Below are 56573 nucleotides of genomic sequence, written 5' to 3' on the forward strand. Positions count from 1 at the left end.
GGGCCGGTGCCGAGGAGCTTCTCGCGGCCGCGGCCGACGGAGCCGAGCGTCTTGGTGAGGACGACCTCGAAGTTGGCGAGCTTGCTGTCCACGTAGTCGTCGGCGTCGGCGCGGACCTCGGCGGCCTCCTTGCGGGCCTCGGCGAGGATGCGGTCCGCCTCGGCCTGGGAGCGGCGCGCGACCTCCGTGTCGGAGATCAGCGAGCCGCGCTCGGCGTGCGCGCCCTCGATGATCCGCTCGGCCTCCTGGCGGGCCTGCTCGACCAGCTGCTCCCGGCCGCCGATCAGCTCCTGGGCCTGGGCGAGCGAGCCGGGCAGGGCCTGGCGCACCTCTTCGAGCATGGCGAGGAGGGCGGCGCGGTTGACCACGCACGAGGCGGACATGGGCATGGACTTGGCGCTGCCGACCGTCTCGACGATCTCGTCGATCTTCTTCTGCACGTCCACCGCGGGCTCGCCACTCTCTACAGCTTGTTGGGAGACGGACGGGACGACTGTAGCCCTTGCTCAGCCCTTCGCGAGGCGCTTGTTGAGGGCTTCGAGCACGACCGGGGGAACCAGGTGCGCGATGTCGCCGCCCCAGGTCGCGACCTCCTTGACCAGTGAGGAGGACAGGAAGCTGTAGGTGGGGTTGGTGGGCACGAACAGGGTCTCGACGCCCGAGAGGCCGTTGTTCATCTGGGCCATCTGCAGTTCGTAGTCGAAGTCGCTGACCGCGCGCAGGCCCTTGACGATGGCCGGAATGTCGCGCTCCTTGCAGAAGTCGACCAACAGGCCCTGGAACGACTCGACTTCCACGTTGCCGAACTCGGTGGTGACCTGGCGGATCAGCTCGATCCGCTCCTCGATCTCGAACAGGCCCTGCTTGGACTTGTTGATCATCACCGCGACGTGCACGACGTCGTACAGCTTGGAGGCGCGGGCGATGATGTCGAGGTGTCCATTGGTGATGGGGTCGAACGACCCCGGACAGACGGCGCGGCGCAACGGAAGTCCCTCGCTCTCCGGTCGGGTCATGGCGCGATCTCAGGCTCTTCGTGCTCTTCGTCCGAAGAGCTGTCGCGTTCTTCGTACGCCGAGCTTTCCGGCTGTTTGTACGAAGAGGCGGCGCGACCGTACCAAAACGTGCCTTCGCCGTAGCGACGGGACCTCAGTGCCTCGAAGCCGTCCGGCCAGCCGAATTCTCCGCCTCTCGTACTGCGTTCAACGGTGACGAGTGCGTCGTCCGTGAGCCAGCCTCCCGAGCGGAGTGTGAGCAGGATCTCCCGAAGATCGTCATCGCCGACGGCGTAAGGGGGGTCGAGAAACACCAGGTCATAGGGGGCGGCAGGGGTTGACTCGCGAATGATCTGGGCCGCTTTGCCCGCCCTGGCCTCGGCGCCGGGCAGGCCGAGCGCCTTGATGTTCTCGCGGATGGTGCGCGCCGCGCGGGCGTCGGCCTCGACGAGCAGGGCGTGCGCCGCGCCGCGGGACAGGGCCTCCAGGCCGACGGCGCCGGAGCCCGCGTACAGGTCGAGGACGCGGGCGCCGGCGAGCGTGCCCTGGACGGCCTGCCAGGTGGAGAACAGGCCTTCGCGGGCGCGGTCCGAGGTGGGCCGGGTGCTGTTCCCCGGCGGGACGGCGAGGCGGCGTCCGCCGGCCACGCCGGCGATCACGCGGGTCATCTGGGTCCTTTGGGCTGAGGGTGGCTTCCCTTCACGATATGGCGTCCACCGGCTTCGGCCCTTGTCGGCCCGCCTCGGCGGTGGTGCGGATGCCGTCGCCCGGCTCTGCTGCGGGTGGCTCTTGGTCGGCCCTGCTGCGGGGGGCGTGCATCCCTCTGCGGGGGCCGCTGGCGGGGGCCGCTGGCGGGGGCCGCGTTCGTTCCCGCTGCGGGGGCCGCAGTTCAGCCCTTGTCCAGGTACTGCTCGCGTTCCTCGTCCAGGAGGGCGTCCAGGGCCGTGCGCAGTTCGGGGAGGTGCTCCAGGTCCGGGTCGCGGGAGACCACTGCGGTCGCCTCCTCGCGGGCCGCGGCGATGATCTCCTCGTCGTCGATGACGGTGAGCATGCGCAGCGAGGAGCGCACGCCGGACTGGGCCTGGCCGAGCACGTCGCCCTCGCGGCGCTGCTCCAGGTCGATGCGGGAGAGCTCGAAGCCGTCGAGGGTGGCGGCCACGGCGCCGAGCCGGGCGCGGGCGGGGGTCGCCTCCGGCATGTCGGTGACCAGCAGGCACAGGCCGGCCGCGGAGCCGCGGCCGACGCGGCCGCGGAGCTGGTGGAGCTGCGAGACGCCGAAGCGGTCGGCGTCCATGATCACCATGACGGTGGCGTTCGGGACGTTCACCCCGACCTCGATCACCGTCGTGGCGACCAGGACGTGCGTCTCGCCGGCGGCGAAGCGGCGCATCACCGCGTCCTTGTCGTCCGGCTGCATGCGGCCGTGCAGGACCTCGACGCCGAGGCCCCGCAACGGGCCGTGGGTCAGCTCCTCGGCGACGTCGAGGACGGCGAGCGGGGGGCGCTTCTCGGCCTCGTCCTCCGGGGACTTCTTCTTGGCCTTCTTGGGCTCCTCCTCCGCGTCGTCCCCGATGCGGGGGCAGACCACATACGCCTGGTGGCCGTTCTCCACCTCTTCGCGCACGCGCTCCCACGCGCGGGCGAGGAAGTGCGGCTTGTCCTGGGCGGGGACGACGTGCGTGGAGATCGGCGAGCGGCCGGCCGGGAGCTGGTCCAGGACGGAGGTCTCCAGGTCGCCGAAGACCGTCATCGCGACCGTGCGCGGAATGGGGGTGGCCGTCATGACCAGCAGGTGCGGCGGCTGCTTGCCCTTGCCGCGCAGGGCGTCGCGCTGCTCGACGCCGAAGCGGTGCTGTTCGTCGACCACGACCAGGCCCAGGTCGTGGAACTGGACCTTGTCCTCGATCAGGGCGTGCGTCCCGATGACGATGCCGGCCTCGCCTGTGGCCAGGTCGAGGAGGGCCTGGCGGCGGGCCGCCGTGCCCATGGAGCCGGTGAGCAGCGTGACCTTGGTGGCATGCTCGGAGCCGCCGAGCATGCCCCCTTCCGCCAGCTCGCCCATCATCTCCGTGATCGACCGATGGTGCTGCTGGGCCAGGACTTCCGTCGGCGCGAGCATTGCGGCCTGCCCGCCCGCGTCCACCACGGCGAGCATGGCGCGCAGCGCCACCATCGTCTTGCCGGAGCCGACCTCGCCCTGCAGGAGGCGGTGCATGGGGTGCTCGGTGGCCAGGTCGTCGAAGATCTCCTTGGAGACCGCGCGCTGGCCGTCCGTGAGCGTGAAGGGCAGCTTGGCGTCGAAGGCGTCGAGCAGGCCGCCCGCGCGCGAGGTGCGGGCCACCGCCGGCAGGTGCGCGTCCGCGAACCGGCGCCGGGCCAGGGCGACCTGGAGCACGAACGCCTCGTCCCACTTCAGGCGGTCGCGGGCGGTCGCGATGTCCGCCTTCGCATGCGGCCGGTGGATCTTCAGGAGGGCTTCGGGGAGCGGGATCAGGCCGCGGCCCTCACGCAGGGACGGCGGCAGCGGGTCCAGAGCCTCCTGGGCGCTCGGCAGCACCGCGTCCACGGACTTGGCGATCTTCCAGGACTCCAGCTTGGCGGTGGCCGGATAGATCGGGATGAGGGCTCCGGCCCAGGAGTCCACCGTCTCGGCGGCCGAGTCGCCGTCGCCGCGCAGCAGTTCGTACGCCGGGTGGGCCAGCTGCATCTTGCGGTTGAAGACCGACACCTTGCCCGCGAACATCGCGCGCGTGCCCGGCAGCAGGTCCTTGTGCGGCTTGTGGATGCCCCGGCCGAAGAACACCAGCTGGAGCTGGCCGCTGCCGTCCGTGATGGTGACTTCGAGCCGCTGGCCGCTGCCGCCGCCGAACCGCAGGACGCGGGCCGTCGCGACCTGGGCCACGACCGTGACGTGCTCGTCCAGCGGGAGGTCCGAGAGGCGGGTCAGCTCGCCTCTCTCGGCATACCGCCGGGGGTAGTGGTGCAGCAGGTCTCCGACCGTGTGCAGGCCGAGGTGCTCGGCCATCACCTTCGCGGTGGCCTGGCCGAGCGCGTTCTTCAATGGTTCCTGGAGCGCGTGCACGAGATCCATTGCACACCACGGCACTGACAATTGGGGGCAGGGGCCGGGAAATGTGGGGAGGCGGTGGGCCCTGCTGGACCTTCCCCCACTGCACCCATCAGCGCGCTCCGCGCACGGCCACCCCTTCCGGGCGGTATCAATTTGCGGCTCCGCCGCGTGGGGAGGGGGCTCCGCCCCCGGCCCCCGATCGGCCTGAACGGCCTCGTCCTCAATCGCCGGACGGGCTATTCCCCACCCACCCGCCCTTTCCGCCCTTCGGGCGGGGTGGGGGCAGGTGGGATTTCGCCCTTCGGGCGGAGCAGGAGGGCGGGCGGGAGTTCGTCCTTCGGGCGGAGCAGGAGGGCTGGCGGGGTTTCGCCCTTCGGGCGGGGCGGGTGGTGGGCGGGACTTCGCCCCTTCGGGCGGAGCGGGAGGCGAGCGTTCGTCCTTCGAACGGAGCCGGGAGCCAACGGGTTTCGTCCTTGGGGCGGAGCGGGAGGCCGGCGTTCGTCCTTCGAGCCGAGGGGGGCGGGCGGGAGTTCGGCCTTCGGGCCGAGGGGGGGCGAGTGGGGTTTTCGTCCTTCGGGCGGAGCGGAGGGCGGGCGGGGTTTCGTCCAGCGGAGCGGGTGATGGGTGGGGCTTCGCCTTTCGGGCGGAGCGGGAGGCCGGCGTTCGTCCTTCGGGCGGAGCGGGGGGCCGGCGGGATTCGCCCTTGGGGTGGAGTGGGAGGGCGGGCGGGAGCTCGTTCTTCGGAGGGAGTGGGGTGGGTGGGCGGGGGAAGATAGCCCCTCCGGCGTTTGAGGAGTGGGGTCTGGGGCGGAGCCCCAGGAGAGGGCGGGTGGGTGGGGGAAAGAGCCCGTCCGGCGATTGAGGACGAGCGCGCAGCGCGGTGGAGGGCGGGTGGGTGGGGAAGTCACTCCACGCCGATGAGGAGCAGCGCCGACTGGGGCCCGCCCCGATACAGCACCGTGTCTACGGCCAGATGGCCGTCGCGTACGTGTTTCTCCAGCTCCTCGGCCACCGCATCGGACACCTCATCACCGAGGACCAACGTGACCATCTCGCCGCCCGCCGCCAACATCCGGTCGAGTACGGCCGCCGCGGTGGGCCCGACCTCCGGACCGATCACCGCCACGTCGCCGTCGATCAGGCCGAGCACGTCCCCGGCCTGGCAGATCCCCGCCGTCGTCCACGACTGCCGCTCGGCGACGGCCAGTTCGGCGTAACGGGTCGCCCCGGCGGCCGAGGTCATGACGACGACGTCCTCGTCGAAGCGGCGGTCGGGCTCGTGCACGGCGAGCGCGGCGATGCCCTGGACCGCGGAGCGGGTGGGGATCAGCGCGACCCGTACGCCTTCGGAGCGGGCCTGTTCGGCGGCGGCCGCCGCGGTGTGGCGCAGCTCGGCGTCGTTGGGCAGCAGCACCACCTCGCGCGCGTGGGCCCGCCGGATCGCCTCGACCAGCTCGCCACTGGCGGGCGGCTCGCCCGCGCGCGCGGGCACCGTGGTGGCCCCGGCCTCGGCGTACAGGGCGGCGAGGCCGTCACCCGGCACGACGGCGACGATGCCGCGCTGGGCGCGCTCCCGGGGCGGCGCCTGCGTCCGTACGGTGTGGGCGTCACCGAGACCGAAGTGGGTGATCCGGATGCGGTACGGCCGGCCCGCCTCGACGCCCGCCTCCACGGCCGCGCCCGCGTCGTCCACATGGACGTGGACGTTCCACAGGCCGTCGCCCCCGACGACCACGAGCGAGTCACCGAGCGCGTCAAGGCGTGCCCGCAGCCGGTCGACGGCCGCGTCGTCGGCTTCCAGGAGGTAGATCACTTCGAAGGCGGGGCCCGCCCCGTCAGGGGCGAGGTCGGCGCACGTGGCAGGCGCGACGGGCGTCGCAGGTTCGGTCGGTTCGGCGGGATCGGTGGGCACCGCCAGGCTCCCCCGGGGCGCGTGCCCCGGGCCCGGCTGGGCGCGGCCCGGCTGCACCCGCTCGGCAGCCTCCACGCGCGCGTGGCCGCCGCCCGCCGCCCCACGCGGCCGCACCGTCTCCCCTGAAAGCGCCCCCACCAGTGCGCCGAGAACCGCCACGAGGCCCCGTCCGCCGGCGTCCACCACGCCCGCGCGTCCGAGCACCGCGAGCTGACCCGGAGTCGCGTCCAGCGCCGTGCAGGCGCCTTCGTACGCCGCGCGTGCCACCGCGACACAGTCCGGCGAGGTGCCGTCCCGCGGGGCCCTCACCGTGGCATCGGCGGCTTCGGCGGCGGCCTTGGCGACCGTCAGGACCGTGCCCTCCACGGGGTGCGCCACCGCCCGGTACGCGGACCGGGACGCGCGGCCCAGCGCGAGCGCGAGGCGCGCGCCGTCCGCGTGAGGTGTGTCACCGTCGCTCTCCGCCGCAAGCACCTGCGCCATCCCCCGCAGCAACTGCGCCAGGATCGTCCCGGAGTTGCCGCGGGCCCCGATCAGCGCGCCGTGCGCCATCGCGCGCACCGCCTCGGCGAGCGCCGGCCTGGCCGGATCGAGGCCCGTGAAGACCGCGTCGACCGCCTGGGACGCCGACTCCATCGTCAGGTAGAGGTTGGTCCCGGTGTCCCCGTCCGCGACCGGATAGACGTTGATCGCGTCGATCTCCTCGCGGGCCTGCCCCAGCGCGTCCAGCGCGAGTGCGCTCCAGGCGCGGACTGCGACAGCGTCGAGGTTCTGCGGCAACTGTCGCCTCCTAGGAGCGTCACGGGACGTCTCCGTCGTGCGTACGGGACGCCTCCGTCGTGCGTCGCGGGATGGGACGCAGCGTAGACCTGGGACGGAGGGGAGGCCGGGGCGGGGCAGGGGCGAGACATGGTAGTTTCGTTGTACCGAAGCAGTCGTTGTATGCTGCTCCGGTTGCCCGATACGCATCGGGCCATTCCTCCTGGCAACGCCACTCCGATCATTGCACTGATCCCGGCATGCCGGGTTTAACCGTAAGTGCATCTGAAGTCTTTGGAGTGACCCGTGGCTGCCAACTGCGACGTCTGCGGCAAGGGGCCGGGCTTCGGCAACAACATCTCGCACTCGCACCGCCGTACGCCCCGTCGCTGGAACCCGAACATCCAGCGCGTGCGTGCCGTGGTCGGCGGGACGCCGAAGCGCCTCAACGCCTGCACCTCGTGCATCAAGGCCGGCAAGGTCTCGCGCTAACGCTTCCCCAAGCTCTTAATGAGCAGGGGATACCCCATTGCGCAGCCACCTAGCCGGTTGCTGAAAAGCCGGTCCCCCTTCGGGAGGGCCGGCTTTTTCGTACGCCCGCGCGGCCGCCCCGCCACAATCTGCGTCCGCCAGAATCTGCGCGCCTGCCAGAATCTGGCGGATGCGCTTCGGCATCCTCGGGCCCCTCGACGTCCGCACCCCCGACGGCTCCCCCGTCGACCCCGGCGGCCCCCGCCCCCGGGCCCTGCTCACCCTGCTCCTGCTGGACGCCGGCCGGAGCGTCTCCGCCGAGCGCCTGACCGACGGGCTGTACGGGGAGCGGCCGCCCGCCGGCGCCGCGAACGCGCTGCAGTCCCAGGTGTCCCGGCTGCGGAAGCGCCTGGGCGTGGACATCGAGACCACCGCCACGGGCTACCGCCTCGCCGTCTCCCCCGACGACGTCGACGCCCACCTCTTCGAACACCTGGCCCGCGAAGGCCGCCGAGCGCTGTCCTCCGGAGACCACGCCCGGGCCGCCGCCCTCCTCAAAGAGGCGCTCGGCCTGTGGCGCGGGCCCGCGCTCGCCGACCTGCCCGGTACGCACGCTCCCGGCACCCGGCTCGACGAGCTCCGGCTCGCCGCCGTGCAGGACCGCGTGGACGCCGACCTGGCGACCGGCGGCGGCCCCGGCCTCGTACCGGAGCTGCGAGAGCTGATCACCACCCACCCGCTGAGCGAGCGGCTGTACGGGCAGCTGATGCGGGCGCTGCACGCCGCCGGGCGGTCCGCGGAGGCCCTCGCGGTGTTCGACGAGGCGCGCGGCGTCCTCGCGCGGGAGCTGGGCGCCGATCCGTCGGCGGAGCTCGCCGCGCTCCACCTGGAGCTGCTGCGCGGCGCCGAGCCGGCCCGCGCGCCTGCCGTCCCCGCGCCACTCACCCCGCTGATCGGCCGCGCGGCGGAGCTGGCCCGCCTCCACGCCCTCCTCGACGACGCCCGCCTGGTGACGCTCACCGGCCCGGGCGGCACCGGCAAGACCCGGCTCGCCCTGGAGGCCGCGCGGGAGCGGGAGAGCGGGCGGGCCGAGGGGGCGCGGGGCGGCGGCTCCGAGAGCGTGTGCTTCGTGGAGCTGGCGCCGCTGGCCGACGGGGAGCGGGTGACGTACGCGATCCTCGGCGCCCTGGGCGTACGCGACGGGTTCCACGCGCGCGGGGGTGACGCCACCGAGCGGCTCCTTGCCGCACTGGAGGGGCGGGAGCTGCTGCTCGTGCTCGACAACTGCGAGCACGTGGTCGACGACGCGGCGCGGGTCGCCGGGCTGCTGCTCGGCGCCTGCCCCGGTGTCCGCGTCCTCGCCACCAGCCGGGAGGCGCTCGGCATCACCGGGGAGGTGCTGTGCCCGGTGCCGCCGCTCTCCGCCGGGCCCGCCGACCAGCTTTTCCTGGACCGCGCGGCGGCCGTACGCCCGGACTTCGCGGCCCGGAGGGGCGGGGACGGCGACCGGGAGCCACGGACGGGTGGGGAGGGCGGCCAGGAGCCGGTTCGGGACGGGCTCGTCCGGTCCCTGTGCGCCGCGCTCGACGGGCTGCCGCTGGCCATCGAGCTGGCCGCCGCACGGCTGCGCACCCTCACGCTCGACGAGCTGGCCGCGCGGCTCGACGACCGGTTCCGGCTCCTGTCGCGCGGCGACCGCACGAAGGCCCCGCGGCACCGCACCCTGCACGCCGTCGTCGAGTGGAGCTGGGACCTGCTCGACGACGAGGAGCGGGAGCTGGCCGCGCGGCTGACCGTGTTCCCCGCCGGGGCGACGCTCGACGCCGTCGAGGCGGTCTGCGAACTCCCGTACCCGGAGGACCTGCTGGCCTCGCTCGCGGAGAAGTCGTTCGTCGAGGCGGCGGGCGGCCGGTACCGGATGCTGGAGACCATCCGCGCCTTCTGCGCCCGTCGGCTCGCCGAGGCGGGCGACGAGGACAGGCTGCGCGCCGCGCACGCCTCGCACTTCCTGCGCCTCGCCGAGCGGGGCGCACCGCGGCTGCACGGCGCCGAGCAGCTCCCCTGGCTCGACCGGCTCGCCGCCGACCACGGCAACCTGGACGCCGCCCTGCGCCACCTGGCGCGCGCCGACCCGCACGCGGGCCTGCGCATGTTGGCCGCCCTGTCCTGGTACTGGCGGCTGCGCGGCCACTACGGAGAGCGCGCCTCGCTCGCCTCGGGCCTGCTGGCGGCCGTCGGACCACGGCCTCCGGAGGGGCTCGCCGAGGAGTACGTCCTGTGCCTGGTCAACACGATCGTGGGCGACGGCGACGACCCCGCCGAGCCGGAGCGCCTCGCGCGCGCCGACGCCCTGCTGGCGTCCCTGGAGGGGCCGTTGCGGCTGCCGTTCCTGATCGTGCTGTGGTCGCTGGTGGGCGGGCCGCAGCGGGCCATGGAGGAGCGGGTGCGCGAACAGGTCGGCGACCACCCGTGGGGGCGCGCTCTGCTGGACCTCGGGCGGGGCTTCCAGGAGCTGTTCGCCGGGCGGCCTCGGGACGCCGAGGCGGCCTTCGCGCGGGCGCTCGCGGCCTTCCGGGAGAACGGCGACCGCTGGGGCATGGCCAACTGCCTGGACCCGCTGGCGATGTTCGCCGACTGGCGCGGGGACCGGGCCCGCGCCCTGGCGCTCCTGGACGAGGGCCTCGCCCACGTCGTCGAACTGGGCGCCCCGGAGGAGACCGGCGACCTGCTGCACCAGCGCGCCACGGTCCTGCTGCACGGCGGCGCCCTGGAGGACGCGGCGGACCACTTCCGGCAGGCGGAGGAGCGGGCCCGCACCGTGGGCGTGCGCGACAAGGTGGCGACGGCGCGGCGCGGCCTGGGGGATGTGGCCCGGCTGCGCGGCGACACGGCACGCGCGCGTGCCTACTACGAAGAGGCGCTCCAGGCGTGCGCCGCCAACTGGTTCAGCGTGGCGGAGACCGCGCGCGTCTTCATCGGCCTCGGCCGCACCGCGCTCGCCGAGTCCCGCCCGGAGGAGGCCGCCGACTGGTTCGAGCAGGCCCGCGTGCTCGCCGTCGACGCCCCGGGCGTGGGCGAACTGGCCGAGGTCGCGGAGGCGTTGGCGGCCGCCGCGCCGCTCCCCCGGGACGCCGCCCGGCTTCTGGGCGCCGCGGCGGGCATCCGGGGCACGCTGGTCGAGGGCCACCCCGACGTCGTACCGGTCCAGGAGGCGGCTCGCGCGCGGCTGGGCCCGGCGGCGTACGAGAAGGCCTTCGAGGCGGGCCGCGGGGAAGGGGCGACGGTGGTGGGGCGCGACTGAGGGCACCCGCGGTCAGCCCGCCCGGTAAGCCGCCGTCAGCCGACGGTACGCCCCCGGTAAGCACCCCGGCCGAAGCTCGGGGCATGACGAACACACCGCAGCACCCCAAGCCCTTGGCCCACCTCGACGTCCTCATCTCCGGCGCCAGCGTCGCCGGACCCGCGCTCGCCCTGTGGCTGTCCCGGTACGGCGCCCGGGTCACCGTCGTGGAGAAGGCGCCCGCCCTGCGCGAGGGCGGCTTCGCCGTGGACTTCCGCGGCGACGTCCACCGCACCGTGCTGCGCCGCATGGGCATCTGGGACGAGGTCCACCGGCGCCAGACGCACATGGGCCGCCAGACCATCGTCGAGGCCGACGACAAGGAGCGGGTGGATCTGCCCGCGTTCCTGATGAGCGGTGATGTGGAGATCTTCCGCGGCGATCTCTCCAAGATCCTCCATGAGCGCACCAAAGACCGCGTGGAGTACGTCTTCGGAGACTCCGTCGCCTCGCTGACCGAGGACTCCGAAGGCGTCGACGTGACCTTCGACCACGGTGCTCCGCGCCGCTTCGACCTCGTCGTGGGTGCCGACGGGCTGCACTCCCACACCCGCCGTCTGGTGTTCGGCGACGAGTCGCGGTACCTGCGGTTTCTGGGCTACTACGTGGCGGGCTTCGACGTCCGCAACCACCTCGGCCTCGACCACACCGCCCGCATCTACAGCGAGCCCGGCCGCACCGTCATGATCAACAACTATGACGGCGACCCGGAGCGGGCAGGCGTCGGCCTGGTCTTCAGGTCCGAGCGGCTCGCCTACGACCGGCACGACCCGGAGCAGCAGAAGAAGATCCTCGCCGAGCGGTTCGCGGGCATGGCCTGGAAGCATGCCGCAGCGGCCCTGGAGGGCCTTGAGCGCGCCGAGGACCTCTACTTCGACGCCATCGCGCAGATCCACGTCGACCGGCTCTCACAGGGCCGTGTGGTCCTGCTCGGGGACGCCGGGTACGGCGCCACGATGGGCGGCATCGGGACGGGCACGGCACTGGTGTCCGCGTACGTCCTGGCGGGCGAGCTGGCGGCCTCGCGGGGCGATCACCGGGTCGCCTTCGCCGCGTACGAAGCGGAGATCCGCGACTACGCCAAGGGCTGCCAGAAGACGTCGGGCAACGCGGGGCCCTTCCTCGCACCGCCCACGGACAAGAAGATCCGCAGCCGCGACCGGGCGTACCGCATGCTCAGCTCCCGCTTCCTGGCGGGCTTCTTCAAGAGGCTGACGGAGAAGGCCGCGAGCAACCTCACGCTCAAGGACTACGCCCGGCAGCTGTCGGAGGACTACGCCTCCCTGAACCGCCAGCCGTGATCCACGGGCCCGATCCCGCCGCCGAGTGCGAACCCGGCGGCGATCGCCCCGGTGACGTACTCCTTGGCGGCCGCCACGGCCTGCGGCACGGTCTGCCCCTTCGCGAGCTGCGCCGCGACGGCGCTGGCGAGGGTGCAGCCGGTGCCGTGCGTGTGCCGGTTGTCGTGGCGCGGGGCGCGCAGCCAGTGCTCTTCGGAGCCGTCGGTGAGCAGGTCCACGGCGTCGCCGCTGAGATGGCCGCCCTTGACGAGCACCCACGTGGGTCCATACGCGAGGACGGCGGCCGCCGCGCGCCGCATGCCGTCCTCCGACTCGACCTCGACGCCGGTGAGTTGGGCGACCTCGTCGAGATTGGGCGTCGCGACCGTGGCGACCGGCAGCAGTTTCGTGCGCACCGAGTCCAGCGCGGACGCCGCGAGCAGCGAGTCGCCGTGCTTGGAGACGCCGACCGGGTCGACGACCGCGGGCGCGTCCGTGCCGGCGAGCAAGTCGGCGACCGCCTCGACGAGTTCGGCCGACGCGAGCATGCCGGTCTTCACGGCCTGTACGCCGATGTCGTCGACGACACTGCGGTACTGCGCCCGCACCGCGTCCACCGGCAGCTCCCAAGCGCCCTGCACGCCCAGGGAGTTCTGCGCGGTGACGGCCGTGATGACGCTCATGCCGTGCGTGCCGAGGGCGAGCATCGTCTTCAGGTCGGCCTGGATGCCGGCGCCGCCACCGGAGTCGGAACCGGCGACGGTGAGCACCCGCGGCGGCGCGGTCACTCGCCGCCCCCGTTCTCGCCGAAGTGGTCCCAGCCCGTGCTGCTCCAGGGCGCGCCGTCGACCGTGACCTGCGGCTGCGCCGAGGGGTTGAGGACCTCTCCGATGACCTTCCAGCGCGCGGGCAGCTTCACGTCGACCGGGAACGTCGCCACGATCGCGTGGTCCTCGCCGCCGTTGAGCACCCACTGCAGCGGGTCGACGCCGACGGCCTGCCCGATGTCGTTCATCTGCGAGGGCACGTCCACGTCTCCGGAGCGGATGTCGATGCGCACCTTGCTGGCCTCGGCGATGTGGCCGAGGTCGGCGATCAGGCCGTCGCTCACGTCCGTCATGGAGGTCGCGCCGAGCCCGGCGGCCGCGGGGCCCGCGTGGTACGGCGGCTCGGGCCTGCGGTGGGCCTCCACGAAGGCGCGCGGCGAGCGGAAGCCGCGCGAGAGCACCGCGTGCCCGGCGGCGGACCAGCCGAGCCAGCCGGTGACGGCGACGACGTCCCCGGGCTGGGCGCCCGCGCGCGTGACGGGCTCGTGGTTGCGCAGGTCGCCGAGCGCGGTGATCGAGACGGTGATGGTGTCGCCGCGTACGACATCGCCGCCGACCACGGCCGCGCCCGCGACCTGGCACTCGTCCCGCAGCCCGTCCATGAGCTCGATGGGCCAGCTCGCGGGGAGTTCGGCGGGCACGACGAGCCCGAGCAGGATGGCGGTGGGCACCGCGCCCATCGCCGCGATGTCGGCGAGGTTCTGGGCGGCGGCCTTGCGGCCGACGTCGTAGGCCGTGGACCAGTCGCGGCGGAAGTGCCGGCCCTCCAGGAGGATGTCGGTGCTGGCCACGACCCTGCGGTCCGGAGCGGCCACGACCGCGGCGTCGTCGCCGGGGCCGAGGCGTACGGCCGGAGTGGAGGTGAGCCGCGAGGTGAGCTCCCTGATGAGCCCGAACTCGCCCAACTCGCCGACGGTGCCCTTCATGCGCGTGCTGCTCCTTCTGCCACGGTCGCCGCGGTCCGCTTGCGGTCGCGAGCCGTCCCTGTCGTCGGTACGGTCGACGTGACCGTCAACCTCTGTTGTCCGTCTCTCTGCCCGTACGCCGTGATGTGCGCGCCACAGCTCCCCCAGGTCTCCCCGTGGCGAGCGGCGACGCGGTACCGTGGCGTCCCTTCTCCCCACATGATCCTCGTGGCCGCCCTGGAGGTTCCGTGGTACAGGCGTACATCCTGATCCAGACCGAGGTCGGCAAGGCGTCGACCGTCGCCGAGCTGATCGGCAAGATCCCGGGAGTGATCCAGGCCGAGGACGTGACCGGTCCCTACGATGTCATCGTGCGCGCGCAGGCGGACACGGTCGACGAACTCGGCCGCATGGTGGTCGCCAAGGTCCAGCAAGTGGATGGCATCACCAGAACCCTGACCTGCCCGGTCGTGCACTTGTAGCCCCCGTCTACCCTGGCCCGGTGAACTTCCCCCGTCTCCGGCGCCGCTGTCTCACAGGCACATCCGCTTTCGCACTCCTGATCGCGACAGCGGCCTGCTCATCAACGGACGACGAGACGTCGGTCGTGGTTCCGTCCCCGAGCGCGAAGGCCGCGGGACTCTGCCGTGATCTGCACAAGCAGCTCCCGGAGAAGGTCGACGGGCTCGGGCGCACCGACCCCGGGCCCAAGTCCGACCTGACCGCCGGGTGGGGAGACCCGGCGATCATACTGCGCTGCGGCGTGGAGCGGCCCCCGGAGATGCTCGACCCCGACGTGGCCAAGTCGGACGGCGTGAAGGTGAACGGCGTCGCCTGGCTGCTGCAGAAGCGCGACGACGGCTCGTACGTCTTCACCACCGGGCTGCGCCTCGCCTACGTAGAGGTGACCCTGCCGAAGGAGCGGACGGGGGACGGCCTGGGCCCGCTCACGGACTTCGCCGCCCCCATCAAGAAGACCATCCCCAAGGGTGTCGCCTGACCGTGCGGCGGGCCGTCGCATCCCCGCGCGGGCCGTTGGCTAGCGCAGCCCGGTGGACCGGCTGAGCGCCGCCTGGATGAGGCGGTCCACCAGCTCCGGGTAGCTCACGCCGCTCTTCTCCCACATCTGCGGGTACATGGAGATCGGCGTGAAGCCCGGCATGGTGTTGATCTCGTTGATGACGAACCGGCCGTCCTCGGTGAGGAAGAAGTCCGCGCGCACCAGCCCCTCGCAGGACGCCGCCTCGAAGGCCTCGACCGCGAGCCGCTGCACCTCGGCGGTCTCCTCGGGCGTCAGCGGTGCGGGCACCAGACCGGGCGTCGAGTCGATGTACTTCGCCTCGAAGTCGTAGTAGTCGTGCGCCTGCACCGGCGGGATCTCGGCGGGCACGCTGGCCCGGGGGCCGTCCTCGAACTCCAGGACACCGCACTCGATCTCGCGGCCCCGGAGCAGCGCCTCGACGATGATCTTCGGGTCGTGCCGCTGGGCCTCGGCGATGGCCTCGTCGAGGCCGTCGAAGGAGTCGACCTTCGTGATGCCGATCGACGAGCCCGCGCGCGCGGGCTTGATGAACAGCGGCCAGCCGTGCTCGCCCGCGAAGTCCGCGATGCGCTGGCGGGCCTTCTTCTCCTCGCGCTGCCACTCACGCGGCCGGATCACCAGGTACGGGCCGACGGGCAGCCCGAAGGAGGTGAAGACCCGCTTCATGTACTCCTTGTCCTGGCCGACGGCCGAGGCGAGCACGCCCGCGCCCACATACGGCACGCCGGACAGCTCCAGGAGCCCCTGGAGGGTGCCGTCCTCGCCGTACGGGCCGTGCAGCATCGGGAAGACCACGTCGACCTCGCCGAGCGCCTTGGGCACGGCGCCGGGCTCGCTGTGGACGACCTCGCGGTCGCCCGGGGCGAGGGGCAGGACGACGCCGCCGGCGCGGGACTCGGCGAGCTCCGCGACGCTCGGGACCTTGCGGTCGGTGATGGCCATCCGTTCCGGCTCGTCGGCCGTCAGGGCCCAGCGCCCGTCCGTCGTGATGCCGATGGGCAGCACGTCGTACTTGTCGCGGTCGATGGCGCCCAGCACGGCACCGGCGGTGACCACGGAGATGCCGTGCTCCGAGCTGCGGCCGCCGAACACGACGGCCACACGCGGCTTGCGGAGTGGCTGCTCGGAACCCGGCGCGGGGCTCTGCTCAGGGCTCTGGGGGAGGTTCTCGCTGCTCATATCGCGTTGAGCGTACCCGCTGGACCGGACTGGTCCAGTGTCCCGCCGGTGTCCCGCCACGACCGGCGGGTCGGCGGCGCCGCCGGAGGGCTCAGCGCCGTTCCGGCTTGGCGCTGCGCGACATCAGCTCCTTGAGCGCGACCACCGGCGGCGTGCCCTCGTGCACGATGCCCACGACCGTCTCGGTGATCGGCATGTCGACGCCGTGCCTGCGGGCCAGATCCAGCACGGACTCACAGGACTTGACGCCCTCCGCGGTCTGCTTGGTGACCGCGATGGTCTCCTGCAGGGTCATGCCCTTGCCGAGGTTGGTGCCGAAGGTGTGGTTGCGCGAGAGCGGCGACGAGCAGGTGGCCACCAGGTCGCCGAGGCCCGCGAGACCCGAGAACGTCAGCGGGTCCGCGCCCATGGCGAGGCCGAGCCGGGTGGTCTCGGCGAGTCCGCGCGTGATGAGCGAGCCCTTGGCGTTGTCGCCGAGCCCCATGCCGTCCGCGATGCCGACGGCGAGTCCGATGACGTTCTTGACGGCGCCGCCCAGTTCGCAGCCGACCACGTCGGTGTTGGTGTACGGGCGGAAGTACGGGGTGTGGCAGGCGGCCTGCAGGCGCTGCGCAACCGATTCCTCGCGGCAGGCGACCACGGCGGCGGCGGGCTGGCGGGCGGCGATCTCGCGGGCCAGGTTCGGGCCCGTGACGACGGCGATGCGCTCGGCCGGGGCCTTGGTGACGTCCTCGATGACCTCGCTCATGCGCATGGCGGAGCCGAGCTCGACGCCCTTCATCAGCGAGACGAGCACCGTGTCGGGGGCGAGCAGCGGCGCCCACGCGGCGAGGTTGCCGCGCAGCGTCTGCGAGGGCACGGCGAGCACGGTGAAGTCGGCGCCGTCCGCGGCCGCTGCGGGGTCGGTGGTCGCGCGCAGGTTCCGCGGGAGTTCGACGCCCGGCAGATAGTCCGGGTTGGTGCGGGTGGAGTTGACCGCTTCGGCGAGTTCGGCGCGGCGGCCCCACAGCGTGACGTCGCAGCCGGCGTCGGCCAGGACCATGCCGAAGGCCGTCCCCCACGAGCCGGTTCCGAAGACGGCGGCCTTCAGGGATCGGGTCACTTGCTCTCCTCCGAACTGCCTTGCTCCGTACGGCTGCTGACGCCTTCGGCGGCCGGTGCGGCACCGGTCTCCTTGGCCTTGAGGCGCTGCGCGAGCCGGACCTCACGCGGGTCGTAACGCTTCTGCGGGGCCTTCTCGCCGCGCAGTTCCTCGAGCAGCTCGGTGATGGCCGCCATGATGACCTCGGTGGCCTCCTTCAGGAGGTCCGGGGTCATCTCCTTGTCGTAGAAGCGCCGCAGGTCCACCGGCTCGCCGACGAGCACGTGGTGCGTCTTGCGGGGCAGGAGCTCGGGCTTCTTCGCGTACGGCGCGAGCACGTGGTTGGCGCCCCACTGGGCGACGGGCACGACCGGGCACTTGGTCTGCAGCGCGACGCGCGCGACGCCCGTCTTGGCCGTCATGGGCCACAGGTCGGGGTCGCGGGTGAGGGTGCCCTCGGGGTAGAACGCGACGCATTCGCCGCGCTCGACGGCCTCGATGGCGGCCCGGAAGGCGCTCAGCGCGTTGGTGGTCTCGCGGTAGACCGGGATCTGCCCGGTGCCCCGCATGAAGGCCCCGACGAAGCCCTTCTTGAAGAGCCCGTGCTTGGCGAGGAAACGCGGAACCCGACCGGTGTTGTACTGAAAGTGGGCGTACGCGAGCGGGTCGAGATGTGAATTGTGGTTCACGGCGGTGATAAAACCGCCGTCGGCCGGAATGTTCTCCATTCCCCGCCAGTCCCGCTTGATCAGAACCAACAGCGGCGGTTTAGCGATGACCGCCGCCAGGCGGTACCAGAAGCCGATTCTGCGGCGGGACACTCGGACACCTTCCTCCATGAGCCTGGTCGGCCGCACAAGTGTCGCCCCAGGCTGCCGTCCTGTCGAGAACACCGTACGCCCACCCGTCCGCCCGCCCCCCTGCACTCCCCTGCGTGCCCCGCCCCGCCGCGGACCCGCGCGCCGCACCGGCGCCCGCCCCCGCACCCCGGCCCCCCGCCGCTCCCTTCCCGCAGGTCACAATGGGCCGCACCGAAGGACGGAGCCCCGGCGTGCAGTGGACCCTGGTGATACCGCTCAAGCCCCTGGAGCGGGCCAAGAGCCGCCTCGCGCCCGCCGCCGGCGACGGCCTGCGGCCCGCGCTGGCCCTGGCGTTCGCGCAGGACACGGTGGCCGCGGCGGTGGGCTGCCCGTCGGTACGGGATGTGGTGGTCGTCACGGACGACGCCCGGGCGGGCCGCGAACTGGCCGCGCTCGGCGCCCGCGTCGTCCCGGACGCCCCCGGGGACGGGCTGAACGCCGCTCTGGCGCACGCGGCGGACCATGTGCGCGCCAGGCGCCCCCGGGCGCCCGTGGCGGCCCTCAACGCCGACCTGCCCGCGCTGCGGTCCCGCGAATTGGCCCGGGTCCTCGATGCCGCCGCCCAATTTCCCCGGGCTTTTCTCCCGGATGCCGCCGAAATCGGCACGACCCTGCTCTCCGCGGCCCCCGGCACGGAATTGCGTCCCCAATTCGGCACGGGCTCGCGCGCCCGCCACCGGGGCTCCGGCGCGACGGAACTGGGCGTCGGTGACGTCGGTTCCGTACGCCAGGACGTGGACACCGGCGACGACCTGCGCGCCGCGCTGGCCCTCGGCGTGGGCCCGCACACGGCCACCGCGGCCGCCGGACTGCTGATCCCGGACTGAGCCCGGGCCGCCGATCCCGTGACTGAGTACGCTTCCCCCATGCAGGCCACCGCGTACACGTACGACCCCGATACCCGCACCGGCAGCGTCCTCCTCGACGACGGCACCCCCGTCCCCTTCGACGCCCCGGCCTTCGACGCGGGCGGCCTCCGCCTCCTCAGGCCCGGCCAGCGCGTACGCCTCGAGACGGCCGGCGAGGGCGAGGAGCGCCGCATCACGCTGGTCACCCTGCAGACGTTCTAGCGCCGCCACGGCTGGCCGGGCGGGCCCCGGCAAGGCCCCGAAACGCGCCGCGGGCCGGACTCCCCTCGGGGAGTCCGGCCCGGCGCGTGAGTGCCCCTGTGCCCTTACTTCTTGCGGGCGGTGGCCTTCTTGGCGGTGGTCTTGCGCGCCGTGGACTTCTTGGCGGGCGCCTTCTTGGCCGTGGCCTTCTTGGCCGGAGCCTTCTTGGCCGCCGCCTTCTTGGCGGTGGTCTTCTTGGCGGTGGTCTTCTTCGCCGTCGCCTTCTTGGCCGTGGTCTTCTTGGCCGTGGCCGCCTTCGCCGCCTTCTTGGCGGGCGCCTTCTTGGCGGTGGTCTTCTTGGCGGTGGTCTTCTTGGCCGTGGCCTTCTTGGCGGTGGTCTTCTTCGCCGTCGCCTTCTTGGCGGTCGTGGCCTTCTTGGCCGCGGCCTTCTTGACGGTCGAACGGGTGGAAGTGCCACCCGACAGGCTGCCCTTGGGCGCCTTCTTGACCGCGACGTCGTTCTTCGGGAGCTTCTTCGAGCCGCTCACCAGGTCCTTGAAGCCCTGACCCGCGCGGAAGCGGGGCACCGAGGTCTTCTTGACCCGAACGCGCTCCCCCGTCTGCGGGTTGCGGGCGTACCGGGCCGGACGGTCGACCTTCTCGAACGAGCCGAAGCCGGTGACCGAAACACGGTCCCCGCTGACGACGGCACGGACGATGGCGTCCAGAACCGCGTCCACGGCGTCGGCGGCCTGCTGACGGCCACCGACCTTGTCGGCAATCGCTTCTACGAGCTGCGCCTTGTTCACGTCTTCCCCTTCGGAGACATAGCCGGGAGCGAAATACTCCGGCTTTTTCGCACGTTAGGCAGATATATACCGCAAATCAAACACGAAACGGGCTAATCACCCTTGTGCCGCAACGACCTGGACTCTCGAGGAGTTCCTCGAAGGCCCGTTGGGGCGCGGACGACCCGTTGAGGCCTGCCGCTCAGCCGTCTTCAGGGATTCGGCCCTCGTCGACCTCGTCGAGGTACGCCATCAATCGCTCCAGACGCCTTGCCGCATCGGCGAGATCGTGTTTGGCCGCGGCCGTAATGACCAGCAGCTTCCGGGTCAGCGCCATCCGTACGCCCTCCGGGACTTGCAGTGCGCGCACCCGGGAGTGCGCTTCCTTCAACTGGTCCGCCACGAGTCCGTAGAGCTCGAGTTGGTCGTCGCGTCCCATGCACCGATTGTGCCATCTGGGGCGAGTTGTCGCCTCCGCAGGGGGTAACTACCCTCCTCCGGCGCCCATCCGAGGATACCCGCACCCGCTGCGTGCAAGGGGATTTCCGGCCTCTTCTCCCCTTCGGATCAAGGCAGTTGAGACCACCCGTTCAGGTCATCGCGGGGCATATGGGGGCCGGACACAGATGTACCCCCAACCGTCCACGGATGGGGGTACATCGGGTGCCGGACGGTCCTGGAACCGGTCGGCCAAGGGGTGCTGAGAGGGCCGGTTCCGGCCACCCCGGTGCGGCGTCTCAGGCGGCCTGCACGGTGCGCGGCTTGTGGGCCGGGCGGCGGGCCTCGTACGCCGCGATGTCCTGCTCGTTCTGGAGCGTGATGCTGATGTCGTCCAGGCCGTTCAGAAGCCGCCAGCGGGCGTTCTCGTCCAGCTCGAACCCGGCCGTCACGCCTGGGGCGCGGACTTGGCGTTCGTGCAGGTCGACGGTGATCTCGACCTGCGGGTCGGCCTCTGTCAGGGCCCACAGCTCGTCCACGGTGGACTGCTCCAGAACCACCGTGAGCAGGCCGTTCTTGAGCGAGTTGCCGCGGAAGATGTCGGCGAAGCGGGAGGAGACGACGGCCTTGAAGCCGTAGTTCTGCAGCGCCCAGACGGCGTGCTCACGGGAGGAGCCGGTGCCGAAGTCGGGTCCGGCGACAAGCACCGTGGCGCCCTGCCGTTCCGGCTTGTTGAGCACGAAGTCGGCGTCCTTGCGCCAGGCCTCGAAGAGCCCGTCCTCGAAGCCGTCCCGGGTGACCTTCTTCAGCCAGTGGGCGGGGATGATCTGGTCGGTGTCCACGTTGCTGCGGCGCAGCGGGACGGCCCGGCCGGTGTGCGTGGTGAAGGCTTCCATGGCTGATCAGACTCCGGCGGTGGTGGGGGCGTCGGCGAGGTCGGCGGGCGAGGAGAGCCGGCCGGTGACCGCGGTGGCGGCGGCGACCTGCGGCGAGACCAGATGGGTGCGCCCGCCCTTGCCCTGGCGGCCCTCGAAGTTGCGGTTGGAGGTGGACGCGGAACGCTCGCCGGGGGCCAGTTGGTCGGGGTTCATGCCCAGGCACATCGAGCAACCCGCGTGCCGCCATTCGGCGCCCGCGGCGGTGAACACCTTGTCCAGGCCCTCCTCGACGGCCTGCAGGGCGACCCGCACCGAGCCGGGCACCACCAGCATCCGTACGCCGTCGGCGACTTTGCGTCCCTCGAGCACGGCGGCGGCCGATCGCAGGTCTTCGATACGGCCGTTGGTGCACGAGCCTACGAAGACGGTGTCCACCTTGATGTCGCGCAGCCGCTGTCCGGCGCTCAACCCCATGTATTCCAGAGCCTTTTCGGCGGCGAGCCGCTCCGAAGCGTCCTCGTACGAAGCCGGGTCGGGGACGTCGGCCGACAGGGGCAGGCCCTGGCCCGGGTTGGTGCCCCAGGTGACGAACGGCGCAAGGGCGGTGGCGTCGATGTAGACCTCGGCGTCGAAGACGGCGTCGTCGTCGGTGCGCAGCGTCTTCCAGTACGCGACGGCCTCGTCCCAGTCCGCGCCCTGCGGGGCGTGCGCGCGGTCCTTGATGTACGCGAAGGTCGTCTCGTCCGGGGCGATCATGCCCGCGCGGGCGCCGGCCTCGATGGACATGTTGCAGATGGTCATGCGGGCCTCCATCGAGAGCTTCTCGATGGCCGGGCCGCGGTATTCCAGGATGTAGCCCTGGCCGCCGCCGGTGCCGATCCTGGCGATGATGGCCAGGATCAGGTCCTTGGCGGTGACGTCCTCGGGCAGTTCGCCGTCGACGGTGATGGCCATGGTCTTCGGGCGGGCCAGGGGCAGCGTCTGGGTGGCGAGCACGTGCTCGACCTGCGAGGTGCCAATGCCGAAGGCCAGCGCGCCGAAGGCGCCGTGCGTGGAGGTGTGGGAGTCGCCGCACACCACCGTGGTGCCCGGCTGGGTCAGTCCCAGCTGCGGTCCCACGACGTGGACGACGCCCTGCTCGACGTCGCCCAGCGGGTGCAGCCGGACGCCGAACTCGGCGCAGTTCTTGCGCAGCGTCTCGAGCTGGGCCCGGGAGACCGGGTCGGCGATGGGCTTGTCGATGTCGAGGGTCGGGGTGTTGTGATCCTCGGTGGCGATGGTGAGATCGAGGCGCCGCACCGGCCGGCCCGCCTGCCGGAGGCCGTCGAACGCCTGGGGGCTGGTCACCTCGTGCAGCAGGTGCAGATCGATGAAGAGGAGGTCGGGCTCGCCTTCGGCGCGCCGGACGACGTGGTCGTCCCAGACCTTCTCCGCGAGAGTCCTACCCATCGCTTTCCCTCCGACCGGCGTCGCGCGCCGGCCCAACTAGAGAATTCAGTTCGCCGACGCCGTCCCCCTCGTGACTTCCGCACCGGAACGTCGGCCGCGTGCCCGTTGGTCCGCGGACCGCTCCTACAGAGTGGCGGGTTCCCGGATTTTTTGAACTTGCGTTTCACAGAGTGAGACGCGAGTATCGTTGCATGGACAACTCTAGCGGCGTAGGCGTTCTCGACAAGGCAGCCCTTGTCCTGAGCGCTCTGGAGTCCGGTCCCGCCACCCTTGCCGGGTTGGTCGCGGCCACCGGGCTGGCACGACCCACGGCCCATCGTCTGGCCGTGGCTCTGGAGCACCACCGGATGGTGGCGCGGGACATGCAGGGCCGGTTCATTCTGGGCCCGCGCCTGGCCGAGCTGGCCGCGGCGGCGGGCGAGGACCGCCTGCTGGCGACGGCGGGGCCGGTGCTCACCCATCTGCGGGACGTGACGGGCGAGAGCGCGCAGCTCTATCGCCGGCAGGGCGACATGCGCATCTGTGTGGCCGCCGCCGAGCGGCTCTCGGGCCTGCGGGACACGGTTCCGGTCGGTTCGACGCTCACCATGAAGGCGGGTTCGTCCGCGCAGATCCTGATGGCCTGGGAGGAGCCCGAGCGGCTGCACCGCGGCCTGCAGGGCGCGCGCTTCACGGCGACGGCGCTGTCGGGTGTGCGCCGCCGCGGCTGGGCGCAGTCGATCGGTGAGCGCGAGCCGGGGGTGGCGTCGGTGTCGGCGCCGGTGCGCGGCCCGTCGAACCGCGTGGTGGCGGCCGTCTCGGTGTCCGGACCGATCGAGCGCCTGACGCGCCACCCGGGCCGGATGCACGCCCAGGCGGTCATCGACGCCGCCGGCCGCCTCTCCGAGGCCCTGCGCCGCACGGGGGGCTGACCCCCGCACGACGCGCAGCCAGCGCACGGAACGCCCGAGGGGCCGCCTCAACGCCGCGGCGGCCCCTCGGGCGCTTCTCATATCCCCCCGCTCCCATATCCCCGCTCCCATATCCCCCGCCAGTTCCCCAGGCCCTCCTCAGACCGCCTCGAGGCGGTCGGCGGCCCTGTCTCCCCTGCGGCCGACCGGCACCACGCCCGTGGCCTTGGCCAGGCCGAACTGCGGCATGTTGACGTACACCGCCTCATGGGCGCCGGCCGGCACGACGTACGTCTCGTGCCAGAAGCCGACCTTGCCCTTGCCCTCCCGCATCCGGCGGTTGAAGGCGGCCCAGGCGGGCCGGTGCTCCATGCCCTGAGCGGACGCGTAGGCGAGCAGCTTCTCCGGCGACTCCCAGTACTGGACCACGTACAGCAGCCGTGGGCCGCCGAACAGCAACTGATGGCCCAGCATCCCGAGCTCCCGGTCCTTGGACAGCTCCTTGAGCATCCGCGGCATCGCCCGGAAGACGGGCCACCAGCTGCGCAGGGCACGGAAGTTGTTGATGCGCATCCCGATGGTGAAGACGGTGACGCCGCCCCGCGCGTCGGCGGTCATGCGCCCTTCGATCGGCTTGCTGCTCACGATGATTCCCCCTTCGCCGTGTTGGATAGCTTCGCTATCCATGATTGGATAGTGTCACTCACCAAGTGGATGCGCAAGAGGGGAAGCGGGCCGATGAGACTGGCGGAGCTCAGTACGCGCAGCGGGGTCTCGACGGCCACGATCAAGTACTACCTGCGCGAGGGCCTGCTCCCGCCGGGCCGCCGCGTGACGGCGACACAGGCCGAGTACGACGAGAAGCACCTGCAGCGACTGCGCTTCGTGCGGGCGCTGATCCAGGTGGGCCGGGTGCCGATCGCGTCGGCCCGGGAGGTGCTCGCCGCCCTGGAGGACGACTCCCTGGACCACAACTCCCGCCTGGGAGTGGCGGTCTGGGCACTCCCCCACGGCCCCGAGGCCACCCCCGGAGACGGGGGCCGCGGAGACGGCGCGGACACGGCGGCCGCGCGGCGCACCGTCGACGCACTCCTCGAAGGGGTCGACTGGGAGTACGCGAGGGGGTACGGGGCCGACGCTCCGGCGTACCGGATGCTGGTGACCGCGGTGGGCACGCTCTCCCGGCTCGGATATCCGTGCGCCGTCGAGGACTTGGCGCCCTATGCGCGGGCGGGACGTCAACTGGCCGCCGCGGACCTGGACTTGCTCGAGCGGTACGACTCGCCGGACGAGCAGCTGGAGGCGGCGGTCGCACTGACCGTGCTCTACGAACCGGTGCTGCTGGCGCTGCGCCGCATCGCGCAGGCGGAGGAGTCCAACCGCCGCTTCGGGCGGGGCGCCGGGGAGTGACGACGAAGGGGCCCTCCCTTGCGGGAAGGCCCCTTGTCTCGCGTACCCCCGACCGGATTCGAACCGGCGCTACCGCCTTGAGAGGGCGGCGTGCTAGGCCGCTACACAACGGGGGCCTGCTGGTACTGCCGTTACTGCGCTGGGCTACCAGGACTCGAACCTAGAACAAAGGAACCAGAAACCTTCGTGTTGCCAATTACACCATAGCCCACTGGTGGTCTAGACCAGACCACAGTACCCCCGACCGGATTCGAACCGGCGCTACCGCCTTGAGAGGGCGGCGTGCTAGGCCGCTACACAACGGGGGCTCTAGCGATCCTGCATCGTGGTCAGTGGGTGCGACCCGTACTGTCCTCGCGGGAAGGATCTGTACCCCCGACCGGATTCGAACCGGCGCTACTGCCTTGAGAGGGCAGCGTGCTAGGCCGCTACACAACGGGGGCTTTGCGGATGCTGTCACTCTTGAACGACAACCGCGGTTGCAGATGAGCTCTGCGAGCTGGCCTACCAGGACTCGAACCTAGACTAACTGAACCAGAATCAGTCGTGCTGCCAATTACACCATAGGCCATCAAAGCGCAACCCCCTGTGGGGGCTTTGTTTGACTTTGCGCTTCCCGGCCGGACCTTTCGGCCCCTCTCGGGCGGCGCAGGAAGAACATTACCCGAAGGTGGACGGCGCTCCAAAACGGGTATCGGCCGACAACAGCGCGGGAAGCTCGGTGAGACCGGCGATGCGGTGGACGCCCGACGGGCCTTCCTGCGCCGAGCCGTTGCGGTCGAGCCAGATGCCGAGCAGGCCCGCGTCGCGGGCGCCGCGGGCGTCGATCTCCGGCTGGTCGCCGACGTACGCGATCTCCGCGGGCGCGAGGCCGAGCTCGTCGCATACGGCGTGGAAGGCCTCGGCCGCGGGCTTGGAGACGCCGAGCTCGGCGGCGCACAGGACGGCCTCGAAGCGGTCGCGCACGCCGAGGACGCGGAGCTTGTGGTCCTGGACACTCTGGGCGGAGTTGGAGAGGACGGCGTGCCGGTAGCCGTCGGCGAGGGCGTCGAGGGCGGGGACGGTGTCCGGGAAGAGGGTCCAGGCGGCTTCGTAGTGGGTGAGGTAGCGCGCGAACCAGGCGTCGGCCTCGGTGTCGTCGAGTGCGGCGCCCAGGAAGTCGCGGACGCGGTCGCGGCGCTGGGACTCGAAGTCGACCTCGCCGGCGCCGAAGCGGGCCCAGTGGCGGTCGGTGGTCTCCTTCCACAGCGCGAGGGCCTCGGCGGCCGTGCCGTACCTGGCCAGGAGGCCTTCCGCGGTGAGGTGGGCGCGCATGCCCGCGGTGTCCGCGCGCGCGTAGTCGAAGATCGTGTCGTCGATGTCCCAGACGACGGCTCTGATCGCCATGAGGACGACAGTAAGCGGCGCGCGCCTTCCCGGCTGGGGGTTCGGGGGTCATCCCCCGAAGAATGCAGTGTCGATGTCCCAGACGACGGCTTTGATCGGCATGAGGACGACAGTAAGCGGCGCGCGCCTTCCCGGCTGGGGGTTCGGGGGTCATCCCCCGAAGAATGCAGTGTCGATGTCCCAGACGACGGCTTTGATCGCCATGAGGACGACAGTAAGCGGCGCGTGCCTTCCCGGCTGGGGGTTCGGGGGTTATCCCCCGAAGAATGCAGTGTCGATGTCCCAGACGACGGCTTTGATCGGCACGGCGTTGGTCGGCACAGCACTGTTCGGCACGGCGTTGATCGGCATGCTTCGAACGTACGCGAAGGGCCCGGGTGCCGTGACGGCTTCCGGGCCCTTCGTATGTGACGTATGCGCCTGCGTACGTGACGTACGTACGTGACTACTGGGCGGCGAGCTTCGCCAGCGCCGCGTCCACGCGGGCCAGCGTCGTCTCCTTGCCCAGGATCTCCAGGGACTCGAAGAGGGGCAGGCCGACCGTGCGGCCGGTGACGGCGACGCGGACGGGGGCCTGGGCCTTGCCGAGCTTGAGGCCGTGGGCCTCGCCGGCGGCCAGGACGGCCTCCTTCAGGGACTCCGCCGAGGACCAGTCGGCCGCGTCCAGCTTCTCGCGGGCCGTGCGCAGCAACGCGTCCGAGCCCTCCTTCATCGCCTTCGTCCAGGACGCCTCGTCGAAGACCGGCTCCGGCAGGAACAGGAAGTCCACGTTGTCGGTGATCTCGGAGAGGACCTTGAGGCGGGTCTGGGCGTGCGGGGCGATCGCGTCCCACTTGTCCTGGTCGAAGTCCTCCGGCGCCCAGGGGGCGAAGGGGGCCTTGAGCCAGGGGGCGCAGCGCTCGGCGAAGTCCTTCACGTCGAGCAGGCGGATGTGGTCGGCGTTGATGGCCTCGCACTTCTTGAGGTCGAAGCGCGCCGGGTTGGGGTTCACGTCGGCCACGTCGAAGGCCGCGACCATCTCGTCCGTCGTGAAGATGTCCTGGTCGGCGGAGAGGGACCAGCCGAGCAGCGAGAGGTAGTTGAGCAGGCCCTCGGGGAGGAAACCGCGCTCCCTGTAGAGGTTGAGGGAGGACTGCGGGTCGCGCTTGGAGAGCTTCTTGTTGCCCTCGCCCATCACGTACGGCAGGTGGCCGAAGGCGGGGATCTCCTTGGCGACGCCCAGCTCGATCAGCGCCTTGTAGAGCGCGATCTGGCGCGGGGTGGAGGAGAGCAGGTCCTCGCCGCGCAGGACGTGGGTGATCTCCATCAGGGCGTCGTCGACCGGGTTGACCAGCGTGTAGAGCGGGGCGCCGTTCGCGCGGACGATGCCGTAGTCCGGCACGTTCTCCGGCAGGTAGGTGATCTCGCCGCGGACCAGGTCCGTGAAGGTGATCGCCTCGTCGGGCATGCGGAAGCGGACGATGGGGGTGCGGCCGTCGGCGACGTACGCGGCCTTGCGCTCGGCGGTCAGCTCGCGGCAGTGGCCGTCGTAGCCGGACGGCTTGCCGGCGGCGCGGGCGGCCTCGCGGCGGGCGTCCAGCTCCTCGGTGGAGCAGTAGCAGTAGTACGCGTGGCCGGCGGCGAGGAGCTTGTCGGCGACCTCCTTGTAGAGGTCCATGCGCTGCGACTGCCGGTACGGCGCGTGCGGGCCGCCGACCTCGGGGCCCTCGTCCCAGTCGAAGCCCAGCCAGCGCATCGAGTCCAGGAGCTGCTCGTAGGACTCCTCGGAGTCACGGGCCGCGTCGGTGTCCTCGATGCGGAAGACCAGGGTGCCGCCGTGGTGCCGGGCGTAGGCCCAGTTGAACAGGGCGGTGCGGACCAGGCCCACGTGCGGGTTGCCGGTCGGGGAGGGACAGAAACGTACGCGTACGTTCGTCGCGTTAGCCACGCTTGATCACCTTGTTGGTGAGAGTGCCGATGCCTTCGATGGTGACGGCGACCTCGTCGCCGACGTTGAGGGGGCCGACCCCTGCCGGGGTGCCCGTGAGGACGACGTCGCCGGGGAGCAGCGTCATGGCCTCGCTGATGTGGACGATGAGGTCCTCGATGGGACGGATCATGTCCGCGGTGCGGCCGAGCTGGCGCTGTTCGCCGTTGACCGTGCACTGGATGGTGAGGTCGGCGGCGCGGGCCAGGTCGATGTCGGTCTCCACCCAGGGGCCGAGCGGGCACGAGGAGTCGAAGCCCTTGGCGCGTGCCCACTGCTTCTCGCGCTTCTGTACGTCGCGCGCGGTGACGTCGTTGGCGCAGGTGTAGCCGAGGATGACGTCGGCCACGCGCTCGCGCGGGACCTCGCGGCACATCCGGCCGATGACCACGGCCAGCTCCGCCTCGTGGTGCACCTCCTCGGAGAAGGAGGGGTACTCGATGGGGTCGCCGGGGCCGGTCACGGAGGTGGACGGCTTGAAGAAGGCCACCGGGGCGTCGGGGATCTCGTTGCCGAGCTCCGCCGCGTGCTCCGCGTAGTTGCGGCCGATGGCCACGACCTTGTTCGGCAGTACGGGGGGCAGCAGGCGGACCTTGCTCAGCGGGACCTTGGTGCCGGAGAGCTCGAAGTCCGCGAACGGGATGCCCTTGATGATGTCGAGGACGAGCCCCTCGGTGCTTCCGGGGGGAGCTTCGCCCTCGACTGCGCCGAAGGCGACATTGCCGTCGATGGAGAATCTGGCGATGCGCAACGGGGCCCCTTGCGTTTGTGGGTGGAGGTGGGTGCCCCAGTCTATGGGGCTTCGCCCCTCTCCCCCTGATCGCCGCTTCGCGGCTCGTCCTCAATCGCCGGACGGGCTATTTTCTGCTCGCCGAGCAATGACGTCCGCCGACGGGCTATTCCCCTACGGGGACGTCCATCAGGGTCGTGCGGCGCGGGTTCGCCGTCTGGGTCGGCAGTTCTACGGGGTGCTCCGGCTGCTCGGCCGCGGGCTGCACGTCGTCGGCGTCCTCGAGGTGCGCGAGGGTGGTGCGGCGGGGGTTGGCTATGTTGCGGAACATCAACGTGGACTTCATCTGCCGTTCGGACCCTGTCGGTTGGGGCGTCGCTCGGTGGACGCCGGTTGTCGGTTTCGCCATCCCTGTAAAGCGTCAGGCTAAACATGCAATTCCCAGGCAAAGTCCAGAAGAGGCCATGATCTTCATGTGAGTTTGCTCACTGAGGAGTGGGCAAAACGGTCAATTCCGGCTGGTGGTCCGCCCATTGAAAACGGACATTGCCCACCTGAAGGCCCCATTCCGCTCCTGATCATGAAGACTGGGACACCCGCTGTGCGCGAGGATCTCGTACGAGAAAGTCCGTTATGGGCGACTTCACTTTCTACGTCTCGTAACGCGCCAATCACGTGCTGTCACGGAGTTCATGGCCTGGCCCACGGGCCTTGTTGGAGATCCTGCACTGTGCTGGAATTCCCGGGACCGCCGCGGGATCGAACCGGCGCACAGGGGCGCAACGCAGCGCCGAGTGGCGGCGGGAAGGGGGAGCAGCGCCGGTCTCACGACCACCAAGGGGCGCCTCGCGCCCCGAGACGCCGACACCGTCCCGCCGTCCACGCGGCAGGACGCCTGGTCCAGAGGTTGCGACGCTAGTGCAGGGACGTTTCAAGAGGGATGGCAAGGGGTCTCCCCAGGCCGGCCGCGGCCGAGGGGAAGCTTCGGCGGAGCCCGAGCGCGGCGGAGGTGACCGCGGCTCCTCGGCCCAGCACGCCCAGAACCCCGGACAGGTGCCGTCCGGTGACGGCGGCGCGGGTGCCGGCCGCACGGGCGCGGCGGGCTCCGGCCCGGCCGCGGGCGGAGCGCTGCCCAAGGGCTCCAAGACACCCCCGGGTCCCGGCTCCCGAATAGCCCTGCGCAACTGGCGCATCTCCACCCGTCTGGTCTCGCTCCTCGCGCTCCCCGTCATCGCGGCGACCTCACTGGGCGCCCTGCGCATCAACTCGTCGATGGACGAGATCGAGCAGCTCGACAACATGAAGCTGCTCACCGACATGACCAAGCAGGCCACCGAGCTGGCCGCGGCGCTCCAGGAGGAGCGCGACCAGTCGGCGGGCCCGCTCGCGCACGGCGCGAAGGACACGGACTTCGTCGTCAAGGGCTCCCGGGACAAGACGGACCGGGCCTACAAGAACTTCCTGCGGGGTACGCAGCAGCTCGACGACAGCGACAGCGACAAGGGCCTGCTGGGTGTCCGGCAGAGCACCATCCAGATCACCCAGCAGCTCCAGAAGATCAACGACGTCCGCCGGAACGCGTACACCGACACCAAGTCGGTCTCGCAGACGGTCGACGCCTACAGCCAGCTCATCGAGCAGCTCCTCGCGCTCTCCGAGGACATGGCGCAGGCGACCAGCAACCCGGACATGATCCAGCGCACGCGTGCGCTGGCCGCGTTCTCCTCCGCCAAGGAGTACGCCTCGGTGCAGCGCGCCGTCATCGCGGCTGCGCTGCCCGCGAACAACCGCGAGTTCGGCAAGCTCTCCGAGACCGACCGCCGGTACGCGTTCTCCGCGCTGGACAAGGAGGGCTCGGAGCTCCAGTCCTTCAACCGGATCTACAACGGTGACCCCGAGAAGCTCCTGAAGCCCATCAGCGAGGGCAACGCCTCCATCGAGGCCGCCAACTCCTACGCCAAGCGCGTTCTGGAGCAGGAAGGCGGCATCAAGCTCCGCGGCAAGCGCTCCTACAAGGACTGGGTGGACGCCGACTCCACCAAGATCTCGGAGATGTCGAAGATCGAGCTGACGCTGCTCGACGAGATGGAGCAGAAGGCCCGTTCGCTCAGGAACGAGTCCGAGCAGCAGGCGATCCTCAACGGTGCGCTCATCCTGCTCGTGCTCGGTGTCTCGCTCGTCGGCGCCTTCGTCGTGGCCCGGTCCATGATCCGCTCGCTGCGGCGCCTCCAGGACACCGCCACCAAGGTCGCCCAGGACCGCCTGCCCGAGCTGGTCAAGCAGCTCTCCGAGTCCGACCCGCAGGACGTCGACACGTCCGTGGAGTCCGTCGGTGTGCACTCCCGGGACGAGATCGGCCAGGTGGCCGCGGCCTTCGACGACGTGCACCGCGAGGCCGTCCGCCTCGCCGCCGAGCAGGCCCTCCTGCGGGGCAACGTCAACGCGATGTTCACCAACCTCTCGCGCCGCTCCCAGGGCCTCATCCAGCGCCAGCTCTCCCTCATCTCCGAGTTGGAGTCCCGCGAGGCCGACCCCGACCAGCTCTCCTCGCTGTTCAAGCTCGACCACCTCGCGACCCGCATGCGCCGTAACGGCGAGAACCTCCTCGTGCTCGCCGGTGAGGAGCCCGGCCGCCGCTGGACCCGGCCCGTGCCCCTCGTCGACGTGCTCCGCGCCGCCGCCTCCGAGGTGGAGCAGTACGAGCGCATCGAGCTGTCGGCCGTGCCCTCCACCGAGGTCGCCGGACGCGTCGTCAACGACCTCGTGCACCTGCTCGCCGAGCTGCTGGAGAACGCGACATCGTTCTCCTCGCCGCAGACCAAGGTCAAGGTGACCGGTCACGCGCTGCCCGACGGCCGCGTGCTCATCGAGATCCACGACACCGGCATCGGCCTCTCCCCCGAGGACCTCGCCGCGATCAACGAGCGGCTTGCGTCGCCGCCCACCGTGGACGTCTCGGTCTCCCGCCGCATGGGTCTGTTCGTGGTCGGCCGCCTCTCGCAGCGCCACGGCATCCGCATCCAGCTCCGCCCCTCCGACTCCGGCGGCACGACCGCGCTCGTCATGCTGCCCGTCGACGTCGCCCAGGGCGGCAAGAAGGCCCCGAGCAAGCCGGGCGCGCCCGCCCCGACCGGCGGTCCCGCCGCGGCGCAGGCCGCCGCGGGTGCCGCGGCCGCGCGGCGCGGCGGCGGTGTGGCCGCCGGACTCGGCGGTGCCGCACGTGCGCGTGGCGGTCAGGTCGGTCCCGGCGCCGGGACGCAGCGCGGTCAGGTGGGGGCCGGTTCCGGCCCGCGGGCCGCGCTGCCCGCGCGCGGCGGGGCCCAGGGGCCGTCGGCGGGCTCGCCGTCGGCCGGGTCGCCGGTGGCGCCGGGTGGTCTCGCGGGGGCCGGTGCGTCCGGGCCCGGCGGGGGCGCGGGTGCCGGTTCCGGTGGTCCCGCGGGGCTCGCCGGTGGATCCGGTGGCCGCCGTCCGCAGGCACCGCAGCTCCCCCAGAACCCGCAGTCCCCGCGCCCCGGCTTCTCCCAGGGCAGCCGCCCCGCCGCCGGCATGCCGCAGCCTCCGGTGCCCCAGCAGCGTACGAACGACGCGGGTCCGGGCGCGGGTTCCGGCGCCGGCTCCGGTTCCGGTTCCGACCAGGGCCGCAGGCCGCAGCTCCCGCCCCGTGGCGGACCGCGCGCCGAGCTGCCGGGCGGCAGCGGCAACCAGCAGCCTCGTACGCCCAGTTGGAGCGACGAGAACGCGCAGCCGCAGGTCTCGCGGGAGCCGTTCGACACCCCGCGCGGCCACGAGGAGCCCGAGTCCACCGGCCAGTTCGCGACCCCCGCGGGCCTCGCCGAGGACCGGCAGGGCCCCGGCTCCACCGCGCAGTTCGACCGGCCCGACTTCGACGGCCCGCCCCCGGGCACGTCCGGCCAGGACGGCGCACAGAGCGGCGCCTCGCAGTCCCCGGGCGTACAGAACACCGGCGAGTTCGTCCGCTCCGACGTCTTCGGCGGCCCTTCCCAGGGCACCCCGCAGAGCGGCCAGGCGCCGCACGGCACCGGCGAGTTCACCGTGCCGCGTCCGCCCGCGCCGCGCCGCGGCCAAGGCCCGGGTCAGGGCCAGCGCGGCGACCGCGGCCAGGGCGCCCCGCAGCAGCCCGGGACCCCCGGGTCCCAGGGCCGGCAGCAGCCCGCCCCGGAGCGCCCGCAGGCCCAGCTCCCGCAGCAGCCGCAGGCGCCGGAGGCCCCGCAGCAGGGCGAGCCCGAGGCCCTGCCGCCCGCGTCCGGCCCGCTGGACGGCCGTACGCCGCTGTACGACACGCTGGAGACCAACTGGTTCTCCCAGCAGGCGCAGCAGCAGGCCGAGCAGGAGCGGCAGGCGCAGGAGGAGCGCCAGGCCCAGGCCCAGGCCCAGCAGGCGCAGGCGCAGCAGCAGGCCGAGCGGAACCGGCAGACCGAGCAGCGGCACCCGGGGCTGCCCCCGCGCCCGCAGCCCCGCCGGCACCAGCAGCCGCAGCAGCCCCAGGCCCCGCAGCGCGGCAACGGCGCCGAGCCCGGCCGCCGTCCGGAGCAGGCCCCCCGGCCCGACGCCCCCCAGCAGCCGCTCCCCCAGCGCGACCAGCAGCTTCCGCAGCGCCCCGGCTCCGCGCAGGGCCGGCCGGGCGGCCCCGCCACCCCGCCGCTGCCGCAGCGCACGGGCGGCACCCCGGCGGGCAGCACCCCGGCGGGCGGCACCCCGGCGGGCGGCACCCACGCGAACAACACCAACAGCACCACCAGCAACACCGCTTGGCGCACGACGCCGAACGACGAACTGGGCCGCCAGGCCGAGCGCGTCCGGCAGCCCTCCGCGGGCGGCGTCACCACCTCCGGGCTGCCGCGCCGCGTGCCCCGGGCGAACCTCGTGGCGGGCACCGCGCAGCAGGCGCAGGACAGCCAGGGTCCGCAGGTGTCGCGCGCGCCCGAGGAAGTGCGCGGCCGGCTGACCAATCTCCGTCGGGGCATCCAGCAGGGTCGCCAGGCCGGTACCGGCCAGACCGGCAGTTTCCCCACTCACCAGCAGGAGCGTTAGTTGAGTCCGATGAGCCAGGCGGCACAGAACCTGAACTGGTTGATCACCAACTTCGTGGACAACACCCCTGGGGTGTCCCACACGGTCGTGGTCTCCGCCGACGGCCTGCTTCTCGCGATGTCCGAGGGCTTCCCGCGCGACCGAGCCGACCAGCTCGCGGCCGTCGCCTCCGGATTGACCTCCCTCACGGCCGGGGCCTCCCGGATCTTCGAGGGCGGCGCGGTCACGCAGACCGTGGTGGAGATGGAGCGCGGCTTCCTGTTCATCATGTCCGTCTCGGACGGCTCGTCGCTCGCGGTGCTCGCGCACCCGGAGTGCGACATCGGCCTCGTCGGCTACGAGATGGCCCTCCTCGTCGACCGTGCGGGCACCGTCCTCACCCCGGACCTGCGCGCGGAACTGCAGGGCAGCCTGCTCCACTAGCGCGGCCCCCGGGCCGCCCCGCCCCTCTCGGCCGCCCCACCGTCCGAGCGAACCGACCGAACGTCCCGACCACCGTCCGGCCGCCAGTCATGCCCCCACCCGGCTCTGTCAGACGGAACGCAGACAACTGCTGTCCCGCCCGGAGGATCCATGAACCCGCCCACCGCCTCTCACGACCCGTACGGTGCTTCCCATTCCGGGTACGGAGTTGAGGGCGACCAGCCGCTGGTCCGCCCGTACGCGATGACCGGTGGCCGGACCCGGCCCCGCTACCAGCTCGCGATAGAGGCGCTGGTCAGCACGACGGCCGACCCCGCCCAGCTCATGGGGCTGCTCCCGGAGCACCAGCGGATCTGCCACCTGTGCCGTGAGGTCAAGTCGGTGGCCGAGGTCTCGGCGCTGCTCTCGATGCCCCTCGGGGTGGCCCGCATCCTCGTCGCCGACCTGGCCGAGGCCGGGCTCGTCGCCATCCACCAGCCCGGCGGCGACGAGAACGCCGGCGGCCAGCCCGACGTGACACTGCTCGAAAGGGTGCTCAGTGGACTTCGCAAGCTCTGACGGGGGCGGCTTCGCGGGCTCCGGCTCCGCGGGCCGGTCCACCACGTCCGCCAAGATCGTGGTGGCGGGCGGCTTCGGCGTCGGCAAGACCACGTTCGTCGGCGCGGTCTCCGAGATCAACCCGCTGCGCACCGAGGCCGTGATGACGTCCGCGTCCGCGGGCATCGACGACCTCACGCACACCGGTGACAAGACCACCACGACGGTGGCGATGGATTTCGGCCGTATCACGCTCGACCAGGACCTGATCCTCTACCTGTTCGGCACGCCGGGACAGGACCGGTTCTGGTTCATGTGGGACGACCTGGTGCGCGGTGCGATCGGCGCGGTCGTGCTCGTCGACACCCGGCGCCTCGCCGACTGTTTCCCGGCGGTCGACTACTTCGAGAACTCCGGACTGCCCTTCGTCATCGCCCTCAACGGCTTCGACGGCCACCAGCCGTACACGCCCGACGAGGTCCGCGAGGCGCTCCAGATCGGCCCCGGCACGCCCATCATCACCACCGACGCCCGGCACCGTGCGGACGCAAAGAGTGGCCTGATCACGCTGGTCGAGCACGCACTTATGGCACGACTCAAGTAGGCGGGACCATACGGAAGTTGTCGTAGAGCGCACGGAACGATCTGTGTCCTTTGACACGGACGGCTGCCGTGTTCATAACGTTTCGACAGAGAATTGCACCGGCCCCGCGACACATCGCGGTCGGCCGGTGTCGCTGTGCTCACAAGAGCCCCGCCTTTTGGCGGGGCTCGCTCTTTATGACCGATTTATCTGAGGCTTACACCACGCGGAACTGTTCTTTCCTACTGTTTGGAAGAGCACTGCCTGACGTGCTGGAATGCGCTGAACTGCCCAGTAGCACGGGCCTTTGGAGACGACAGCGGCACCAGCGCAGGAGCCGCCGCCGAGAGGTTGTTGGTCGAGTGAGGCGAAGCAAGACGAGCCCCGCATCCCCGGACCGGGACACGCGGGGCAACTTCACCCCGCCGCCGCGCGCTGCAGCGCCGTCCGCGGACGTACCGGGCAGCGAGCCGCAGGCCGCCTCCGGCGGTCGGATGTCGCCCAGAAACTGGCGTGTGCCCACGCGTCTGAACGCGATCCTCCTCATACCCGTCCTGGTCGGCCTGGTCATGGGCGGCTTCCAGGTCAAGGGCGCCATCGACACCTGGGACCAGGCCCGCGACGCCGAGGCCACCGCCCGCCTGGTGCGCGCCTCCCTCGACTACGGCAACCGCCTGATCGAGGAGCGCGACGTCTCCGCCGCGCCGCTGCTCAAGGGCAAGAAGAACGACCCGGCCGTGGTCAAGGCCCGCAAGGCCACCGACGCGGCCGCCGCCGCGTTCGACGACGCCGCCGAGGACATGCCGCAGAAGGAGGGCCTCAAGCGCCGCCTGGACGGCTTCCGCAAGGTCGAGCCGAAGCTGGAGGGCCTGCGCGCGGCCGCGTACACCAAGAAGCTTCCCGGCGTCGAGACCGAAGAGGGCTACGTCGGCATCCAGCACCCGCTGATGGAGTTCGCCAACGAACTCGGCCTCGGCACCGGCAACATCACGTCCTACGGACGCACCGTCTACGCCGTCTCGCTCGCCAAGGCCGCGCTCTCCCTGCAGCGCTCCATCGGCACGCACATCCTGGTGGACCCGGGCCCGACCCAGACCGACCTGTCCCGGCAGCGCCTCGCCTTCTCCTCGTACGCGTACCTGGAGAACATCGCCATCCAGGAGTACACCGGCGGCGGCACCCCCCAGGACGTCCGCAAGCTCGCGGACGCGAACAAGAAGCTCAAGGCCGGGGGCGCGAAGCAGGCCGAGGAGGCCGCTGCCGCCGCCCGCGCCAAGGGCGAGAAGTACGTCCCGATGCCGCCCGGCGAGAAGGCCGTCGGCCTCATCGCCGGGCTGACCTCCACGCAGCCCAGCGCCCGCGTGGAGCTGGCGGGCAAGGGCGTCACCGCCCCGGCTCTGTGGGCCCTGACGAGCGCCAAGTTCGACATGTACCGCGGCATCGAGTCGGATCTGGCGGACAAGGCCGTGAACGAGGCGTCCGGCATCGCCGACGACGCCAAGACCGACGCGTTCATCACCGGCGCGATCGTCGTGGTCGCCCTGCTCGCCGCCTTCATCCTGGCCGGCCTCATGGCCCGCCAGATGAGCCGCTCGATGCAGCGCCTGCGCACCGCCGCCTTCGGCATCGCCGAGCAGCGCCTGCCGATGCTCGTCGACCAGCTCTCGCGCACCGACCCGGGCCGCGTGGACACCCGCGTGCAGCCCATCCCGATCACCTCCACGGACGAGATCGGCGAGGTCGCCCGCGCCTTCGACCAGGTGCACCGCGAGGCCGTCCGGCTCGCCGCCGAGCAGGCCCTGCTGCGCGGCAACATCAACGCGATCTTCACCAACCTCTCGCGCCGCAACCAGTCGCTGATCGAGGGCCAGCTGACCCTCATCACCGACCTGGAGAACAACGAGGCCGACCCGGACCAGCTGGAGTCCCTCTTCCGCCTGGACCACCTGGCGACCCGTATGCGCCGCAACGGCGAGAACCTCCTGGTGCTCTCCGGCGAGGAGCCCGGCCGCCGCTGGGACCAGCCGGTGCCGCTCGTCGACGTGCTGCGCGCCGCCTCCTCCGAGGTGGAGCAGTACGAGCGCATCGAGCTGTCGGGCGTCCCCGAGGCCGAGATCCACGGCCTCGCCGTGACCGACCTCGTGCACCTGCTCGCCGAGCTCCTGGAGAACGCCACGACGTTCTCCTCGCCGCAGACCAAGGTCAAGGTCACCGCGACCCGGCTCCCGGACGGCCGCGTGATGGTCGAGATCCACGACAAGGGCATCGGCCTGACGGCCGAGGACTTCGCGGACATCAACCACCGGCTCGCCAACCCGCCGACCGTGGACGCCGCGATCTCCCAGCGCATGGGCCTGTTCGTGGTCGGCCGCCTCTCCGACCGGCACGGCATCCGCGTCCAGCTCCGCCCCTCGGGCGAGCAGGCGGGCACCACCTCGCTGGTCATGCTGCCGGACAACATCACGCACGGTGGCGGCGGCGAACAGCAGCCGCACGACTCCGAGTTCACGGTCTCCTCGATCATCCCGGAGCAGCAGGTCCGCGAGGCCGAGCCGCTGCGCACGGCCGCCGAGCTGGGCTTCGACGACAGCCGCTACCAGGGCGACGGCCAGGACGCCGGCGGCCAACTCGACCCGGTGGGCCGCTCGTTGATGCGCGAGGAGCGCCGGGCCGCGCTGGAGGCGCAGGCCCAGACCGGCCAGCCGGCCGGGGCGGAGCGCCCGCTGTTCCGCGACGAGGTCCAGGGCGGCGCGCAGGAGGCCTACGAGCAGCCGTCCGGCTACGCGGACCCGCAGGGCGCCTTCGACGGCCCTCAGGGCGCGTATCAGGAGCAGCAGGGCGCTTACGAGGACCAGCACGCCCAGCACGCGCCTTACGGCGAGCAGGGCGGTTACGACGACCAGCACGCGGCGTACGACCCGGCGCAGGCCGCGTACGACGGGCAGCAGGCGTCCGGTTACGACCAGGGCCAGGGCGGCTACGACCAGCAGCCGACCTACGACCAGGGCGGGCAGGCGTACGACGAGCCGTACTACACGACGCAGGACGGCTACCAGGACGCTGCGTACCCCGGTCAATCGGAGGACAGCCACGCCGGCCACGACGCCCGTACGGGCGGTGGCCAGGAGCCCTTCGCCGCCTATCCGGAGCGGTCCCACCAGGACGACTGGCCCTTGCGGGACGGTTACCAGGACGGGTACCAGGACGAGTACGCTCCCGAAGCGGAATCCGCTCCGGCGACTGACGCGGGCGAGGCCGAGCGCGTAGGCTTCGACCGTCCGGGACCCGCCTCACCGGCCCCGTCGGCTCCGTCGGGAGCCGCTCACGAGCTGACCGACGCGGGCCTCCCGCGCCGTGGCAGCGCCGCCGTGAACGGCAACGGGAGCGCCCCCGCCGCGCCGCGTCAGCAGAGCCCGAACGGCGAGAGCCACGAGGGCCCGCAGGGCGAGGCCCAGGACGGCGAGCGGCAGGGCTCCGGCTGGCGTACGGCCAACGACGACCGCTGGCAGCGTGCCGAGCAGTTGCGGGAGCCCAAGGCGGGCGGGGTCACCTCGTCCGGGCTGCCGCGTCGGGTGCCCAAGGCCAACCTGGTCGAGGGCACCGCGGAACAGACCCCGCAGGGCGGCCCCCAGGTCTCCCGCGACCCCGACGAGGTACGGGGCAGGCTGAGCAACCTGCGCCGCGGCGTCCAGCGGGGCCGCAGCGCGGGCAGTGACACGAATGGCCAGGGCTTCAGCCCTGATAGCACCTACAACCAGGAGCGTTAGTGTGAGCCCGATGAGCCAGGCGGCGCAGAACCTGAACTGGTTGATCACCAACTTCGTGGACAACACCCCCGGGGTGTCCCACACCGTGGTGGTCTCCGCCGACGGACTCCTTCTGGCGATGTCCGAAGGTTTCCCGCGCGACCGAGCCGATCAGCTCGCGGCCGTCGCGTCGGGTCTGACCTCCCTCACGGCCGGGGCCTCCCGGATCTTCGAGGGCGGATCGGTGACCCAGACCGTTGTGGAGATGGAGCGAGGATTTCTCTTCATCATGTCCATCTCCGACGGTTCGTCCCTCGCCGTACTCGCCCACCCAGAGGCGGACATCGGTCTCATTGGGTACGAGATGGCACTTCTCGTCGACCGTGCGGGCACCGTCCTCACTCCGGACCTGCGCGCGGAGCTTCAGGGGAGCCTGCTCAACTGACAGACAGACGGTGCGTATTCGCGTCCCGGCACCGTAAGGTTTCGGGACGCGGCTCCACAGTGATGGTGCCGAGCACAGTTTCGGAGGAGGAGTACGTGGCTGCAACACCCCCAGACGGTTCGTCTTCGGCCAACTGGCCTTCCGGCCACGGCCAGGGCCAGGGTGACGGTTCGCAGAACCGGTACAACTTCCCCTCCGCGCCCAGCCACCGCCGTCAGCCGCCGTACCGGCAGCCGGGCCCCCAGGCGCCGGGACCGAGCCCGTACGACCAGCCGTACGCACCCCGGATCCAGCCCGTGCAGCCGCAGCGCCGCTCCCCGGAGCCGGCGCCCGCACCGGCCGCGTCCAACCCCCTGGTGCGTCCGTACGCGATGACGGGCGGCCGCACCAGGCCCCGCTACCAGCTCGCCATCGAGGCGCTGGTGCACACCACCGCACAACCGCATCAACTGCAGGGGCAGTTGCCGGAACACCAGCGCATCTGCAACCTGTGCCGCGAGATCAAATCGGTGGCCGAGATCTCGGCCCTGCTCTCCATCCCCCTCGGCGTTGCCCGGATTCTCGTCGCCGACCTGGCGGAGGCCGGTCTTGTCGCCATCCATCAGCCCGGCGGCGACGAGTCCGCCGGCGGTCAGCCAGACGTGACACTGCTCGAAAGGGTGCTCAGTGGACTTCGCAAGCTCTAGCGGCGGAGCAACAGCCCGCTCCACCACCAGCGCGAAAATCGTGGTGGCGGGCGGCTTCGGCGTGGGCAAGACCACGTTCGTCGGGGCGGTCTCTGAGATCAACCCGCTGCGCACCGAGGCCGTGATGACCTCCGCTTCCGCGGGCATCGACGACCTCACCCACACCGGAGACAAGACGACGACCACCGTCGCCATGGACTTCGGCCGCATCACCCTGGACCAGGACCTGATCCTGTACCTGTTCGGCACGCCCGGCCAGGACCGGTTCTGGTTCATGTGGGACGACCTGGTCCGTGGCGCCATCGGCGCGGTCGTCCTGGTCGACACGAGGCGGCTCGCCGACTGCTTCCCCGCCGTCGATTACTTCGAGAACTCGGGCCTGCCCTTCGTCATCGCCCTCAACGGCTTCGACGGCCACCAGCCGTACACGCCCGACGAGGTCCGCGAGGCGCTGCAGATCGGCCCGGACACCCCCATCATCACCACGGACGCCCGCCACCGGGCCGACGCCAAGAGCGCGCTGATCACGCTGGTCGAGCATGCGCTGATGGCCCGCCTCCGGTAGGTCTGTTCTTCCGGGCGGGCGGGCTCCGGCCCGCCCGCTCGCGCCTGCGGCTCAGAAGCCGCGGCACGCACGAGGGCCCCGTACTCCGCGGAGTACGGGGCCCAGACGTGTTTCAGGGCCGGGTGTGGCTAGCCCTGCCAGCTGTGCGGCGCCCGGAAGCCCGGGGTGCGCTCCAGGCGGCGCCAGCCGGCCTTGTCGCGGCCTCGGCGGACGGGGGCGGCCGGCTGGGCGGCGGCGCGGGCGAGGAGGATGGCGGTGATGGCCGCGACCTCCTCGGGCTCGGCGTGGCCCTTCTCGACGCGGATGTCGGGAGCAGTCATGTGCAGCGTTCTCCTTGTGGGTACTGCAGGCGGGACGCAAACGGAACAGAGCAGTTCGGGGGCGGCGCCGCTACTGCGGCGGGTTTCCGTGCTTGCGCGAGGGCAGGTCGGCGTGCTTGTTGCGCAGCATGGCCAGGGAGCTGATCAGCACGGCGCGGGTCTCGGCCGGGTCGATCACGTCGTCCACGAGGCCGCGCTCGGCGGCGTAGTACGGGTGCATCAGCTCGGCCTTGTACTCCTTGACCATGCGGGCGCGCATGGCCTCGGGGTCCTCGGCGGAGGCGATCTGGCGGCGGAAGATGACGTTGGCCGCGCCCTCTGCGCCCATGACGGCGATCTCGTTCGTCGGCCAGGCGTACGTGAGGTCCGCGCCGATGGACTGGCTGTCCATGACGATGTAGGCGCCGCCGTAGGCCTTGCGCAGGATGAGGGAGATGCGGGGCACGGTCGCGTTGCAGTAGGCGTACAGCAGCTTGGCGCCGTGGCGGATGATGCCGCCGTGCTCCTGGTCGACGCCGGGCAGGAAGCCCGGGACGTCGAGGAGGGTCACGATCGGGATGTTGAAGGCGTCGCACATCTGGACGAAGCGGGCCGCCTTCTCGGAGGCCTCGATGTCCAGCACGCCCGCGAGGGACTGCGGCTGGTTGGCGACGATGCCGACGACCTGGCCGTCCAGGCGGGCCAGGGCGCAGATGATGTTGCGCGCCCAGCGCTCGTGGACCTCCAAGTAGTCGCCGTCGTCGACGAGTTCCTCGATGACCTTCGCCATGTCGTACGGCCGGTTGCCGTCCGCCGGGACCAGGTCGAGGAGGACGTCGCTGCGGCGCTCGACGGGGTCGTCGGAGGCGGCCACCGGCGGGTTCTCGCGGTTGTTCTGCGGGAGCATCGCGAGGAGGTAGCGGACTTCGGCGAGGCAGGTCTCCTCGTCGTCGTACGCGAAGTGGCAGACGCCCGACGTCTCGGCGTGCACGTCCGCGCCGCCCAGGCCGTTCTGGGAGATCTCCTCGCCGGTCACCGCGCGGACCACGTCCGGTCCGGTGATGAACATCTGCGAGGTGTCGCGGACCATGAACACGAAGTCGGTCAGCGCGGGGCTGTAGGCCGCGCCGCCCGCGCACGGGCCGAGCATGACGCTGATCTGCGGGATGACGCCGGACGCCCTGGTGTTGCGCTGGAAGATGCCGCCGTAGCCGGCCAGGGCGGAGACGCCCTCCTGGATACGGGCGCCCGCGCCGTCGTTGAGGGAGACCAGCGGCGCACCGGCCGCGATAGCCATGTCCATGATCTTGTGGATCTTCGTGGCGTGCGCCTCGCCGAGGGCGCCTCCGAAGATCCGGAAGTCGTGGGCGTACACGAAGACCGTGCGGCCCTCGACGGTGCCCCAGCCGGTGATCACACCGTCCGTGTAAGGCTTCTTGGCCTCCAGGCCGAAGCCGGTCGCCCGGTGCCGGCGCAGCTGCTCGACCTCCTGGAACGACCCCTCGTCGAGGAGGAGCCCGATCCGCTCCCGCGCCGTCAGCTTGCCCTTGGCATGCTGGGCCTCGGTCGCCTTCTCACTGGGTCCCGCCAGCGCCTGCGCACGGATCTCGGCCAATTCGGCCACTCGGCCCCGTGCGTCGGTGGGCTCCCCCGCCGAAGATCCAGCTTCGTCCAAAACGGTCATGCTCTCGACCTTACGAAGGACCCGAGGGAAAACGGACCGTCGACTCTGCACAGTCTCCGGACGGTTTTCCTGGCACCCCCGGACAGAAGCCTTGTGGAGTGCAGCCAAAGTGACTGCTCAGGGGCCCATTCCGCTGTAGGGATTCCACAAGCGGCCGGGATGAGACCCGGCTCACATTCATGGCCCGGGCGGGCGTCGCCCTCGGCCTCGCACCGTCGCAGCTCGCGTACGGCGACGGTCACCGCAGGACGCCCGGCCGGGCAGGCGCCCTCGTCCGGGTGCCGGCGCGGCCGACGGAGGATACCGGTACGGGCTGACGGGTCACTGAATTGGCGGAGCCCGACAACCGGTGGGATCCCCGGAAGCGGCGCTCGCGGGGGCGTCCCGGCGGCCTCACGGCGTCTTCGGTTCCCCTGCCACGCCACCCGCGGCATCCCCGCCGCGGCCCGCCTCACGCCCACCGCGATCCGGCCATCGCGGCGGCCTGCACCCCGGGAACAGCCCCTCACGCCCGGTGGATGACGATGTCCCCGCCCCCGGTGCGCCCGCGCACCTGCACCTTCTCCCCGGAGTCGCCGGGCCCCTCGGAGGAGCCGAGGGACTGCCGTACGGCGCCCACCTTGGTCCGCACGTCGAGCCACGCGGCGGTGCCCTCGCGGACGCCGATGTCGAGCGCGCCCGTGCCGGTCTCCAGGACGACGCTGCCGCGCGTGACCTCACCGACGCGGATGGCACCGTTGGCCGACTTGACGTTGATGTCGGAGTGCGCGCGGCCGACGGTGACGAGGCCGTTGGACGCCTTCACGCGCAGCTCGCCGGTGACCTCGTCGACCTCGATCGAGCCGTTGGAGTTCTTGATCACGGCGGTGCCGCCGACCGTGCCGAGCCGCACCTCGCCGGACGAGGTGGTGACGTCGGCCGCGCCCTCCACCCGGTCGGCCAGGACCTGGCCGTACCCGGTGCGCAGCGTGGCCGCGCCCGCCCACTCGAGCCGGATGTCCCCGTACGAACTCTTGACCTCGCAGTCCGCGAGGCGGCCGACCGCGGTGAAATCGGCCATGGCGACGGTGACTTGGAGCTGGGAGCCTTCCGGCAGCTCGATCTCCACGTCGACGGACGGGCCCTTGCCGAACAGCTTGCGCTCCTTGGGCACCTTCACCAGGAGCCGCCCGCTCGCGTACTCGACCCGGGTCTGCTCGGCGGCCCGCACGTCGGCCTGGCGCGACGGGGTGGTGGGGCGCACGTCGACGACGGTGTCGGCGCGGTCGGACGCGGTGACCCGCAGTGCGCCCAGCTCGACGCTCACCGTCGCGTGGATCGGCTTGGGGGTGTCGAAGGTTGGCATGGGGCAGTCCTCTCATCCTGATGGGGTCGTCCGGATCGCGCCCGGGCCGTGCCTGGCCGGAGGGGGCCCGGCGGGCCGGGGGGTCGCTAACGCGCCCATCCCGTGTAGCTCGTCCCGGCGCCCTGGGAGCTGAGGGAGGCGGGCTGCCGGCTCGCGTCGCCCTGCTTGAGGGCGTCGGCGACGGTGCGGACCAGCCAGGCGTTGACCGACAGGCTCTCGGCGGCCGCGGCCTCCTCGGCCTGGATCTTGAGGTACATCGGCAGCCGGAGGTTGATCCGGGCCGTGCCGCCCTCGTCCGGCTCCGGCACGGACGCGGGGGCGGGTGCGGGCCGGGGCGGGTGCATGTCCATGGGCGGTGCGTCGAAGCCCTCGGCGGTCGGCGGGGGCGTCACCACGAAGTCCGGGTCTCCCCCACGCAGGCGCACGTCGACGGAGCCGGGGGCCAGGTCTCGAGTAATCTCGTCCATGGCCGCGGACAGCACATTCAGCATGGTGAGCCGGGTGGCCGACTCGAGCGGAGCGACCAGGCGCTCGGCGATCGCACGAGCGTCGTCACCACCGGCCTCTGCGGCGACCGCGAGCTCCTGCCGGAGTTGGTCGACATACGGCGTGAGGTTCATGGCATCACTATGGCACCACAATGGCGCCATTGCAAGTTCTTGACGATCCAGAATCGCCGAAACGCCCCCTTCTCCGACGCCCGCCGCATGCACGGTGGCGCCACACATGGTGCCACCCGGCCACGGTGACGAGACGGCCGGAACTGCCCCATATGGCCCCACCCGTTCACACGCGACGCGTAATCGTCTCGACACGCCTCGCTTTATGTTGAAGATTGAACGGAGCGGCGTTAGAGTCGATTTCGTTGAACCATAAACCACTCTCGACTTCGAGCAGCCAGGAGTCGTCGACCAGTCAGGAGCAGATCATGGGAATCTTCAGCCGCAAGGACGACACCACCGCCGCAGCCCCCGAGGCCGGCCCGGAGCTCGCCGCGCTGACCGGTGAGTACACGCTCGACCCCGCGCACACCACGATCGGCTTCGTGGCGCGGCACGCGATGGTCACCAACGTCAAGGGCTCCTTCAAGGAGTTCTCCGGCACCCTGCATCTGGACGGCGCCGACCCGTCCGCGTCGTCGGCCTCGCTCGACGTCACGATGGACAGCATCGACACCGGCAACGCGGACCGCGACGCCCACCTCAAGAGCGCGGACTTCTTCAAGACCGACGAGTTCCCGCAGATGACCTTCCGCTCCACCAAGGCCGAGGCGCTCGGCGGCGACGACTACCGCATCACCGGTGACTTGACGATCCTCGGCACCACCAAGCCGCTCACCATCGACCTGGAGTTCAACGGTGCCGCGAAGGACCCGTTCGGCAACGAGCGCGTCGGCTTCGAGGGCAAGGCGGAGATCCTGCGCTCGGAGTGGGGCGTGACGTGGAACGCGGCGCTGGAGACCGGCGGCGTCCTCGTCTCCGACAAGATCAAGCTCACCTTCGACATCTCGGCGATCAAGAGCGCCTCCTGACTCGGTCGGGTACCGTGCGGCGGTGTCCGAGTTCGTGTCGCAACTGCCTGCCCTCATAGGCGTGGTCATCGGTGCCATGGGGTCGTACGTCGCCGTCATGCGCGGCGAGCGCGTGCGCTTCCGCCAGGAGCGCGAGGCCCGCTGGGAGGAACGGCGGCTCGCCGTCTACACCGAGTACGCGCGGGTGCTCAAGCAGACCGTCACCCTGACGTACCGGATCGCCGCCGACCAGGGCAACGACCCGCATCCCCACCCCCTGTCCGCCGCGGACGCCGAGCCGCAGCTGGCCGCGGCCGCCGACGCGCGCGACCCCGCCGGGGAGGCGCTGCTGCTGCTCGGCGCGGTATCGGTGGTGGACAAGGCGCGGGTCTGGGTCGTCGTGGTGATCGAGATGGAACGCTTCCTGCGCGCGGGCACGCACGACCCACAGGCGTGGGCGGACCTCCTCGCCCGTCAGCGGGCCGCCCGGCAGGGCTACTACGCGGCCGTACGCGACGACTTGGGACTGCCGCCGGGCCACTCGGGCCACTGGGAACTCCCGGCCCGCAGGCCACCGGTGGCCTGAACGGCCCCGTCCAGAACCCGTCACGGCACCGTCCAGCACCCGTCACGGCCCGTCTAGAACCCGCCCCCGAAGTCCCCTCCGCCCCCGAACCCGCCGCCGCCGAAGTCCCCGCCTCCGAAGTCCCCGGAGGAGAAGTCCGCCCCGGACACGTCGCCGCCCTCGTAACCGGCGCCGGCGCCGAAGTCCCCGTACCCGGAGCCGTAACCGGCGGCATACGCGGGGCTCGCCATCATCGTGCCGAGCATCGTCCCGACGAGGAGGCCCGGCAGCATGCCGCCGCCGAAGTAGCCGCCCGCCCAGGGGCCGTAGGCGGGACCGGCCTCCCAGTAGGGCCGTCGTTCGCCGGAGTCGGTGAGGACGGTGCGGGCCATCGGGTCGTCGCCGTCGGCAAGACGCACCGCGTCCGCCGAGCACACCGGCACCTCGCGGGTCGTGCCCCCGGCGGGCGTCCACTCCGCGTCCTTCACGGAAGGGCCGTGCCGCGGGTCGAAGAAGCAGGGGGCGCGGCGCTCGGGCAGCGGGCGCCCCTCGCGGCGCGCTTCGAGCAGCGTCAGCGAGAACCGTCCGTCCTCCAAGGCCTGCGTGACGGCCCGCACCTGCTCGGGCCGCTCCGCCGATGCCATGAAGGACTTCGCCTTCTCGTAGGCATCGAGGGAGCGTTCGTAGTCCGCGCGCATGGCGTCGTCCGCGCCGGCCTCCGCCGGGTGGAAGTCGAGCCGGTCCAGCTCCTCGCCGAAGGCGGTGATGTCCTCGTCGACCACGACGCGCAGCTTCTCCAGGGCCGCGCGCTGCTCCTCCTCGCGCTTGCGGCGCTTGGTGCGTGCGATCGCGTAGGCGCCCGCGCCGCCCGCGACGACCACCGCGCCGAGCCCGATCAGCGCGCCGACGGGCACCCCGCCGTCATCGCCGGCCGAGCCGCCCCAGGAGGCGGGGGCCGACCCCGAGGTCTGCGGGAGCGCCTGGTCGACGAAGTCGTTGAGCTGGGACTTCGCGTCCTCGCCCTGGACCAGCGAGGAGAGGTTCCGGACGGCGTTGTTGGAGAGCACGGAGCCGTCGGCCCTGGCGTCGAACTGGTCGCCCAGGCGGATCGCGTACACGCCGGTGACGCCGGTCGCGGTGCGCAGGTCACGGAAGAGGTCGTCCTGGCCGGGGAACGAGGCGGGAAGGACCGCCACGAACACGGGCTTGTCGGCCTTCTTGATCTTGTCGGCGAGGGCGTCCGCGTCGGCCGCGGAGAGCTGTGCGGACGCCGCGTCGTCGACGTACACCGGGTTCTTCTTCAAGGCGTCGGCCACTGCCTGGACGTCCGTCGCCGCCTGGGCTCCGGGCGCCGCCGTGAGCGTGGCGCCGAGGGCCAGGAGCAGTCCGGACAGGATCAGGGTCAGCCGGGACGCCGCCTGCCTGGTGGGCCTCATACTTCACGCTAACTCCTCCGCGGCCGAAACGTTCCCCGCGGTCGCCGCCGGAAGCGATCCGCCCGTCCTCGGGCCGGCGGCCAACTCGCGCCTTGACCTGAGGGCCGGGCTATTCGGCGGGCTCCACCCCGGCGCGCAGCAGGCCGTAGGTGACCGCGTCCTCCAGGGCCTGCCACGACGCGGCGATGACGTTGTCCGCGACGCCGACCGTGGACCACTCGCCGTCGCCGTCCGTCGTGGAGATCAGCACCCGGGTCGTGGAGGACGTGCCGTGCTTGCCTTCCAGGATGCGGACCTTGTAGTCCACCAGCTCCAGTTTGGCGAGCTGCGGGTAGATCCGCTCCAGGCCCACGCGCAGCGCCCGGTCGAGGGCGTTGACCGGGCCGTTGCCCTCCGCCGTCGCCACGATCCGCTCGCCCTTGGCCCACACCTTCACCGTGGCCTCGTTGGCGTGCGAGCCGTCGGGGCGGTCCTCGGTGATGGCGCGCCAGGACTCGGTGCGGAAGTAGCGCCGCGAGCGCCCCTCGGCCTCCTCCCGCAGGAGCAGCTCGAAGGACGCGTCGGCGGCCTCGTACGTGTAGCCCTTGAGCTCGCGCTCCTTGACCCGCTCCACGACCCGGCCGACGAGCTCGCGGTCGCCGCCGAGGTCGACGCCGAGCTCCTTGCCCTTGAGCTCGATGGAGGCGCGGCCGGCCATGTCGGAGACCAGCATGCGGATGCGGTTGCCGACGAGTTCGGGGTCGATGTGCTGGTACAGGTCCGGGTCGACCTTGATCGCGGAGGCGTGCAGGCCCGCCTTGTGGGCGAACGCGGAGACGCCGACGTAGGGCTGGTGCGTGGCCGGGGTGAGGTTCACGACCTCGGCGATGGCGTGCGAGACCCGGGTCGTCTCGCGCAGCGCGCCGTCGGGCAGGACCCGCTTGCCGTACTTCAGCTCCAGGGCGGCGACGACGGGGAACAGGTTGGCGTTGCCGACGCGTTCGCCGTAGCCGTTGGCCGTGCACTGCACGTGCGTCGCGCCCGCGTCGACGGCCGCGAGGGTGTTGGCGACCGCGCAGCCCGTGTCGTCCTGGGCGTGGATGCCGAGCCGGGCGCCGGTGTCGGCGGCGACGGTGGCGACGACGGCCTGGACCTGGGCGGGGAGCATGCCGCCGTTGGTGTCGCAGAGCACGACGACGTCCGCGCCCGCGTCGGCCGCCGCCCGCACGACCGCCTTGGCGTACTCGGGGTTCGCGCGGTAGCCGTCGAAGAAGTGCTCGCAGTCGACGAAGACGCGGCGGCCCTGCGAGCGCAGGTAGGAGACGGTGTCGCGGACCATCTCCACGTTCTCGTCGAGCGTGGTGCGCAGGGCCAGCTCGACGTGCCGGTCGTGCGACTTGGCGACCAGCGTGATCACCGGAGCGCCGGCTGCGAGCAGCGCGTTGACCTGCGGGTCGTCGGCGGCCTTGGCGCCGGGGCGGCGGGTGGCGCCGAACGCGACGAGCTGGGCGTTCTTGAACGTGATCTCGGCCTGCGCGCGGGCGAAGAACTCGGTGTCGCGCGGGTTGGCGCCGGGCCAGCCGCCTTCGATGAAGCCCACGCCGAAGTCGTCCAGGTGCCGGGCGATGGCCAGCTTGTCCGCGACGGTCAGGTTGATGCCCTCGCGCTGCGCGCCGTCGCGCAGCGTGGTGTCGAACACGTGGAAGGAATCGTCCACGCGGAAGGAGCGGAAGGAATCGTCGGGCACAGGTGAGGAATCCTCGGGCCTGCTGGTTTCCGTCATGCTGTCTGGCTCCTGTGTCGGATGTCGGTCTACCGGAATGACCGGCTCCACCACCTCCATGATCCCTCGCGCTCCGTTTCCGGCTGCGGATGGGCCGGAAAACGAAAAGACCCCTCGCGGGTGCGAGAGGTCTGCGCGCGGGTCGAGGACGACGGTGTCCGCCTGTACGTGATGGGTACGGGGCGGTCACTGCGGACCGGCGCGCTTGCTGCCAATAATCATGGCGAACACGAGCATGGACGGCAGGGTGCCACAGCTTTGGTGGCACCCGCCTCCCCGTCTCAGCATGCGGTCGGTCGCCATGCGGTCGCGTCGCCATGGCGGTCCGGTCACCTTGCGGCTGGATAGAACGTTCGTTTCAGCTCGCGTGGTGGCGTACGAAGACGTCCCGCGCCTCGTTCGTGTCGCCCGGGACCAGGTTCGCCGCGTCCGACGTGAACGTGAACGTCTTGGCGTGCGCGCTCAGGGCGTAGGCCGGCCAGCCCTGGTCCTCGCTCTCGCCGCCGTCCTGGGGCACGTTGACGCGCCGGGTCTCGCCGGTCTTCAGGTCGCGTACGTACAGCGGGCCCTTGGCGGGGTCGCCCGCGGTGAGGCCCGACGCCGAGGAGATGAAGGCGACGTGGCGGCCGTCGGGGGTGATGTCGGCCTGGTAGGAGTCGTCGTCGGTCTGGCCGCCGCCCGCTTCCTGGGTGACCTTCTTGAGGGCGCCGGTGCGGGTGTCGAGGCGGTAGATGTCGCTCTTGCCGTTGGTGTCGGCGGGCACCATGGCCTCGGCGGTCTCGAAGGCCGCGTACCGCCCGTCCTTGCTCAGCGAGGGCACGCCGATGCGCAGGTCCGCGCCGCTGGGCGAGAGGTCGATCCGCTTCGACTTTCCGGTCGTCGCGTCGTACGTGTACGTCCGGCCGCCGAGGCCCGGCCGGACCTGGCCGAGGCTGTAGCCGACGTGGCGGCCGTCGGGGCTCAGGGAGAGCCCGCCGACGATCCAGGTGGGGTGGCCGGTGACGGTCTCGCTGACCAGGCGGGTGCTGCCCTCCTTGCGGTCGCGCAGGTAGATGCCGGTCCACATGCCGTCGTCGCCGCCGTCGCCGTGGTCCTTCAGGGCGGACACGAAGGCGACATAGCGGCCGTCGGCGCTCACTTCGGCGCCGACGACGTAGTCCCCGAAGACCGGTTTGTCGTCGTCGGAGAGGCTGACGATCTCGGTGCGGCCGGTCTTGCGGTCCTTCAGGAACGTGCCGCTGTACAGGCCGCCGTCCTCCTCGTCGACCTGCGCGGAGTACGTGACGTACCGCCCGTCCGCGCTGATCGACGGGTCGCCCGCGTGCGAGGTGTACTGCGCGCCGGAGTCCTGGAGGCTGACGCGCTCCACCTTCTTGGTGCGCAGGTCGCGCAGGTAGATGTCGGCGCGGTCGTTGGTGTCGCCGGGCACCAGGTTGCCGGCCTCGGACGCGAACACCACGTAGCGGCCGTCGGCGCTGATGTCCGTGGCGTCGGAAGGACCGTCGGCCTGGGTGCCGTCGGCGGCGACGCTCACCCGCTCCGTGCGGGGAGCGGGGGCGCGGGTGCCGGCGGCCGCCGCGGCCGGGAGCACGGCTCCCGTGACGGCGGTGACGAGCGCGGTGGTCAGGACCGCGCGGGTGGTGAGGCGCATGGGTGGTTCCCCCGTGGTGGTGTGTGCTGCGTGATGGTACGTACTGCGGTGATGGTGAGTGCTGCGTGCCTGTGCGTACTACGTGATCGTGCTTGCCGTTACTGCCCGTTCTCCACTGTCAGCAGGAAGACGTCCGGCTCCCCGTTGCTGTCCCCGCTCACCAGATCGGGTGAGGCCGAGTCGAAGGCGACGGCGCGCCCCTTGGCGGTGACGGCCCTTGAGGCCAGGACCCGCTGCCAGGTCCATGCCCGGCTTCGGATCCGGGTCATCGGCGGGTCCACTGGAAGACGTCGGTCACGCCGTTCGTGTCGCCGGGCACCACGTCCGTCTCCGCCGAGGAGTAGACGACGGTGCGGCCCTTGGCGCCGACCGCGCCGGAGCGGCCGTCGCGGACGTGCGCGGAACTCTGCGGCCGTGGCGCGGTGTCGGGCGTGAGGTTGGTGGCGACGCTGCTGAAGGCGGTGTGGCCGCCGTCCGTCGTGACCGTCGCGGCGCCCGAGGCGCCGTTGGCCTCGGTGCCGTCGGCAGCGACGCTGACCCGCTCGACGCGGGGCGCCGGCCGCGCGGACGGAGCGGAGGACGCCTCGGCGGCGTGGGCCGCGGCCGGTAGCGCGGTGAGCCCAATCGCCGTTGCCAGCAAGGCGCTTAACGGCACGCGTCTGACAGTGACCATGAATCCCCCCAAGGACCGCCCGGCCTCCGGTCCGGCACCGAAGGCCCTTGCGGATACAAGCGCACCCGGAGCAGCCACGCAATCCGCAGAATTGCGTACAACCTGGACGGCGCCCTACGCGTCCATACCGAGCGCTTCGTCCAGGAATTCCCGTGCGTGCGCGAGGACTTGGTCCCGTCCCGTGCCGCGCAGGCCGATCGCCACATGGATGGAGAAGCCGTCGAGCAGCGCCCGCAGCCGGGCCGCGAACCGGTCGGCGTCCACGGCCCGGAACTCGCCGCGCGAGACGCCCTCGGCGAGCAGCGCCACCAGGTCACGGTGCCAGGCGCCCTCGATGGCGGCCTGCCGGTCGCGGCCCTGCTCGTCGGCGTTCAGGGAGCGGTTCCAGACCTCGAGCCAGAGGATCCAGTGCGGGTCGCGGTGCCCGTCGGGGACGTAGAGATCGACGTACGCCTCCAGGCGGGCGCGCGCCGGTTCCGGCCGGGCGAGCAGCCGGCCGCGCTCGGCGCCGAGCCGCCCCTCGCTCCACTCCAGGGTGCGCAGAAGCAGCTCGTCCTTGGAGCCGAAGTAGTAGAGGAGGTGGCCACTGCTCATGCCCACCTCGCGGCCGAGCGCGGCCATGGTGAGCTGTTCCAGGCCGCGCTCGGCGATCATCTCCATGGCCGTCGCGAGGACGTCCTCTCGCGGGGGCGCGTTCTTGCGTGCGCTGCGCTGGGCGCGCGCTTCGGCCACGTCGTACTCCGGCTGCTAGATCCTCGGCTGTTGTTGGGTGATGCAGTGGATGCCACCACCCCCGGCAAAGATCGTACGGGCGTCGACGAGTGTCACGGTCCGGCGCGGGAACAGCCGCCGGAAGATGCCCGCGGCCAGCTCGTCGTGCGGGTCGTCGAAGGAGCAGAGCACGACGCCGCCGTTGCACAGGTAGTGGTTGATGTACGAGTGGTCGACCCAGCCGTCGTCGTCGGCGAGGGCGGTGGGCGCGGGCACCTCGACGATCTCCAGAGTGCGGCCGCGGGCGTCCGTCTGCCCCTTGAGTACGCCGACGACCTCGCGGCTGACCTCGAAGTCCGGGTGGGCGGGGTCCGCTTGCGAGTGCACGAGGACGACGCCCGGCGCGGCGAAGGCGGCGACGATGTCGACGTGGCCGAGGGTGCCGAAGCCGTGCCCGGGGTAGTCGGCGGTCAGTCCGCGGGGCAGCCAGAGGGCCTTGCGGGTGCCGAGCCGGGCGTGGATCTCGGCCTCGACCCGCTCCCTGGTCCAGCCCGGGTTGCGCTCGGGGCCGAGCTGCACGGTCTCGGTGAGCAGGACGGTGCCCTCGCCGTCGACGTGGATGCCGCCGCCCTCGTTGACCAGGGGCGAGGAGTGCACGGGGGCGCCCGCGAGGTCCGCGACATGGCGGGCGATCTTCGCGTCGTGCTCCCAGCGTGCCCACTCCTGGGCGCCCCAGCCGTTGAACACCCAGTCCACGGCGGCCAGTCGGTCGCCGTCGCGGACGAAGGTGGGGCCGATGTCGCGCATCCACGCGTCGTCCAGTTCGCGCTCGACGAGGTCGACGCCGTCGCCGAGCAGCGCGCGGGCGGACGCGCTCTGGCCGGGGCCCGCGATCACCGTCACCGGCTCGAAGCGGCGCACGGCACGGGCCACGGCGGCCCAGGCGCCGCGGGCCTCGCCGAGCTCCTCCTCGGTGCTGAAGGTGGGGTTCGGCCCCGGCCACGCCATCCAGGTGCGCTCGTGCGGCTCCCACTCGGCGGGCATGCGGAAGGTCATGGGTGCGGTCCTCACAGGAAGTACAGGCGGTTGAGGGAGACGGAGTCGGCGGGGTCGGAGCGCAGCGGCTCGCCGTCCAGGGTGACCAGGCCGGAGCGCTGGTCGACGTCGACGGTGCCGGTGCGGGAGTTCAGGCGCAGGTCGGCGGGGCCGATGCCGCGGGTGCCCCGGACGGCGACCCGGCGCCGCCGCGTGGGCATCGCGTCGCGGCCCTGCTCGACGGCGGCGCGCGCGACGAACGCCACCGAGATGTCGGCGGGCGTCGCGCCGTACGCGCCGAACTGCGGCCCGAGCACGAGGGGTTCGCAGGTGTCGGTGGCGGCGTTCGGGTCGCCGACGACGCCGTACGCGGGGAAGCCGGACTTCAGCACCAACTGCGGCTTGGCGCCGAAGAATTCGGGCCGCCACAGCACGATGTCGGCGAGCTTGCCGACCTCGATGGAGCCGACCTCGTGGGCGAGGCCGTGGGCGAGCGCGGGGTTGATCGTCAGCTTGGCGACGTACCGCAGGACGCGGCCGTTGTCGTCGTGCGGGCCGTCGCCCGCCGCCGGGCCGAGCTCGGCCTTCATCTTCCCGGCCATGGCGAAGGTGCGCCGCACGGTCTCGCCCGCGCGCCCCATGCCCTGCGCGTCGGAGGACGTGATCCCGATGGCGCCGAGGTCGTGAAGGACGTCCTCGGCGCCCATGGTCCCGGCGCGTATCCGGTCCCGCGCCATGGCGGCGTCACCGGGCAGGTCGGTCTTCAGGTCATGGACCGACACGATCATGCCGTAGTGCTCGGCGACGGCGTCCCGGCCGAAGGGCAGCGTGGGGTTGGTGGACGACCCGATGACGTTGGGGACGCCCGCCATCTTCAGGACGTTCGGTACGTGGCCGCCGCCGCAGCCCTCGATGTGGAAGGCGTGGATGGTCCGGCCGTCGAGGACGCCCAGGGTGTCCTCGACCGACAGACACTCGTTCAACCCGTCGCTGTGCAGGGCGACTTGGACGTCGTGCTCCTCGGCGACGCGCAGCGCCGTGTCCAGGGCGCGGGTGTGGGCGCCCATGTCCTCGTGCACCTTGAAGCCGGACGCCCCGCCCTCGGCGAGCGCCTCGACCAGCGGCGCCGGGTCGGACGACGAACCGCGGCCGAGGAAGCCGATGTTGACGGGCCAGGCGTCGAAGGCGCCGAACGCGTGCTTCAGCGCCCACGGCGAGTTGACGCCGACGCCCCACACCGGCCCGAACTCCTGGCCGATGACCGTGGTGACGCCGGAGGCGAGCGAGGCCTCCATGACGCGCGGCGACAACAGGTGGACGTGGGTGTCCACGGCCCCGGCGGTCGCGATGAGGCCTTCGCCGGAGACGATGGACGTCCCGGTCCCGACGACCACGTCGACGCCGTCGAGGGTGTCCGGATTCCCGGCCCGCCCGATGGCGGCGATCCGCCCTTCCCGGATCCCGATCGACACCTTCCGGATCCCCTGCGCGGCGTCGATGACGACGACGTTGCTGATCACGACGTCACAGGTCTCGCGGACTGCGGCGGCCTTCAGGTGCAGGCCGTCGCGGGCGGTCTTGCCGAATCCGGCGAGGAACTCGTCGCCGTGCCGCTGCGCGTCGGACTCGACGCGCACGACGAGACCGGAGTCGCCGAGGACGACGCGGTCGCCGGCGCGGGGGCCGTGCACGGAGGCGTACTCGTAGGGGTCCATCACTCGCCCTCCTCGGAGGTCTCGGTCCACGGGGCGCTCGCCCCCAGGTAGCCGCAGGCGGCCGCGCGCCGCAGCGCCTCCCGCTTGGCGCCGGGCGCGTCCAGCGGCCCGTCGACCAGACCGGCGAATCCGATGGCGACGCGCGCGCCTCCGATGGGCACGAGCCCGGCCTCGACGCGCTCGCCGGGCCCGAACCGCACGGAGGAGCCCGCGGGGACGGCGAGCCGCATGCCGTAGGCGGCGGCACGGTCGAAGTCGAGCCGCGGGTTGGCCTCGAAGAAGTGGAAATGCGAGGTCACGCTGACGGGCACGGTGGCCGTGTTGCGCACGGACACCGTGACGACCGGCTCCCGCTCCGGCGTGGGCGGCGCGGGCCGCAGCGCGCCGGGCGCGTCCGGGCCGAGCGAGCCACCGCCCACCGGGTCGGCGACCACGGCGAGCCGCGACCCGTCGTCGAAGACGGCCTCCACGTGCACCTCGGTGACGACGTCCGCGACGCCCGGCAGCACGTCGTCGGGGCCGAGCACCGAGCGCGCCCGCTCGATGGCCTCGGCGAGCCGCGCCCCGTCGCGGGCGGCCTCGCACACCGTGTCGGCGATCAGGGCGGTCGCCTCCGGGACGTTCAGCCGGAGGCCGCGCGCCCTGCGGGCCCTGGCCAGCTCGGCCGCCCCGAAGAGCAGCAGCCGGTCGCGTTCCGTGGGGGTCAGTCGCACGCCGCCACCTCGTATCCATCGGGTTCGCCGGCCTCGGAAGCAAGCATTCCGGACCACACAGTTAGAGCATCACTCTAAACATAGATTACCCAGCACGGAACCATTGACGGCCGAGCATGACGTGCTCCACATTGAACGGCACTCAAACACTTGGGAGAGGGCACCCTCATGCCGATAGAACAGCGCGGAGTCGACACCATCCCCGAAGAGGAACGCACCAGCGGCCCCCGGGACGTGGTCTCGATCCTCCTCGGCTCCAACCTCTGCCTCGGGGTGATCGTCTTCGGCTGGCTGCCGGTGTCGTTCGGCCTGAACTGGTGGGAGTCGGTGACCTCGGTGGTGGCGGGCACCCTGATCGGCACGGCCCTGACCGCGCCGCTCGCCCTGGTCTCCTTGCGCACCGGCACCAACCTCTCGACCTCGTCCGGCGCGCAGTTCGGCGTCCGCGGCCGCCTCGTCGGCTCGGTCGTCGGACTGCTCCTCTCCCTCGGCTACACCGCGCTGACCATCTGGATCGGCGGTGACGTGATGGTCGGCACCCTGCACCGCCTGGTCGGCCTGCCCGCGGACGGCCTCTCCTACGGCCTGGTCTACGCGGCGCTCGCGGCGGCGACGGTGGGCGGGGCGGTGTACGGCTACGGGGTGCTCCTGCGCCTCTCGCGGATCCTCGCGGTCGGCATGACCGCGCTGCTCGTCCTCGGCGTGGTGGCGTACGCGCCCGACTTCACCACC

The 56573-nt window shown here is 71.8% G+C and carries 52 protein-coding genes and 5 tRNA genes (2 of these 57 running past the window's edge); 20 read left to right on the forward strand and 37 right to left on the reverse strand.

The window, feature by feature from the left end; genetic code table 11:
- The 5 genes from AC0KTA_RS10275 to AC0KTA_RS10295 all read right to left on the reverse strand — a co-directional run.
- Positions 1–446, reverse strand: partial view of a cell division initiation protein gene (locus AC0KTA_RS10275; protein ID WP_481054810.1) — the beginning only. It extends 688 nt beyond the left edge of the window; the window shows 446 of its 1134 coding nt (coding positions 1–446); its start codon is at positions 444–446; its stop codon lies off the left edge, out of view.
- A gap of 60 nt (positions 447–506) precedes the next feature.
- Positions 507–986 (reverse strand): pantetheine-phosphate adenylyltransferase, encoded by a 480-nt coding sequence (coaD, locus tag AC0KTA_RS10280; RefSeq protein WP_481056374.1) that lies wholly within the window; start codon positions 984–986, stop codon positions 507–509.
- Positions 987–1012: 26 nt separating this feature from the next.
- Positions 1013–1888, reverse strand: coding sequence for a 16S rRNA (guanine(966)-N(2))-methyltransferase RsmD (gene rsmD / locus AC0KTA_RS10285; protein ID WP_481056375.1), 876 nt, complete (start codon positions 1886–1888; stop codon positions 1013–1015).
- Entirely contained in the window at positions 1885–4086 is a 2202-nt protein-coding gene (gene recG, locus AC0KTA_RS10290) for an ATP-dependent DNA helicase RecG (protein ID WP_481054811.1), read from the reverse strand. The genes rsmD and recG overlap by 4 nt, the downstream gene beginning before the upstream one ends.
- Positions 4087–4969: 883 nt before the next feature.
- Positions 4970–6757, reverse strand: coding sequence for a DAK2 domain-containing protein (locus AC0KTA_RS10295; protein ID WP_481054812.1), 1788 nt, complete (start codon positions 6755–6757; stop codon positions 4970–4972).
- A gap of 285 nt (positions 6758–7042) precedes the next feature.
- Between AC0KTA_RS10295 and rpmB the strand changes: the two genes are divergently transcribed.
- The 3 genes from rpmB (at position 7043) to AC0KTA_RS10310 (ending at position 11848) form a co-directional block, all read left to right on the forward strand.
- Positions 7043–7228, forward strand: a complete 186-nt coding sequence (gene rpmB / locus AC0KTA_RS10300) for a 50S ribosomal protein L28 (RefSeq protein ID WP_030195073.1) — start codon at positions 7043–7045, stop codon at positions 7226–7228.
- A gap of 169 nt (positions 7229–7397) precedes the next feature.
- Positions 7398–10508: an AfsR/SARP family transcriptional regulator gene (locus tag AC0KTA_RS10305; RefSeq protein WP_481054813.1), complete on the forward strand. Its 3111-nt coding sequence runs from the start codon at positions 7398–7400 to the stop codon at positions 10506–10508.
- An 83-nt stretch (positions 10509–10591) separates the two neighbouring features.
- Positions 10592–11848 (forward strand): FAD-dependent monooxygenase, encoded by a 1257-nt coding sequence (locus AC0KTA_RS10310; RefSeq protein WP_481054814.1) that lies wholly within the window; start codon positions 10592–10594, stop codon positions 11846–11848.
- On the opposite strand, the gene thiD is transcribed toward AC0KTA_RS10310, so the two are convergent.
- Both thiD and AC0KTA_RS10320 read right to left on the reverse strand, forming a co-directional pair.
- A complete protein-coding gene (gene thiD, locus AC0KTA_RS10315; protein ID WP_481054815.1) occupies positions 11821–12615 on the reverse strand; it encodes a bifunctional hydroxymethylpyrimidine kinase/phosphomethylpyrimidine kinase in 795 nt (264 codons plus the stop codon). The two genes, AC0KTA_RS10310 and thiD, sit on opposite strands and share 28 nt — an antisense overlap.
- The gene (locus AC0KTA_RS10320; RefSeq protein ID WP_481054816.1) at positions 12612–13580 is read right to left on the reverse strand and encodes a thiamine-phosphate kinase; all 969 of its coding nucleotides are present in this window, start codon (positions 13578–13580) and stop codon (positions 12612–12614) included. The genes thiD and AC0KTA_RS10320 overlap by 4 nt, the downstream gene beginning before the upstream one ends.
- Positions 13581–13807: 227 nt before the next feature.
- Between AC0KTA_RS10320 and AC0KTA_RS10325 the strand changes: the two genes are divergently transcribed.
- Positions 13808–14041 carry an Lrp/AsnC family transcriptional regulator gene (locus AC0KTA_RS10325; protein WP_016642988.1) on the forward strand — a complete coding sequence of 78 codons (234 nt, stop codon included), beginning with the start codon at positions 13808–13810 and terminating at the stop codon, positions 14039–14041.
- A gap of 20 nt (positions 14042–14061) precedes the next feature.
- Entirely contained in the window at positions 14062–14559 is a 498-nt protein-coding gene (locus AC0KTA_RS10330) for a DUF3515 domain-containing protein (protein ID WP_481054817.1), read from the forward strand.
- Between the two features lie 39 nt (positions 14560–14598).
- Here AC0KTA_RS10330 and AC0KTA_RS10335 read toward each other — a convergent pair whose 3' ends face one another.
- The 3 genes from AC0KTA_RS10335 to AC0KTA_RS10345 all read right to left on the reverse strand — a co-directional run bounded on the left by AC0KTA_RS10335 (position 14599) and on the right by AC0KTA_RS10345 (position 17682).
- Positions 14599–15780, reverse strand: coding sequence for a D-alanine--D-alanine ligase family protein (locus AC0KTA_RS10335; RefSeq protein ID WP_481054818.1), 1182 nt, complete (start codon positions 15778–15780; stop codon positions 14599–14601).
- 91 nt (positions 15781–15871) lie between these two features.
- Positions 15872–16882, reverse strand: coding sequence for an NAD(P)H-dependent glycerol-3-phosphate dehydrogenase (locus AC0KTA_RS10340; RefSeq protein ID WP_481054819.1), 1011 nt, complete (start codon positions 16880–16882; stop codon positions 15872–15874).
- Positions 16879–17682 (reverse strand): lysophospholipid acyltransferase family protein, encoded by an 804-nt coding sequence (locus AC0KTA_RS10345; RefSeq protein ID WP_481054820.1) that lies wholly within the window; start codon positions 17680–17682, stop codon positions 16879–16881. Before AC0KTA_RS10345 ends, AC0KTA_RS10340 begins: the two co-directional genes overlap by 4 nt.
- Before the next feature lie 230 nt (positions 17683–17912).
- Here AC0KTA_RS10345 and cofC point away from each other — a divergent pair, with 230 nt between their 5' ends.
- Both cofC and AC0KTA_RS10355 read left to right on the forward strand, forming a co-directional pair.
- Positions 17913–18548, forward strand: a complete 636-nt coding sequence (cofC, locus tag AC0KTA_RS10350) for a 2-phospho-L-lactate guanylyltransferase (protein WP_481054821.1) — start codon at positions 17913–17915, stop codon at positions 18546–18548.
- Positions 18549–18587: 39 nt separating this feature from the next.
- Entirely contained in the window at positions 18588–18791 is a 204-nt protein-coding gene (locus tag AC0KTA_RS10355; RefSeq protein WP_481054822.1) for a hypothetical protein, read from the forward strand.
- A 104-nt stretch (positions 18792–18895) separates the two neighbouring features.
- Here the strand turns inward: AC0KTA_RS10355 and AC0KTA_RS10360 are convergent, their stop codons facing one another.
- From AC0KTA_RS10360 to leuC, 4 genes are all read right to left on the reverse strand, one after another.
- Positions 18896–19579 (reverse strand): HU family DNA-binding protein, encoded by a 684-nt coding sequence (locus AC0KTA_RS10360; protein ID WP_481054823.1) that lies wholly within the window; start codon positions 19577–19579, stop codon positions 18896–18898.
- A gap of 181 nt (positions 19580–19760) precedes the next feature.
- The gene (locus tag AC0KTA_RS10365; protein WP_481054824.1) at positions 19761–19997 is read right to left on the reverse strand and encodes an SCO5555 family protein; all 237 of its coding nucleotides are present in this window, start codon (positions 19995–19997) and stop codon (positions 19761–19763) included.
- Positions 19998–20295: 298 nt separating this feature from the next.
- Positions 20296–20892 (reverse strand): 3-isopropylmalate dehydratase small subunit, encoded by a 597-nt coding sequence (gene leuD, locus AC0KTA_RS10370; protein WP_481054825.1) that lies wholly within the window; start codon positions 20890–20892, stop codon positions 20296–20298.
- A 6-nt stretch (positions 20893–20898) separates the two neighbouring features.
- Entirely contained in the window at positions 20899–22323 is a 1425-nt protein-coding gene (gene leuC / locus AC0KTA_RS10375) for a 3-isopropylmalate dehydratase large subunit (protein ID WP_481054826.1), read from the reverse strand.
- Between the two features lie 191 nt (positions 22324–22514).
- On the opposite strand from leuC, the gene ndgR reads away from it, so the two are divergent.
- Positions 22515–23234: an IclR family transcriptional regulator NdgR gene (ndgR, locus tag AC0KTA_RS10380; protein WP_189736846.1), complete on the forward strand. Its 720-nt coding sequence runs from the start codon at positions 22515–22517 to the stop codon at positions 23232–23234.
- Positions 23235–23372: 138 nt separating this feature from the next.
- Here ndgR and AC0KTA_RS10385 read toward each other — a convergent pair whose 3' ends face one another.
- Positions 23373–23831, reverse strand: a complete 459-nt coding sequence (locus tag AC0KTA_RS10385; protein WP_481056376.1) for a DUF4188 domain-containing protein — start codon at positions 23829–23831, stop codon at positions 23373–23375.
- A gap of 120 nt (positions 23832–23951) precedes the next feature.
- Here AC0KTA_RS10385 and AC0KTA_RS10390 point away from each other — a divergent pair, with 120 nt between their 5' ends.
- On the forward strand, positions 23952–24623 hold the full coding sequence (locus AC0KTA_RS10390) for a MerR family transcriptional regulator (protein ID WP_481054827.1): 672 nt from the start codon (positions 23952–23954) through the stop codon (positions 24621–24623).
- Between the two features lie 43 nt (positions 24624–24666).
- Here AC0KTA_RS10390 and AC0KTA_RS10395 read toward each other — a convergent pair.
- The 9 genes from AC0KTA_RS10395 to AC0KTA_RS10435 form a co-directional block, all read right to left on the reverse strand.
- Positions 24667–24739, reverse strand: a tRNA-Glu gene (locus AC0KTA_RS10395).
- 23 nt (positions 24740–24762) lie between these two features.
- Positions 24763–24834: transfer RNA gene (locus AC0KTA_RS10400), tRNA-Gln, on the reverse strand.
- 24 nt (positions 24835–24858) lie between these two features.
- Positions 24859–24931, reverse strand: a tRNA-Glu gene (locus AC0KTA_RS10405).
- Between the two features lie 62 nt (positions 24932–24993).
- Positions 24994–25066, reverse strand: a tRNA-Glu gene (locus tag AC0KTA_RS10410).
- A gap of 56 nt (positions 25067–25122) precedes the next feature.
- Positions 25123–25194, reverse strand: a tRNA-Gln gene (locus AC0KTA_RS10415).
- 89 nt (positions 25195–25283) lie between these two features.
- On the reverse strand, positions 25284–26009 hold the full coding sequence (locus AC0KTA_RS10420) for an HAD family hydrolase (RefSeq protein ID WP_481054828.1): 726 nt from the start codon (positions 26007–26009) through the stop codon (positions 25284–25286).
- A 445-nt stretch (positions 26010–26454) separates the two neighbouring features.
- Positions 26455–27936, reverse strand: a complete 1482-nt coding sequence (gene gltX / locus AC0KTA_RS10425) for a glutamate--tRNA ligase (protein WP_481054829.1) — start codon at positions 27934–27936, stop codon at positions 26455–26457.
- Positions 27929–28726 carry a fumarylacetoacetate hydrolase family protein gene (locus AC0KTA_RS10430; protein ID WP_481054830.1) on the reverse strand — a complete coding sequence of 266 codons (798 nt, stop codon included), beginning with the start codon at positions 28724–28726 and terminating at the stop codon, positions 27929–27931. Before AC0KTA_RS10430 ends, gltX begins: the two co-directional genes overlap by 8 nt.
- 145 nt (positions 28727–28871) lie before the next feature.
- The gene (locus AC0KTA_RS10435) at positions 28872–29051 is read right to left on the reverse strand and encodes a hypothetical protein (RefSeq protein ID WP_481054831.1); all 180 of its coding nucleotides are present in this window, start codon (positions 29049–29051) and stop codon (positions 28872–28874) included.
- A gap of 572 nt (positions 29052–29623) precedes the next feature.
- Between AC0KTA_RS10435 and AC0KTA_RS10440 the strand changes: the two genes are divergently transcribed.
- The 8 genes from AC0KTA_RS10440 to AC0KTA_RS10475 all read left to right on the forward strand — a co-directional run bounded on the left by AC0KTA_RS10440 (position 29624) and on the right by AC0KTA_RS10475 (position 40742).
- Complete coding sequence (locus AC0KTA_RS10440) at positions 29624–33757, forward strand: sensor histidine kinase (protein ID WP_481054832.1); 4134 nt, start codon at positions 29624–29626, stop codon at positions 33755–33757.
- Between the two features lie 9 nt (positions 33758–33766).
- Positions 33767–34180: a roadblock/LC7 domain-containing protein gene (locus tag AC0KTA_RS10445; protein WP_030361929.1), complete on the forward strand. Its 414-nt coding sequence runs from the start codon at positions 33767–33769 to the stop codon at positions 34178–34180.
- A gap of 150 nt (positions 34181–34330) precedes the next feature.
- The gene (locus tag AC0KTA_RS10450) at positions 34331–34738 is read left to right on the forward strand and encodes a DUF742 domain-containing protein (protein ID WP_481054833.1); all 408 of its coding nucleotides are present in this window, start codon (positions 34331–34333) and stop codon (positions 34736–34738) included.
- Positions 34719–35321 carry a GTP-binding protein gene (locus tag AC0KTA_RS10455; protein ID WP_481054834.1) on the forward strand — a complete coding sequence of 201 codons (603 nt, stop codon included), beginning with the start codon at positions 34719–34721 and terminating at the stop codon, positions 35319–35321. The genes AC0KTA_RS10450 and AC0KTA_RS10455 overlap by 20 nt, the downstream gene beginning before the upstream one ends.
- 341 nt (positions 35322–35662) lie before the next feature.
- Positions 35663–39067, forward strand: coding sequence for a sensor histidine kinase (locus tag AC0KTA_RS10460; RefSeq protein WP_481054835.1), 3405 nt, complete (start codon positions 35663–35665; stop codon positions 39065–39067).
- A gap of 10 nt (positions 39068–39077) precedes the next feature.
- Positions 39078–39491, forward strand: coding sequence for a roadblock/LC7 domain-containing protein (locus AC0KTA_RS10465; protein WP_030361925.1), 414 nt, complete (start codon positions 39078–39080; stop codon positions 39489–39491).
- Positions 39492–39553: 62 nt separating this feature from the next.
- Positions 39554–40177, forward strand: a complete 624-nt coding sequence (locus AC0KTA_RS10470; RefSeq protein WP_164320211.1) for a DUF742 domain-containing protein — start codon at positions 39554–39556, stop codon at positions 40175–40177.
- Positions 40158–40742, forward strand: a complete 585-nt coding sequence (locus AC0KTA_RS10475) for a GTP-binding protein (RefSeq protein ID WP_030361923.1) — start codon at positions 40158–40160, stop codon at positions 40740–40742. The genes AC0KTA_RS10470 and AC0KTA_RS10475 overlap by 20 nt, the downstream gene beginning before the upstream one ends.
- Positions 40743–40870: 128 nt before the next feature.
- On the opposite strand, the gene AC0KTA_RS10480 is transcribed toward AC0KTA_RS10475, so the two are convergent.
- The 4 genes from AC0KTA_RS10480 to AC0KTA_RS10495 form a co-directional block, all read right to left on the reverse strand.
- A complete protein-coding gene (locus AC0KTA_RS10480) occupies positions 40871–41062 on the reverse strand; it encodes an acyl-CoA carboxylase subunit epsilon (RefSeq protein WP_481054836.1) in 192 nt (63 codons plus the stop codon).
- 70 nt (positions 41063–41132) lie between these two features.
- Complete coding sequence (locus AC0KTA_RS10485) at positions 41133–42725, reverse strand: acyl-CoA carboxylase subunit beta (protein ID WP_481054837.1); 1593 nt, start codon at positions 42723–42725, stop codon at positions 41133–41135.
- A gap of 505 nt (positions 42726–43230) precedes the next feature.
- Positions 43231–44070 carry a DUF4097 family beta strand repeat-containing protein gene (locus AC0KTA_RS10490; RefSeq protein WP_481054838.1) on the reverse strand — a complete coding sequence of 280 codons (840 nt, stop codon included), beginning with the start codon at positions 44068–44070 and terminating at the stop codon, positions 43231–43233.
- Between the two features lie 86 nt (positions 44071–44156).
- Positions 44157–44690 (reverse strand): hypothetical protein, encoded by a 534-nt coding sequence (locus AC0KTA_RS10495; protein WP_481054839.1) that lies wholly within the window; start codon positions 44688–44690, stop codon positions 44157–44159.
- Positions 44691–44998: 308 nt separating this feature from the next.
- Here AC0KTA_RS10495 and AC0KTA_RS10500 point away from each other — a divergent pair, with 308 nt between their 5' ends.
- Positions 44999–45601 (forward strand): YceI family protein, encoded by a 603-nt coding sequence (locus tag AC0KTA_RS10500; RefSeq protein WP_481054840.1) that lies wholly within the window; start codon positions 44999–45001, stop codon positions 45599–45601.
- 22 nt (positions 45602–45623) lie between these two features.
- The gene (locus AC0KTA_RS10505) at positions 45624–46166 is read left to right on the forward strand and encodes a hypothetical protein (protein WP_481054841.1); all 543 of its coding nucleotides are present in this window, start codon (positions 45624–45626) and stop codon (positions 46164–46166) included.
- A gap of 53 nt (positions 46167–46219) precedes the next feature.
- Here AC0KTA_RS10505 and AC0KTA_RS10510 read toward each other — a convergent pair whose 3' ends face one another.
- From AC0KTA_RS10510 to ureA, 9 genes are all read right to left on the reverse strand, one after another.
- On the reverse strand, positions 46220–47581 hold the full coding sequence (locus AC0KTA_RS10510; RefSeq protein ID WP_481054842.1) for a hypothetical protein: 1362 nt from the start codon (positions 47579–47581) through the stop codon (positions 46220–46222).
- A 109-nt stretch (positions 47582–47690) separates the two neighbouring features.
- Positions 47691–49343 (reverse strand): citramalate synthase, encoded by a 1653-nt coding sequence (gene cimA / locus AC0KTA_RS10515; protein WP_481054843.1) that lies wholly within the window; start codon positions 49341–49343, stop codon positions 47691–47693.
- A gap of 358 nt (positions 49344–49701) precedes the next feature.
- Positions 49702–50994, reverse strand: coding sequence for a TolB family protein (locus AC0KTA_RS10520; RefSeq protein WP_481054844.1), 1293 nt, complete (start codon positions 50992–50994; stop codon positions 49702–49704).
- A 98-nt stretch (positions 50995–51092) separates the two neighbouring features.
- Positions 51093–51263, reverse strand: coding sequence for a hypothetical protein (locus AC0KTA_RS10525; RefSeq protein WP_481054845.1), 171 nt, complete (start codon positions 51261–51263; stop codon positions 51093–51095).
- Complete coding sequence (locus AC0KTA_RS10530) at positions 51260–51649, reverse strand: hypothetical protein (RefSeq protein WP_481054846.1); 390 nt, start codon at positions 51647–51649, stop codon at positions 51260–51262. Before AC0KTA_RS10530 ends, AC0KTA_RS10525 begins: the two co-directional genes overlap by 4 nt.
- A 132-nt stretch (positions 51650–51781) precedes the next feature.
- A complete protein-coding gene (locus AC0KTA_RS10535; RefSeq protein ID WP_481056377.1) occupies positions 51782–52327 on the reverse strand; it encodes a TetR/AcrR family transcriptional regulator in 546 nt (181 codons plus the stop codon).
- 87 nt (positions 52328–52414) lie between these two features.
- The gene (locus AC0KTA_RS10540) at positions 52415–53434 is read right to left on the reverse strand and encodes an agmatine deiminase family protein (protein WP_481054847.1); all 1020 of its coding nucleotides are present in this window, start codon (positions 53432–53434) and stop codon (positions 52415–52417) included.
- Positions 53435–53445: 11 nt separating this feature from the next.
- The gene (locus AC0KTA_RS10545) at positions 53446–55128 is read right to left on the reverse strand and encodes an urease subunit alpha (RefSeq protein ID WP_481054848.1); all 1683 of its coding nucleotides are present in this window, start codon (positions 55126–55128) and stop codon (positions 53446–53448) included.
- Positions 55128–55841: an urease subunit gamma gene (gene ureA / locus AC0KTA_RS10550; protein ID WP_481054849.1), complete on the reverse strand. Its 714-nt coding sequence runs from the start codon at positions 55839–55841 to the stop codon at positions 55128–55130. Before ureA ends, AC0KTA_RS10545 begins: the two co-directional genes overlap by 1 nt.
- A gap of 168 nt (positions 55842–56009) precedes the next feature.
- Here ureA and AC0KTA_RS10555 point away from each other — a divergent pair, with 168 nt between their 5' ends.
- On the forward strand, positions 56010–56573 hold the beginning of the coding sequence (locus AC0KTA_RS10555; protein ID WP_481054850.1) for a cytosine permease. Its footprint extends 915 nt past the window's final position; the window shows 564 of its 1479 coding nt (coding positions 1–564); the start codon lies at positions 56010–56012; its stop codon lies beyond the right edge, outside the window.

Source organism: Streptomyces sp. Y309 (assembly GCF_056712025.1).

Bases quoted from the DNA above. Each gene is read 5' to 3' on its own strand.
- AC0KTA_RS10545 (WP_481054848.1), bottom strand. From the start codon at position 55,128: ATGGACCCCTACGAGTACGCCTCCGTGCACGGCCCCCGCGCCGGCGAC.
- AC0KTA_RS10510 (WP_481054842.1), bottom strand. From the start codon at position 47,581: ATGAGGCCCACCAGGCAGGCGGCGTCCCGGCTGACCCTGATCCTGTCC.
- AC0KTA_RS10320 (WP_481054816.1), bottom strand. From the start codon at position 13,580: ATGAAGGGCACCGTCGGCGAGTTGGGCGAGTTCGGGCTCATCAGGGAG.
- AC0KTA_RS10520 (WP_481054844.1), bottom strand. From the start codon at position 50,994: ATGCGCCTCACCACCCGCGCGGTCCTGACCACCGCGCTCGTCACCGCC.
- AC0KTA_RS10445 (WP_030361929.1), top strand. From the start codon at position 33,767: ATGAGCCAGGCGGCACAGAACCTGAACTGGTTGATCACCAACTTCGTG.
- AC0KTA_RS10485 (WP_481054837.1), bottom strand. From the start codon at position 42,725: ATGACCGTTTTGGACGAAGCTGGATCTTCGGCGGGGGAGCCCACCGAC.
- AC0KTA_RS10525 (WP_481054845.1), bottom strand. From the start codon at position 51,263: ATGACCCGGATCCGAAGCCGGGCATGGACCTGGCAGCGGGTCCTGGCC.
- AC0KTA_RS10305 (WP_481054813.1), top strand. From the start codon at position 7,398: ATGCGCTTCGGCATCCTCGGGCCCCTCGACGTCCGCACCCCCGACGGC.
- AC0KTA_RS10490 (WP_481054838.1), bottom strand. From the start codon at position 44,070: ATGCCAACCTTCGACACCCCCAAGCCGATCCACGCGACGGTGAGCGTC.
- AC0KTA_RS10540 (WP_481054847.1), bottom strand. From the start codon at position 53,434: ATGACCTTCCGCATGCCCGCCGAGTGGGAGCCGCACGAGCGCACCTGG.
- AC0KTA_RS10435 (WP_481054831.1), bottom strand. From the start codon at position 29,051: ATGAAGTCCACGTTGATGTTCCGCAACATAGCCAACCCCCGCCGCACC.
- AC0KTA_RS10450 (WP_481054833.1), top strand. From the start codon at position 34,331: ATGAACCCGCCCACCGCCTCTCACGACCCGTACGGTGCTTCCCATTCC.
- AC0KTA_RS10385 (WP_481056376.1), bottom strand. From the start codon at position 23,831: ATGACCGCCGACGCGCGGGGCGGCGTCACCGTCTTCACCATCGGGATG.
- AC0KTA_RS10495 (WP_481054839.1), bottom strand. From the start codon at position 44,690: ATGAACCTCACGCCGTATGTCGACCAACTCCGGCAGGAGCTCGCGGTC.
- AC0KTA_RS10480 (WP_481054836.1), bottom strand. From the start codon at position 41,062: ATGACTGCTCCCGACATCCGCGTCGAGAAGGGCCACGCCGAGCCCGAG.
- AC0KTA_RS10365 (WP_481054824.1), bottom strand. From the start codon at position 19,997: ATGGGACGCGACGACCAACTCGAGCTCTACGGACTCGTGGCGGACCAG.
- recG (WP_481054811.1), bottom strand. From the start codon at position 4,086: ATGGATCTCGTGCACGCGCTCCAGGAACCATTGAAGAACGCGCTCGGC.
- AC0KTA_RS10310 (WP_481054814.1), top strand. From the start codon at position 10,592: ATGACGAACACACCGCAGCACCCCAAGCCCTTGGCCCACCTCGACGTC.
- AC0KTA_RS10535 (WP_481056377.1), bottom strand. From the start codon at position 52,327: ATGGAGATGATCGCCGAGCGCGGCCTGGAACAGCTCACCATGGCCGCG.
- AC0KTA_RS10500 (WP_481054840.1), top strand. From the start codon at position 44,999: ATGGGAATCTTCAGCCGCAAGGACGACACCACCGCCGCAGCCCCCGAG.
- cimA (WP_481054843.1), bottom strand. From the start codon at position 49,343: ATGACGGAAACCAGCAGGCCCGAGGATTCCTCACCTGTGCCCGACGAT.
- AC0KTA_RS10390 (WP_481054827.1), top strand. From the start codon at position 23,952: ATGAGACTGGCGGAGCTCAGTACGCGCAGCGGGGTCTCGACGGCCACG.
- AC0KTA_RS10420 (WP_481054828.1), bottom strand. From the start codon at position 26,009: ATGGCGATCAGAGCCGTCGTCTGGGACATCGACGACACGATCTTCGAC.
- ndgR (WP_189736846.1), top strand. From the start codon at position 22,515: ATGGACAACTCTAGCGGCGTAGGCGTTCTCGACAAGGCAGCCCTTGTC.
- AC0KTA_RS10355 (WP_481054822.1), top strand. From the start codon at position 18,588: ATGCAGGCCACCGCGTACACGTACGACCCCGATACCCGCACCGGCAGC.
- AC0KTA_RS10335 (WP_481054818.1), bottom strand. From the start codon at position 15,780: ATGAGCAGCGAGAACCTCCCCCAGAGCCCTGAGCAGAGCCCCGCGCCG.
- leuC (WP_481054826.1), bottom strand. From the start codon at position 22,323: ATGGGTAGGACTCTCGCGGAGAAGGTCTGGGACGACCACGTCGTCCGG.
- AC0KTA_RS10470 (WP_164320211.1), top strand. From the start codon at position 39,554: ATGGTGCCGAGCACAGTTTCGGAGGAGGAGTACGTGGCTGCAACACCC.
- AC0KTA_RS10465 (WP_030361925.1), top strand. From the start codon at position 39,078: ATGAGCCAGGCGGCGCAGAACCTGAACTGGTTGATCACCAACTTCGTG.
- leuD (WP_481054825.1), bottom strand. From the start codon at position 20,892: ATGGAAGCCTTCACCACGCACACCGGCCGGGCCGTCCCGCTGCGCCGC.